The following is a 55,913-nucleotide window of genomic DNA, read 5'->3' as shown; positions in this document are numbered from 1 at the left end:
GATGAAGACCGGGGCCGTGCAGTGGGTGATCGTCGGTGCCGACCGCATCTGCGCCAATGGCGATACCGCCAACAAGATCGGCACCTATCAGCTGGCCATCGCCGCCCGCCACCACGGGGTGAAGTTCATGGTCGTGGCTCCGTCTTCCACAGTGGACATGGAAACCGTGGACGGCAGCCAGATCGAGATCGAGCAGCGCGACTCGGGCGAGCTGTACGGCGTGGGTGGCACCCGCACCGTGGCCGAGGGCATCGCCGCCTGGAATCCCGTGTTCGACGTGACCCCGGGTGAGCTGATCGATGCCATCGTGACCGAGCGTGGCGTGATCCTGAACCCCACTGTCGAGAACATGCGCACCGCCTTCGGCGGCTGACGCGGCACGGGGCGGATCCATTTCCGCACGAGGGGGGGGGCTGACCCCTGGCGGGTCCCATCCACGCATGGCGTGGATCTACCGACCTGCGCCCCGGTAGTGCCGGCCGCTGGCCGGCAGCAACCCCTAAGTTCCTGATTTGTGCCGGTAAAATCCCCGTAAAGGGAGGCGGAAAACGGCCTGTTGTGGTAGTATCCACAGGTTGAATCGAGGTTCCGGCGCGACCACCCACGGGCGGATGTGCCGGACTGGACCGCTACCAGACAACGGAACCCGAATGGCAGAAACCGCCAAGGAAATCATCCAGGTCAACCTGGAAGACGAGATGCGCAAGAGCTACCTCGATTACGCCATGAGCGTGATCGTGGGCCGCGCGCTGCCAGATGCGCGCGATGGCCTCAAGCCGGTGCATCGTCGTGTGCTGTTTGCGATGAATGAACTCAACGCACACAGCAACAAGCCCTACTTCAAGTCGGCGCGTATCGTCGGTGACGTCATCGGTAAGTACCACCCGCATGGCGATCAGTCGGTGTACGACACGCTGGTGCGCCTGGCGCAGCCGTTCTCGCTGCGTTACATGCTGGTCGATGGCCAGGGTAACTTCGGTTCGGTCGACGGCGACTCCGCTGCGGCGATGCGATACACCGAGGCGCGCATGTCGCGCCTTGCGCACGAGCTGATGGCGGACATCGACAAGGAAACCGTCGATTTCCAGCCCAACTACGACGAAAAGGAACTGGAGCCGACGGTCATGCCGACCCGGTTCCCGAACCTGCTGGTCAATGGTTCGGCCGGTATCGCGGTGGGCATGGCCACCAACATCCCGCCGCACAACCTGACCGAATCGATCAACGCCTGCATCGCGCTGATCGACAATCCGGAAATCGATGTCGACGGCCTGATGGAGTACATCCCGGGCCCGGATTTCCCGACTGCGGGCATCATCAACGGCACCGCCGGCATCATCGCTGGCTACCGCACCGGCCGTGGCCGTGTGCGCATCCGTGCCAAGGCGGACATCGAAGTGGCCGACAATGGCCGCGAATCGATCATCGTCACTGAAATTCCTTACCAGGTGAACAAGGCGCGTCTGATCGAGAAGATCGCCGAGCTGGTCAAGGAAAAGAAGATCGAAGGCATCAGCGAGCTGCGCGATGAGTCCGACAAGGACGGCATGCGCATCTACATCGAGATCAAGCGCGGTGAATCTGCCGAGGTTGTGCTGAACAACCTGTACCAGCAGACCCAGATGGAATCGGTGTTCGGCATCAACATGGTGGCGCTGGTCGATGGCCGTCCGCAGTTGATGAACCTCAAGCAGATGCTGGAGGCGTTCGTCCGCCACCGTCGCGAAGTGGTCACCCGCCGCACCGTGTTCGAGCTGCGCAAGGCGCGCGCCCGTGCGCACGTGCTGGAAGGCCTGACCGTCGCGCTGGCCAACATCGACGAAATGATCGAACTGATCAAGACCTCGCCGAACCCCGGTGAAGCGCGCGAGCGGATGCTCGCACGCCTCTGGGAACCGGGCCTGGTCGGCTCGATGCTGGGCGCTGCCGGTGCCGAAGCCTCGCGTCCGGATGACCTGCCCAAGGGTGTGGGCCTGATCGAAGGCGGCTACCAGCTGACCGAGATCCAGGCCACCCAGATCCTGGAAATGCGCCTGCACCGCCTGACCGGGTTGGAGCAGGACCGCCTGACCGAAGAGTACAAGCAGCTGCTGGAAGTGATCGCCGGGCTGATCCACATCCTGGAAGATCCTGATCGCCTGCTGCAGGTGATCCGCGAAGAGCTGATCAGCGTCAAGGCCGAGTTCGGCGACGAGCGTCGTACCGAAATCCGCCACAGCGAAGAAGACCTGGACATCCTCGACCTGATCGCGCCGGAAGACGTGGTGGTCACCGTGTCGCATGCCGGCTACGTGAAGCGCCAGCCGGTGAGCGTGTACCGCGCGCAGCGCCGTGGTGGTCGTGGCCGCAGTGCAGCGTCCACCAAGGAAGAGGATTTCATCGAGCAGCTGTGGCTGGTCAACACGCATGACACGCTGCTGACCTTCACCAGTTCGGGCAAGGTGTTCTGGCTGCCGGTCTATCAGCTGCCCGAAGCCGGTTCCAACGCCCGCGGTCGGCCGATCATCAACTGGATTCCGCTGGAACCGGGCGAGCGCGTGCAGGCCGTACTGCCGGTGCGTGAGTACGCCGATGGCCAGTTCGTGTTCTTCGCCACCAAGAACGGTACGGTCAAGAAGACCCCGCTGGGCGAATTCGCCTTCCGTCTGGCCCGCGGCAAGATCGCGATCAACCTCGACGAGGGTGATGCCCTGGTCGGTGTCGGCCTGACCGATGGCGAGCGCGACATCCTGCTGTTCGCTTCCAACGGCAAGACCGTGCGCTTCGGTGAAGACAAGGTCCGCTCGATGGGTCGTACCGCCACTGGCGTGCGCGGTATCAAGATGCCGGCCGGCGAAGAAGTGGTCAGCCTGATCGTGGCCGAAAGTGCTGGCGGCAACGAGGATGAGAACGAGGACGACAACGGTGTCGAGGAAGCCGTCGCCAATGGCGATGCGGTGATCGAAGGTGCCGACGACGCCAACCTGCAGTACATCCTCACCGCCACCGAGAACGGCTATGGCAAGCGCACCCCGCTGCCGGACTATCCGCGCAAGGGTCGTGGCACGCAGGGCGTGATCGGCATCCAGACCACCGAGCGCAACGGCAAGCTGGTCGCCGCAGTGCTGATGGGGTCGGGCGACGAAGTCCTGCTGATCTCCGATGGCGGCACCCTGGTGCGCACGCGTGGCTCGGAAATCAGCCGTGTCGGCCGCAACACCCAGGGCGTGACCCTGATCCGCCTGTCCAAGGACGAGAAGCTGCAGGCGGTGGAGCGCATGGATGCCTCGATCGACGAGGACGAGGACGAGGTGGCCGCTGCCGCCCCGGCCGCGGCCGACGGCGCCTCGGCTGCTGCCAGCGAGGATGCCGCGCAGGAGTGATCCTGCCGTGCGCTTGAGGTACCCGACGACGCCGGCCCTGGGCCGGCGTCGTCGTATCCGAGGCTCGCGCATACGCGCGCGCTTCACATCGGCGGTGGGATAACGGCGCATGCTGCCCCCGGAGATCGACGATGTCCGCCACGCCGCAGTCTGCTTCCGCGCCTCCGCCCCGCCATCCTCTCGTCACCGTCCTGTCGCTGCTGCTGGTCGTGCTCGGCTTGGTCATCGGTGGGCTCGGCGCATGGCTGCTCAGCCTGGGCGGCTCGGCGTACTACGCCATCGCCGGGTTCGGCCTGCTGGCCAGCGGCATCCTGCTGTTCTGCAACCGTCGCAGCGGTGCACTGCTGTATGCGCTGGTGTTCCTTGGAACGCTGCTGTGGACGTGGTGGGAGTCGGGCAGCGACTACTGGCGTTGGGTGCCGCGGCTGGGCCTGGTGACTGCACTCGGCATCGTGCTGGCCTTGCTGGCACCGACGCTGCGCGACCCGGTCTCCAAACGCCTGTCGCGCAGCGTGGCGGGCGTGCTGATGCTGGTGTTCGTGGCCGCCTTCGGTCTCGCGTTCGCGCCGCATGGTGAAGTGGATGGGCATCAACCGTTCCCGGAAGGTGCGGCCAGTGCCGGCCTCGAACCGACCCGCGACACCACCGGCCTGCAGCCGGCCGACCAACCTGCCGAGGGTGACTGGCCCGCTTGGGGCCGCAGCAATGCCGGCACCCGCTACTCGCCGCTGCAGCAGATCACTCCGGCCAACGTGACCACACTGCAGCCTGCCTGGCAGTTCCGTACCGGCGATATGCCCAAGAAGCGCTGGGGCGCGGAAACCACGCCGCTGAAGATTGGCGACCGCTTGTACCTGTGCACCGCACGCAATCGCCTGATCGCGCTCGACGCCGCCAGCGGCAGGGAGCTGTGGCGGTTCGACCCCAAGGTGAAGGACGCTTCGATTCCCTATACCGCGGCCTGCCGTGGTGTGAGCTACTACGAGCAGCCCAGCACGCCGACCATTGCCGATGCGGCATTGGCTGATGTCGCCGCCGATCTGGCCCTGCCGGAGCCACCGCCCAGCGTCACCCGCAGCGCTGCGCCGGGCAGCCGTCCGGCGTGCTGGGCACGCATCATCGAAGGCACGCTGGACGGTCGCATCATCGCGGTGGACGCGGACAGCGGCCATCCCTGCGCGAATTTCGGCAACAACGGCCAGGTCGACATCACCCTGGGCATGGGCGAGGTGCCGCCCGGCTACGTATCAATCAACTCGCCGCCGGCCATCGTACGCGGCGTGATCGTCACCGGCCACCAGGTGCTGGACGGACAGCGCCGCGATGCGCCGTCGGGCGTGATCCAGGCGTACGACGCCATCACCGGCAAGCTGCGCTGGGCGTGGGACATGGACCAGCCCGACCGCAACGGCCTGCCGCCGCGCGAGCAGACCTATACGCGCGGCACCCCCAACATGTGGACCACCGCCACCGGTGATGAAGCATTGGGCCTGGTCTACCTGCCGCTGGGCAATTCCGCGGGCGACTACTGGAGTGGCTCGCGCACGGAAAACCAGAACCGCTACGCGACCTCGCTGGTGGCGATCGACGTGGCCACTGGCAAGCCGGTGTGGCATTTCCAGGCGGTGCGCAAGGATGTGTGGGATTACGACCTGGGGTCGCAGGCCAGCCTGATCAACTACCCGACAGCGGCCGGCAAGGTGCCGGCGATCCTGCTGCCAACCAAGCAGGGCGACATGTACATCCTCGACCGCCGCAACGGCCAGCTGCTGACCGCTGCCGAAGAACGCAAGGTACCGGTGGGTGGCGTCGAGCCCGAGCAGCGTTCTCCCACCCAGTTGTTCTCGCTGTACCACACGCTGCGCCGCGAGCATGACCTGACCGAGCGTGACATGTGGGGCATCACCCCGATCGATCAGCTGGTCTGCCGCATCCAGTTCCGCAAGGCGTACTACGAAGGTTTCTACACGCCGCCAAGCAGTGATCGCCATTCCATCGAGTACCCCGGTTACAACGGCGGCTCGGACTGGGGCAGCGTGTCCATCGATACGCGCCGCGGCGTGATCGTGGCCAACTACAACGACATGCCCAACTACAACCGGCTGGTGCCGAGAGCGGAGGCCGACCGGCTGGGCTGGCTGCCGCGCGAGAAAGTGCGCGCCGACAAGGGCGGTGGCGAGGGGGCCGGCGATCCGCAGGTGGGCACGCCGTACGGCATCCAGGTCAACGCCGGCTGGCGGCTGCCGTTCACTGGCCTGCTGTGCAAGCAGCCGCCCTATGGCGGCATCCGTGCCATCGACCTGCGCACCGGCAAGCTGCTGTGGGACCGACCGTTCGGCAGTGCGCGCGGCAACGGACCGTTCGGCATCCGCTCCGGCCTGCCGATCGAGATCGGCACGCCGAACAATGGCGGTTCGGTGGTGACCGCCAGCGGCCTGATCTTCATCGCCGCTGCCACCGATGACCTGCTGCGTGCCATCGACCTGAAGACCGGCAAGGAGCTGTGGCATGCCAAGCTGCCGGCGGGCGGCCAGGCCAATCCAATGGTGTATGAGCAGGGCGGACGCCAGTACGTGGTGATCATGGCTGGCGGCCACCATTTCATGGAGACACCGAACGGCGATTACGTGATGGCGTTTGCGTTGCCCAGGTAACCGCAACGGGGGCTGTGGCCGCCCCCATTGCATGACGCTGGATTACACCGTGACCACCACCTTGCCGATCTGTTCGTTCGATTCCAGGTAACGGTGAGCCTCCTGGATCTGCGCAAACGGGAACACCTTGGCGATCCTCGGTGCCAGCGTGCCCTTGTCCAGGCCATCGACGATGAACGCCTTGGCGCGGGCCAGTGCGGCATCGTCGGAGACGATCTCCGAGTACAGATAGCCTTTCAACGTCAGCGACTTGCCCAGCACGTTGAACAACGGGAACGGCGTGGGTTCGCTGCTCAGTGCGCCGTATTCCAGCAGGATGCCGCCACGGGCCATCGCTTCGGTCAGCGGCACGAACTGCGGGCCACCGATCGGATCGAACACCACGCGGGCACCGGCACCGTTGGTGATGCGCGCCACTTCGGCCACCAGATCCTGCTCCTGGGTGGCGATGACGTGGGCGGCACCGGCATCGAGCAACGCCTGGCGCTTGCCCGGGCCACGGGTGACCGCGATCGGCGTGGCGCCCACGGCGTTGGCGATCTGGATGGCGGCCAGGCCGACGCTGCTGCTGGCGGCGGTGATGATGACGAAATCCCCGGCGGCCAGATGTGCCTGTTCCAGCAGCGCGCCCCAGGCGGTGACGTACTGCATCCACACCGCCGCCGCCGTTTCAAAGTCCAGTGCCTGCGGATGCTTGACCACCAGTCGCGCGGGCACGTTGGCCAGTTCGCCATAGGTGCCCCAACGGGCGATATCCAGTGGCGGCACCACGCTGACCGCATCGCCAGCAGCGAAGCCGCTCACCGCGCTGCCGACCGCTTCGACCACGCCGGCGGCCTCATAGCCCAGCCGGCTGGGGAACTGCGCTTCCTGCAGATAGGCGCCGTTGCGGAACATCACCTCGGCGCGGTTCAGGCCGATGGCCTTGACCCGGATCTGGACCTCATCGGCAGCGGGGGCGGGAACATCGATGTCGTCGATGCGCAGTACATCGGCGCTGCCATATTCGTGGATGCGGACAACCTGGCTCATGGGGGGGGCTCCTGGGCAAGGCCGGCGCTGGGGCCGGCGGAAAGGTGGACGCTACTGTGCGCGTAGTCTGCATCCAGAATAAGGAGTAATCTGGTGTTTCATTGAAAAACAATTGTTTGCAATGGACTTGATCGCTCCCTTGCGGACCTTCGCCAAGGTGGCCGAGGTCGGCTCCTTCGCCGCGGCTGCCGAGGCACTGGACCTGTCGCCGCAGCTGGTCGGCAAGCACATCCAGGCGCTGGAGCATCACCTGGGCGTGCGTCTGCTCAACCGGACCACGCGCAAGCAGAGCCTGACCGACTTTGGCCAGGCCTATCTGGCGCGGGCGCGGGTGATCCTGGAGGAGGTGGAGGGCGCCGAGCAATTGGCGGAAGTGGCGCGTGGACGGCCGATGGGGCGCCTGCGCATCAGTGCGCCGGTCACCTTCGGCGTGCACGCGCTCGGCCCGGCGGTGGTGGCTTACCTGCAGCAGTACCCGGATGTGCAGGTCGATCTGAACCTGTCCAACAGCCTGGTGGACATCGTCGAGGACGGCTACGACCTGGTGTTCCGTACCGGTGACCTGGCCGACAGCGGGCTGGTGGCACGGCGGCTGGGGCCGTATCCGCTGGTCCTGTGTGCCTCGCCGGACTATCTGGCTTCGCGCCCGGCCATCACCCATCCCAATGACCTGAGCCGGCACGAGTGCCTGGGCTTCGCGCATTCGATCATCCGCACGCGCTGGAGTTTCCGCGATGCCGATGGCAGCGTGCTGACCGTCCCGGTGTCCAGCCGCTTCATGGTCAATCAGGCGGAGCCGCTGCTGACCGCGGCCGTCGGTGGACTGGGGTTGATCCTGCAGCCCTACGAAATGCTTGCCGCCGCGCTGGCGCGTGGTGAACTGGTGGAGGTGCTGCCGGACTACGTGCCGATGTCGACCTGGATCAACCTGCTGTATCCGCGCGATCGCCAGCTGACGCCCAAGCTGCGCAGCTTCCTGGACTTCTGCGTGGCGCGTTTCAGCGAGCAGACGATGGCGAGGCGATAGCATGGCATCGATCAGTATTCCCGTGTCTTCATGCGAAGGATTCGCCCCGGATGCCTCTCCTATTGCCGCAGCATGCCGCACGCTTCCTGTTGCTGGCGTCCTTGTTCAGCGCCAGCGTGCTTGCGCAACAGACGCCTGCGCAGGCGTTGGCCGAGTGGGAGGTGCAGGGACGCGCGGATGGCCTGGCGCGACCTGATATCGAATGCCAGGATTTCCTGCAGGCGATGGGCCGGAAGCCTCCGGGACTGCAGTACGTAGGCTGCAGCCAGGATGACGCGTCCTACATCAAACCCATGGAAGCCCACTACCGCGTTTCAGGCGCGCAAGCGGTGCAGGTCGAAGCCTATCTGCACACCACATTCGGTCTGCCTGCGTTGCGCTATGTCTGCTGTGGTTGGAGCAACGGTGCCCCCTATTACTGGCGCGAAGGTCCGGACGCGGTGCGGTATCAGATCGGCATGGGCGTGGAATCGCTGCCGCACGAACGGGGCGACTGGCATCGCATCGAGGCATTCAACGTCACCGTTGAGGTGTTGCGGCAGAGTCCCTAGTGTGGGTGCGGCAGGCCGATCCATCGTCTAGGATGCGTCCAGGGATATCCGCAAAGGAACTGCCATGAAGGCTGTTGGACGCCTGTTTCTCTGCAATGCGCTAGCCTGTTTGGTCCTTGTGGCCACATCGGCGTTTCCGGCAGTTGGCGCAACACCTTCCGAGCGCGAACATCCACGTGCGCAGGATGCCATTGATGACTGGCTTGCGGCCTTCAATGCGGGCAGCCTCGAGGCGTTGCAGGCATTCGCCGATAGATACGCGAAGAAGCAAGGCAGCGGTCCCAAGGACTATCTCGAGTTCCGCGAGAGCACCGGCCCGCTGAGCGTGCTGGAAACAATCGAGAACACGCCCGGCCAAGCCAAACGGCTGGTAATGGGTCAGATGAACGAACGCGCGATGTGGGTGACGGCGGTCATGGATCCGGCCAGCCCGGAGCATGTGAAGCAGTTCCAGATCGAAGGCACTGAAACGCCGGACAAGTACAAGCCGGCACGGGTTGCATTGCCTGCGCTGATGGCCGATGCCACAGCAAAACTGGAGGCGCTGCGGGCGCAGGACGCGCTGTCGGGTGCATTGCAGGTGGCACGCAACGGCGAGGTGCTGCTGGACTGGCGCGGTGGCGAGGCCGATCGCACCGCTGGCATTCCAGTGGGCGCGGATACCCAGTTCCGCCTTGCGTCCTCCAACAAGATGTTCACTGCAGTGGCCATCCTGCAGTTGGTGCAGGAGGGCAAGCTCAGCCTTGATGACACGATAGGCAAGTACCTGCCGGACTATCCGAACAGGGCGGTCGCCAACAGCGTGACCGTACGTCATCTGCTGTCACATACCAGTGGTCTGGGTGATTTCTTCGGCGATGATTTCGAGCAGTATTCCGCGTCGTTGAAGACGCTGGATGACTACGTGCAGCGCTTTGCCAAGGATGCGCCGCAGTTCACGCCGGGCAGCCAGGACAGCTACTCGAACTATGGCTTCATCGTATTGGGGCGCATCATCGAAGTGGTGTCAGGGCAGTCGTACTACGCCTATGTGGAGGATCACATCCTGCGCCCGTCCGGCATGAGCGGTACCGGCTTCGAGCCGGAAACAGTGAGTGTCCCGCAGCGTGCCGTCGCCTATACGAAGAAGGATGGGCAATGGGCCCGTGAAACGAAGTCGCTGCCCTGGCGCGGCATGTCAGCCGGTGGTGGCTACAGCACCGTGGGCGACATGGTGAAGTTCGCCGAGGCATTGCGCGGTGGAAAGCTGGTCTCACCTGCATTGCTGCAGCAGGCCACCACGGCGCAGAACCACAAGGGCTGGTATGGATTCGGCTTCGTGGTGCAGGGCGAGGGCAGAGAACACCAGTACGGCCACGAAGGCGGTGCGCCCGGATCGAACAGTGCCATCGTGGTGCTGCCCGCACAGGGCTATGTGATCGTTGGCTTGGCCAATGTCGATCCGGATGCGATCGGCAACGTGGTCAACTACATCGCGCGTAGAGTGCCGCTGTGACCGCGGCAGGTGCCGGTCATTCCGGCACCCGCACCATCCTCGTCATCAAGTGTTCCACCACACCCGCCGGGTCGGCCGTGCGGCCCACATGCGTGCTCGACATCTGCACGACCGAGCTGCGCTTGGCGGTAAGGAAATGGAAGCGCGCGCGCGCAGGCAGCTGTGCGATCGGTCCGGCGCTGGCGTCGCCACGGCAGATGGCCACGATCGCATCCAGCCACGGCTGCAGCGCCTCCTGGTCCAGCGCCGGCGCGAACGCGTGCAGGCGTGCCGGATCGATATCGATGGCCGCTTCCAGATGGCGTGCGCCAGGGCAGGAGACGATCACCCCGACGTTGATGAACTCCTCACGTTCCACCCGCGGTACCACGCGGATGACCGCGTAGTCATACGTGTGCAGCGTGGGCACGGAGGGCCTCCTGCACGAACACCGCACGCACTTTCAGGCGGTGCTTGAGATAGTTGATGTAGCCTTGGCGGTAAGCCTGCGGGCTGTCGAACGCCGGCTCGTTGACCAGCCAGCTGTCCGGCACCAGGCCGACGATCCGCTCGATCTCGGCATCGGTCAGGCGTGCCGCCAGATCGGCATCCACGTCGGCAATGCGGCTGGCGAATGACAGCAGCACGTGGTCGCGGATCAACACGAACGGCTTCTCGCAGGCATCGCCGGCGTTGGCCCAGTCGTGGTGGAAGTACATCGCTGCGCCGTGGTCGATCAGATACAGCTTGCGGTGCCACACCATCAGGTTGGGGTTGCGCGTGGTGCGATCGACATTGCTGGTGAATGCATCGAACCAGACGATGCGCGAAGCCAGGTCGGCATCCACCGGCATGGCCGCCGGGTCGTAGTTGATCGCGCCGGGCAGGTAGTCCAGGCCCAGGTTCAGGCCTTCGCTGGCGCGGATCAGTTCCTGGATCTCGGGGTCCGGCTCGGTGCGGGCGAACTCGCGGTCCAGTTCCACGAACAGGATTTCCGGAATCGGCAGTTCGAGCGTGCGCGCCATTTCGCCCGCGATCAGCTCGGCGATCAGGGCCTTGGGCCCCTGGCCGGCACCGCGGAACTTCAGCACGGCCATGCCGTCGTCGTCGGTCTCGACCACGGCCGGCAGGGAGCCACCTTCCCGCAAGGGGGTGATGTAGCGGAGGGCATGTACGGTGCGCATGCGCGCATTCTAGCGTGGGTGCCGCCAAGGGAGCGCCGGGTGTGCCCCGGCGGCTCCATGTCGTTCACCGTCAGTGCGCCAGCGCACCGCGTTGCTGTTCCTGCACCTGCGCGCGGGTCTGCTCCTGCGAGGCCGGGTCGGCCTGCCGGTTGACCACGGCCAGTGCGTCCAGGCTTTCCTGCACGGGGCGTTGTGCGGCCTCGGCAGTGGGCGATGAGGCGCGCAGCGAGGCCGGATCATCCAATGGCCCCTTCACCACGAAGATGTTCTGCGCAGCGCCCGCACCGTCGGTCTGGCGGCTCAGCACCACGTGGTCGACCCGGTCCAGCCCGTTTTGACGGGCCAGCACCAGCAGGCTGGCGCTCAGGCGCTCGCTGGACGCATCGAAACTACGCCCGTTGGCAGCATCCAGCTCTGCTACCTTGCCGCGGATCTGCTCGTGCAGGGAACGGTCTTTCCCTTCTGCAAGGGGAGTCGGCGCGCCATCACCCGCCGCCGTGTGCGGTGCGGTGATGGGCACATGCGTATGCGTGCCTTCGGTGTGGTCGAAGTAATGCAGCGTCGACGGTGAGGTGCTGGTATCGAAATAGGGCTGTCGTGCTGGAGTGTCATCGCCCAGGTCCAGACCGTTCTGCTCCAGCAGGCTCTCGTGCAGGCCGAGCTTCGTCATGTTGATTTCCATCCGGCTGATGCCATCGGGCGACGGGTTGGCTGCTTCGTACCCGCAGGCACGACTGACGGCATAGGCGCCGTAGTAGTTCTGGTAGTCCGAATTGCCGTGATGGCCCAGCCGTGAGCTCACGCCCTCGTCGTAATAGTGCTTGCCCATGCCTTCGATGTTGGCCGCCGTGGCGGTCATGCTCAGATCGTCATTGAGCTTCAGGTCCGGATGGGCCTCATAGGTGATCGGCGGGCCGGGCTGCAGGCGCACGAATTGTTTCGAGCGTGGGTTGGCATCGTAGAGATCCTGCAGCGTCGCCTCCGGTTTGGTGGTCTGCATTCGGCTGACCAGCGCGTTCCAGCCTTCGATATTGGCCGAGGCCTCATCGCGCCGGTTGGCGGCCAGCAGGGTGCCGATCGCATCGGTGTAGTCGCGGCCGGTGGTGCGCCCTGCAATGTCCAGAAGATCGTCTTCGAACTGCTCCTCTGCACGTTCGGTCGCTGCGTGGTTGAAGCCATGCTGGATTTCGTGGCCCAGCACAAAGGTCAGGTCCGTCGGATCCAGTTTGGCCGGCAGCGCGGGCGTGGACAGCGACGAGGCAGGTAGCGCGATCGTTTTTGTATCGCCAAGATAGGTGCCGCCGGCGCTGGTCGCAGCCGGCTGCAGTTCGAAGTGCTGCAGGTGGCCTGCCGCGATGGCCGCGTCCACCTGCTTTGCCAGCACGGGCGAACCCGCGATGACGCTGCGCAGGTTGTCGACCTGGTCGCTGGTGACGTCGGTCTTGGCGGCGAACTCGCCCAGCAGGCGTTCCGTTTCTGCTGAAAGGGTCTTCATTGATGGCTACCCTTACTGCACGGTCACAAGACGCACGCAGGCATGCGTGGCGTCGCCGATGGCGTTGGGGTTCTCGGGCATCGTGTCGACCTTGACGCTCAGTTGCGGTCGATCGAAGCGGTCGTAGATCACTCGGCCGTGTTCGCCGCGCACCGTCTCGCGCTTGAAGCCGGCGGCATCCAGTGCCGAAGCGAAGTGGTTGAAGTCGACCTGGCAGATCGGCGCAGCAGAGGCCTTGCGCTCGCTGCTGGTGTCCATGAAGTTCAGATCCAGCCGCGCATCGGCAGTGCCGGCCCGCTTCACTTCCAGCCCATAGCCCCATTCCGGCGTCAGCGTGCCGCCGTAGCCGAAGTGCCCGGGGCCGAAGGTCTGCGCCGGCGCCTGCATTGCCGCAGACACGCGTTCGGCGGTCAAGTCGCGGGTGGCGGCCGTGGCCTTGATCAGGTCCAGCAGGCGCAGCAGCAACTGCTCGGCATTGAGTGGCGAGGGCGGAGAGGTCTCGGATGCAGATGGGGCCATGGTGTCGGTTCCTTGAGAAGTCGGCGTGCGGTCAGCGGCATGTGCGCAGGCGCAGAGCGTGGCCACAGACAGTGCGATGGTCCACGGTCGTATGAATGCGTACCGGGGCATGTGCGTTCCTTGCAGATCGAACGCTGACCCTAGAAGCAGCTGGGTGAAGCAGAGGTTAAGCACGGTCGACGCACCCGAATACGATATAAAAGGTGAACGAGTGCACAGTCTTCACTTGACCATTCCGCGCGCGATGTCAGCATCAGGTCCATGGAGCTTCAACTTCGCGTGTGACCTTCAACAGGAGGCCGTCATGCAACAACTGCGCAGCTGTCACGCTTTACCCTGCATGCAATGCAACGCGTGGTGTTGACCCTGGTCTGATACGGCCACACTGCCGGCACGGATGGCCGCCACCCACAGTACCTGCCACTGTTCACCTGATGCGGCCCCGGCATGCTTGTGCCGGTCCTGCAAAACAGACTATGCCCGCCAGGTTGCCCGTGCGTCGCCGATGGCCTTCGCAGCGCGGAGGCTGGCAGGCCCATGATGATCCGCAGGCTTTGGAGGTGCACCGATGAGCGACCAATACGAAAGAATGCTGCCGGCCCTGGACGACGCCAAGATCGAGGAAATGATCGGCAAACTGGTGCTGGTCGGAGTAACCCGCTACGGCGGCGACGGCCAGGTGCAGGGGCTGGAGCAGTACGCAGGAACGGTACTGCGCATCAGCGCCGACGAAGGCGTGGTGCTGGCAGACGAGAATGACGGCCACGAGCGCTACCTGCCGCCGATGCTCGACCAGTACCTCCCGGCCCAGCCGGGCGAGTACCGGATGAGCAACAGCGGCATGATCGTGGTCGACCCGGATTACCTCACCGCGTGGGACCTGCACGCCCAGCAGTAGTGCCAGGCCATGCCTGGCAGGGGGGGGCATCGGATTCGCAGGCACCCACCAGCACGGCACTTTGCCCCATCCGGCCACTAGCCCTTCCGGCCCATTCACCACAACCCCTGCGGTGCTAGATTCGGGTCCATGCCCGATGCCGGGTACCCATTCACACCCCAGGGGATAAGGATGCTGCTTCGTCGAACCTCTCTGGCGGCGGCCGTTGCCGTTGCCACCGTCGGCCTGCTGGCCGCTGGCCCGGCGCTTGCCGATTACGCAAAGCCGCCGGAACACCTGCTCAAGGTGCTGAAGGCACCGCCGCCGCCGGCACCGAACGTGGCCCCGGGCGGCCAGCGCCTGCTGCTGACCACCGCGCAGACCTACCCGTCGATCAGCCGTGTTGCCCAGCCGTACCTGAAGCTGGCTGGCGTGCGCCTGGAGCCGAAGAACCGCAGTCGCCATGACACCCCCGGTGGCTACGGCATTCCGGCCTGCGTGGCCGACTTCACCCTGGTCGACATCGGCAGCGGCAAGGAGACCAAGGTCAACCTGCCGCAGGGCTGCGCCACCGGCGCGCTGTGGTCGGCCGATGGCAGCCACTTCGCCTTCCAGAATGCGGTCGATACCAGCGTGCAGCTCTGGGTGGGCGATGCCGCCACCGGTCAGGTGAAGCAGGTGCCGAACGTGCAGCTGAACCCGATCTTCGGCTACACCGTGCAATGGCTGGGCGGCAGCCAGAACCTGCTGGTGAAGATGGTGCCGGCCAATCAGGGCCCGGCGCCGTCCAATGGTGGCGTGCCGACCGGTCCGGATGCGCAGGAGTCGCTGGGCAGCAGTGGCGAGAGCAGCACCTATGAAGCCCGCGACACACTGACCAGCGTGCATGACGAGAAGCTGTTCGCCTATTACGGTGCGTCGCAGTTGGCCGTGGTCGATACCGCCGCCAACAGCGTGCATCCGGTCGGGCAGCCGGCGCTGTTCAACGACGTCAGCGCCGCGCCCGATGGTGTGCATGTGCTGACCGAGTCGATCAAGGCGCCGTACTCGCATGCGGTGACCTACCAGCGCTTTGCCAATGACGTGGCAGTACTGGACGTGAGCAATGGCCGCAGCACACCGATTGCCAGCCTGCCTTTGGCCGACCGCGTGCCGGTGCATGGCGTACCGGAAGGTCCGCGCGGTTTCGACTGGCGTGCCACCGATCCGGCCACTCTGGTCTATGCCGAAGCCCTGGACAAGGGCGACTGGAAGGTCAACGTTCCGCATCGCGACCGCGTGCTGATGCTGAACGCACCGTTCAACGGCAAGCCGACCGAAATCACCCGCACTGCGCAGCGCTTTGAAGGGTTTGCGTGGACCGCCGATCCGGCGGTGACGTTCCAGTACGAGAACGACGAGAACCGCCACTGGATGCAGACCCGCATCGTCGATGTGGACCAGCCGAAGAAGGAAGGCCGCCTGCTGTGGGACATGTCCAGCGATGAGCTGTACGGCAACCCTGGCAACCTGGTGTTCACCCGCCTGCCGAATGGCGCGCAGGTCGTTCGCCGTGAGGGCAATCATGTATTCCTCAGCGGCCGTGGCGCCTCGCCGCAAGGCGATCGTCCGTTCCTGGACCGCCTGGATCTGGGCACGCTGAAGAGCGAGCGACTGTTCCGCAGCGGTGCCGACGCCTACGAACAGTTCCTCGGTTTCAGCAACACGCCGGGCCGCTACCTGACCTGGCACCAGTCGGTGATCGATCCGCCGAATGCCTTCATCCGTCAGCAGGGCGACGCGGTCGCTGACGCGAAGACCGGCGAGGCACAGTTCGCATCCGCCGCGACCGCGCTGACCAAGCTGGTCGACCCGACCCCGGAAGTGCGCCAGATCAAGAAGCAGCTGGTGACCTACAAGCGTGCCGACGGCGTGGACCTGTCGTTCACGCTGTACACGCCGCCGGGCTACAAGGAAGGCCAGCGTGTGCCGGCGATCCTGTACGCGTACCCGGCCGATTTCGCCAATGCCGCACAGGCGGGCCAGGTGTCCGGCTCGCAGCAGACCTTCACCCGCCTGCAGCCGTACCGCCTGATGCTGCTGGCCGGCTACGCGATCATCGACAACGCCTCGTTCCCGATCGTGGGTGACCCCAAGAACGCCTACGACACCTATCTGGAGCAGCTGGAAGCCGACGCCAAGGCGGCGGTAGACAAGGCCGTGGACATGGGCGTGGTCGACCGCAACCGGATTGGTGTGACCGGTCACAGCCACGGCGGCCTGATGACCGCCAACCTGATCGCGCATACCAAGCTGTTCAAGGCCGGTGTGGCGACCAGCGGTTCGTACAACAAGACCTTTACTCCGTTCGGCTTCCAGAACGAGCGTCGCTCGGTGTGGCAGGCGCAGGAGGTGTACCTGAAAGCCTCGCCATTCTTCTATGCCGACAAGATCAAGCTGCCGCTGCTGCTGGTCCACGGCGAGGATGACGCCAACCCGGGTACCGAGCCGTTCCAGTCCCGCAAGCTGTACCAGGCGATCCGCGGCAATGGCGGTACCACCCGCCTGGTGATGCTGCCGAACGAACCGCACTGGTACACCGCGCTTGAGTCGAACGAACAGCTGGTGTCGGAAATGCTGAACTGGTTCGACACCTACGTGAAGAACGCCAAGTAGAGTCGAGCTTGCTCGACTGCTTTGCACAAGGCCGCCTCCGGGCGGCCTTTCTGCATCCTGTAGCGCCGAGCCCACGCTCGGCTGCTTGTTCGCTTGTAAACAGATTCAACTGCTCTGCAATCGACTGTGGAGACTCGGTAACGACGTGTTACCGGCACATTCCAGCCCGCAGCAAATGGGCTAGGCTGAACCTGAGAGCTCGTTCCAGGTCGGTGCAATGAAAGCCATCATCCTTGCTGCAACGTTGTCATTGGCCCTGGTCCCGACTGCATTCGCACAGTCGTTGCCTGCCGAGCTGGCGCAACTTGGGATCATCGCTGGCATGCCCTATGCCAAGGCCAAGCGCCTGCTGGACGCGGCCGGTTGGCAGCCGAAGCCCGCGCAGGGTGCCCCCGAATCGCTGGAGGGCTTTCCGGAGGTGGGATGCCAGAAAGGCGGAAAGCAGTGCGCAACGACCTTTGAGAAGGGCGAACAGCAGGTCGCGTTGCGGTTGGGCACTACCCTGGCAGGGCAGCCGTTCGTGCAGGGTGCTGATTGAGCGCAAGTTTTCACGCCAGCGGTAAACGGTCCTGCGCGTGCGACAGCCGGTCGTGCAGATCGCGCACATGCTCGGCCCTGGCATTTACCATCGTGGTGTCGCCGAAGCTGCGCAGATAGGCGCAGGCGGCGAATCCCGCACTCTTCTTTTCATACTCGGCAATCCAGGCCAGTCGATCCGGATTGTTGGCCTGTTCGGCTGACCACGCGGCCACCGGCGGGCGGATGCGGTACTTCAGGCCGACGCGCCACGGCTTGGGTGTCAGTCGCGCACGGAAGCAGTGCTGCAGCCGGCACATGCGCGCGTACAGGGTATCGGTGCCCAATGCCTTGAAGAAGGCCTGCAGCTGCTCGTCCTCGGGCGAGAACGTGGCGTGCATGGCCAACACGCGCAGTCCAGCCGGTGTGCGGTAGGCGCGCAGATGCCAGTCCGGATGCTGCTCGCTGAAGGCGGCGACGCGCTGCAGGGCCAGGCCCTCGGCGCCACCGGCGGCGGCCAGGCGCCGCTTGCGCTGCATCAGCATCGCAGTGTTGACCAGCAGCACCGCTGCCACGCCCAGCACCAGGCCCACCAGCCAGTGCCAGAGCAGGGTGCCGATGATGGCGCCGGCAAACAGCAGTACCGCCGCGATGAGGGCGGGCATCACGCAGCCTGCCGGGGGTTGCGCATGGTCGATGTCGGCGAACAGCACGTCAGGGGTGTTGAGGCACAGCGCGCCATAGCTGTTGCGGGTGACGATGACGTCGCCGTCGCGCTGCACGATCTGCTCGCGGATCGGCACCCCCTCCACGCCGTAGTTGCTGCGCGTTTCGCGGCGCGGCAGTGCCTGCCCGGCAAGGATGGCATTGAGTGCTTCGTTGGCACGACGGTCGGCGTGCGCCTGGGCCTCGGCGGGGCCTTCGTCGGACCAGCCGAAGCGGCGCACCACCACCGGCCGCCCCCGGAAACGGGCCTGCAGGCGAGCTTCAGCCCAATACGCGGGAACGATCATCATCGTGCATGCTCCGTCATCCGTGGCTGGATGCCGGCGTGAGTCTGGCATAGCTCCAGTGTTGCCGCATCCATCTGCTGCGGCCTGGCGGGTGCAGTGGTAAATTGCGCGCCTCGCATGCACTCCACCAAGGACGGAGCGATGTTCATGACCCTACGCTGCCTGCTGGCCCTGGTCTGTACCGGGGCGGTCGGCATTGCCTCGGCGGGTACCCCGGCAGGACCGCAGATCCTCACTACCGATGCCAGCCGCTTCTACACGCTTTATGACCGTACCGGCGGCAAGCCGAGCATCGCCCAGCTGCGCGGATACATGGCCGAAGGCACCCCGGGCCTGGCCGAACTGGCGAAGGTCCGCCGAGTGACCCCGGAGAGGATCGCCGAGTCCATTGCCAGCCAACCGGGCATCTATGCGCAGGGGCGAAGCTGCCTGGCCGAGCTGCCGGTGGTAAAACAGCGATTGGTGCAGGTGTTTGCCAACCTGCAGGCGATCTACCCGCAGGCCACGTTTCCGCCGGTAACGCTGGTGGTTGGCCGAGGCAAACCGGTGGGCCTGACCTCGAAGAGCGGAGTGATCATCGGCCTGGAAGCGCTGTGCGCGGCCGACTTCATGAATCCCAACGTGCAGGACCGCTTCGTGCACGTGATCGCGCACGAGTACGTGCACATCCAGCAGACCGGCGTGATCGACTTCGAGCCGGGCGACCCGCGCGCGACAGTACTCAGCGTCTCATTGGGCGAAGGCATCGCCGAGTTCATCGCGGAACTGATCTCCGGCAACGTCGGCAACGGGCGCCACGCGGCCTGGACCCGTGGCCGGGAAGTGCATATCGAAAGCGCGTTCGCACTGGATCTGGACAGCACCGATCTGTCGCCGTGGCTGTACAACTACAAGCCCGGCTCGCAGGAACCCTACGACCTGGGGTACTGGGTGGGTTACCGCATCGCCAAGGCCTATTACCTGCAGGCCAAGGACAAGCGGAGTGCGGTGCGCGCGCTGATCCAGCAGGACAACCCCAAGACGATCCTGGCCGCCAGCGGCTGGACGCCGGGCATGTGGATGCCGGCGAAAGTTACGGGTGTGGCGGCGCGCACGGCTGCGCGTTGAGCACAGGGCAGGGCGTTAGACTGCTGAAGTTGATTTCAGGAGAACCCACATGCGTGGACCTGTTGAGCTTGCCGCTGTCACTGTCCTGACGTTGGGCCTCGCGTTGGCTTCTCCGCTGGGTGCCGCAGAAGCCGTCGCAGTCAATCCGCTCCTGCAGACCCCGGTAGAGCAGCTGCGCCCGGACGAATTACGCTTCATGCAGCAGCGCCTGGCCGATTGGCCGGAGCTGCAACGCTATCGTGACGCCAACGCGCGACTGCCTGCGGCGGTGCCGGGCCAGCCGCGCGTGGTGTTCTTCGGCGACTCGATCACGGAAGGCTGGGGCAGGGAAGGCAGTGCCGGTTTCTTCCCCGGCAAAGGCTGGCTCAACCGTGGCATCAGCGGCCAGACCACGGCGCAGATGCTGGTGCGCTTTCCGCAGGACGTGATCGCATTGAAGCCGCAGGTGGTGGTGATCCTGGCCGGTACCAATGACATTGCCGGAAACACCGGCCCAGCCACGCAGGCGATGATTGAAGACAACCTGCACGCGATGGTGGAACTGGCCCGTGCACATGGCATCCGTGTGGTGCTGTCGTCGGTGCTGCCGGTCAGCGATTACCCATGGTTGCCGGGTACGGCACCTGCGCCCAAGGTGCGCGCATTGAACACGTCATTGAAGTGCTATGCCGACGCGAAGCAGGTGGTCTATCTGGACTACTACACGCCGATGGCAAATGCCGCCGGTGGACTGGACCCGCAGTTGGCCGAGGACGGCGTGCATCCTACGACGAAGGGCTATGCGGTGATGGCGCCGTTGGCCGACGCGGCGGTCAAGCGCGCGCTGCAGCAGTAACAGCTTCAACCGGCAGGTTTGCCAGCAGCCACTCACAGAAGCTGATCACCAGCGGATCGGCCGCGCTGTCCTCATGCACCAGCCAGCTCCAGCGCGGGCCGCGCACACGTGCCTCATTCAAAGGCTGCAGCAGCCCCTGGTCGCAGGCGCGGGCCGCCAGCAGCTCGCTGACCAGGGCGATACCGAGCCCTTCGCACGCGGCATCCAGTAGTTGGCCGGGCTCGGAGAAGTTCATGCCTTCGCGGCGCTGGCCGACGTCGGCACCGCCCTGTACCTGCCATTGGCTCCAGTCCATTTCGCGCTCGCCATGCAGGGTGAGGCGTTCGTGCACCGGTGTGGCCAGCAGGGCCGGATGGCAGGCAGGATAGAGGCGGTCCTGCAGCAGCACGCGGTGCTGGCACTGCGCCTGTGAGTCGAGGTCGTCACGCACCGCGAGGTCCAGCGTCCGCGTGGTCATGTCCGGCGCATCCTCGCTGGTCAGCAGCCACAGGTCGGCGCCGGGATGCAGGCGGTGGAACCCGGCCAGTCGCGGCACCAGCCAATGCCGGGCAAAGGCCGGGCTGGTGTTGACGATCAGTTGATTCGGCTTGCGGTACTGATCTAGCCGACGGATGCCGCTGGCCAGCTGTCGCAGCAGCGCCTGCGTGGTTTCCAGCAGGTCGATGCCGGCGTCGGTGAGGGTGACGCTGCGGCCCTGCCGGAAGAACAATGGCTGCTGCAGCGACGCTTCCAGGCCCCGGATCTGCTGGCTGATGGCCGACTGGGTCAGGTGCAGTTCCTCGGCCGCCCGGTGGAAGCTGCCCAGGCGGGCGGCGGCCTCGAAACCCCGCAGCGCGTTCAGCGGTGGCCAATGCTTGAGCATTTCAGATAAGAAAAACTGTTCAACTGATGGCTGAATCTATCGTTTGTTCTTATCAATACGCAAGCGCAGCATAGCTCACATCCCACACCGGCCCTGGAGCCCGTCATGAGCAGCCGTCGTCACTTCCTCACCCAGCTGGCCGGCGCCGCCGGTCTTGGCGGCTTGGCCGCCCTCGGCCTGGCAGGATTGCCGGGTCGCGTATCCGCGGCGGGGCCGGGTGCGGGTATCTGGCGCATGCCGGACGAGCACGGCCCCCAGGAACGCGTTTTCCTGGCCTTCGCCGCGCAACCGCGGGTGTGGGGCGCGCAGGCCGATGCGGTGAACACCGCCGTGGCACGGCTGGCCCGCACCATCGCCCGCCATCAGCCCGTCAGCGTGCTGTGCCGCCCGGCGCAGCTGAAGCAGGCGCAGGACCGCTGCGGCCGCGACAACATCGAGTTTCTCGAAGTGCCGCTGGATGACATCTGGGTGCGCGATTACGGCGGTTGCTTCGTCACCGATGGCCAGGGCGGATTGGGGTTGGTCGACTTCAACTTCAATGGCTGGGGCGGCAAGCAGAGCGCACGCAACGATGGCGCGGTGGCGCCCTGGCTGGCGCAGGTGACCGGTGCGACGCTGCTGGAAAGCGATCTGGTGGGCGAAGGCGGCGGCATCGAAGTCGACGGCCATGGCACTGCCATTCTCACCGAAAGCTGCTGGGTGAACCGCAACCGCAATCCAGACTGGTCACGCGCGGATATCGAGGCCGAGCTGAAGCATCACCTGGGCCTGCGCAAGGTGATCTGGCTGCCCGGCATTGCCGGCGAAGACATCACCGACGCACACGTGGATTTCTATGCGCGCTTCGTGCGCCCGGGTGTGGTGATTGCCAACCTGGACAATGATCCGGAGTCCTACGATCACGATCTGACCCGCGAGCACCTGGACATTCTGCGTGGGGCCACCGATGCCGATGGTCGTCGCCTGCAGGTGCATACGCTGCCGCCGCCCCTGGATGGGCGCGACAACGTGCACACCCGCGACAACGATGATCTGGCGATGGGCTACATCAACTACCTGCCGATCAACGGCGCGGTGGTCGCCCCACAGTTCGGAGACGAAGAGGCTGACGGTTACTGCCGTGAACTGCTGGAAGACATGTATCCCGGCCGCGTGATCGAACGGGTGGATATCGATGCCATCGCGGGCGGCGGTGGCGGCATCCATTGCGTGACCAAGAACATGCCGAAGGTAGGCTGAGGTGCCTCAGGCGTCGTCCTGCTTCAGCGCCGCATCGGCCGCCAGCAGCGCCTCGGCGGCCGCACTGAGCGGCGGCGAGGGCGGGGCGACCACGCCGATCGCTTCCATCATCTTCGGCATGCCCAGAAACTGACGTGCGCGACGGTCGTAGATGCCGGTGACCAGCAGCGCACGTGTGGCGATCTTCTGCTCGGGCCCGATCAGTACGCGCTGCTCCATGATGCCGCGCGAGCCGACCCAGCCCACCAGGCGCGTTTCCAGGGTGAAGCGCTGGAACGGCTTCAGTTCGCGGCGGAACTGGATGGTGCCGGCGCCGACGATCGGCGCCCACTTCTCGCGCAGCGCCACCCGGCCCAGGCCCATGCGCAGGATCAGGTCCAGCCGGCCCAGGTCGAAGATGTTCCAGTAGCGGCCGTTGGTCATGTGCAGGTTGCTGTCCAGATCGTTGGGCAGCACCCGGAACTGCAGGCGCGAGACCCCGAACGGGGCATCCAGCTTGGGCCGGAACAGGCTGCACAGCAGCAGGTGGAGTAGACGGAACCAGAGATTCATGGTTATGACGACTGTTATAAAATCGCCGGTACGCTAATCTATGACGACTGTCCTGGCAAGGAGCCCACCGTGAGCCCGCGACCCTCTGATGCGCCTCAACGCGTGATTGATGCTGCGGCACAGATGCTGGCGCGCGTAGGCCTCAATGCCACCAGCATCCGTGAAGTGACCAAGTTGGCCGAAGCGCCGCTGGGCTCCACCTACCACCATTTTCCCGGCGGCAAGCAGGAGCTGCTGGCGCGTGCCACTCACATGGCTGGCGACAAGGTGGAAGCGCTGCTGGTGGAGCTGCTGAAGGGCGGCGCAGTGCAGGGCCTGCAACAGTTCCTTGCGATGTGGCGCGAGCGCTTGCTGCGCTCCGAATTCCGCGCCGGCTGCCCGGTGTTGGCCGCTGCCGTGGAGGAACCGGTGGAGGCAGTGCCGAGCCAGCCCCGTGCCGCCGCCGCCGAGGTGTTCGCACGCTGGCAGGGTCATCTGGCCGCGGCGTTCATCGCCGACGGCCACGACCCTGCCGCGGCGGGTGGGCTGGCCAGCCTGGTCATCGCCAGCGTGGAAGGTGCAGTGGCGATGAGCCGCGCATTGCAGGACATCGCTCCATTCGACCAGGTGGCCGCGCAGCTGCTGAAAGCCGCTGCGGTCGTCGACCGCAGCTGAATCCGGTAGGTCCACGCCATGCGGGGATGGCCGCCGGGGGGAAGAGTTGCCGCCCTTCAGCGCCACCATGCCCACGGTCTGGACGTGGTGCCTGCCTGCGTTAGAATCCGTCCATCACCGCCTCCGCGTGCCCGGCAAGGATGTCCGCATGCTGCATCAGGTTGTCGAGCTCACTCGCTGCACGGCCAGCCGCACCTTGGGGTGCGGATGAAGCGCACCCGTTTCTTTGCACGCAGCCGGCTGACGTTACCTGTGAGCCGCAGCAGCGAACTCGTGCGCGCGCGGCAACACCTGCAGGAACGCGGTTGGCCGCGCCTGCAGATGGCGCTGATCGTGGCCCTGACCGGTGCGGCCGGATTCCTCGCCTCGCACCTGCTGCGTCTGGCCGGTGTCGACGCGATGCTGCTGCGCTACCCGATGGCCGTGCTGCTGGCCTATGGCGTGTTCCTGCTGCTGATGTGGATCTGGATCCGTTGGCGCTGGGACGTGCTGGATGGCCTGTCGCCGGATGTAGGCGGTGGCAGCCCGTCGCCGCACGGCAGTGCAGCGGAATCGCCGTGGAGCAGTGTCGGGGGACGTTCCGGAGGTGGCGGTGCGTCGGCTTCGTGGAATGAGTCCGCGCCGGTGAGCGGTGGTGATGGCGGGGAGCTGCCGTTGGCCGGGCTGGCCGAAGACGAAGCAGGCCTGCCGTTGCTGGCCATCCTTGGCATCGTTGCGCTGGTGGCAACCGTTGTACTGGCCAGCGTATGGGTGGTGTGGTCGGCGCCGGTGCTGATGGCCGAACTGCTGGTGGACGCAGCCATCGCCGGTGGCCTCTACCGGCGCATGCAGGGCATGCAGGAGCAGGGATGGTGGCGGGTATGCGTGTCGCATACGATCTGGCCGCTGCTGGGGTTGCTGCTGTTCTTCGTCGTGCTGGGGTGGATCGCGCAGGAGCTAGTGCCAGGTGCGACTCATCTGCTGCAGGTCATCCAAGGGTCGTAGGGCTGCTGTCCAGTGCGGTTTCCCAACCAGCGTCACTTTCTCCAGGAACTTCATGCGACAGCGCATTGCACGGAAGCGCATCCTGACGACAGCGGTCGTCCTGTTCGTGGCTGCTGGTGCAGCGCTGATGGTCAGTGTGCGCCCGCAGTGGCGGCAGGACGCCGGCCCGCCGCCGATCAACCTGGGAACCGCACAGATGCAGGCCGAGGTGATGGCAGAGCTCATCGACCTGCGACCGATACCGCCAGGAAAGCCGCCGGTACCACCGATTCCAATGACGGCCGCCTCCTCCCCGATGCTGACCGGTAACAGTGGGTTCGCGACTGCGGAGGTGCCACTGCAAGACGTCGCGCCAGCACACTTCGAGCCGCGCGGCTGGGAGCCCGACATACCATTCGCTGTGATGGAATGGACTGCGCCTTCCTGCGGTGAAGGAGACCCTGCCCCGGTCTGCCAGGTTCGTCACAGCGTCGTCGAGTGGCGCGATGATGACAGTGCGGCGTCCTTTCAACTGCAGCAGCATCTGGAGGCGATGCTGCAGGTTGCGAACCACCGGGCTGTACGGGTACCTGAACTCGCGTTTGAGCTTGCGCATGTGCGGGCGCAACGGATGACGTGGGACGAGCTTCAGCAACGGCGCGCGCGCGGTATCGAGGGATGCATGGGGGGACCGGGCAATCCGGATCTGGGCGTTGTCTATCTGCAGCGTCCCGTGTTCAGCCTGGACGGGAACTGGGCAATGGCATCGGTCGCCTCGGATCTGTGCAGTGGAGGAGCGGCGATGCGCGTCCTCTACCTTCTGCACCGCAGGAAGGGCGGATGGGAGCGTACTCGAGTGGAGCCTGTCCGCTATGCGAGCTTTGGACACGGCCTCTGGCCCGCGTTGCCGGAGTCGTGATGACAGATACGTTGTTCAAGCCAGACCGTGACTGCCAACAACGGATCGCCTGGCGACGCATTGCATCGTTGGCGGCGGCGCTGTCGGCTTTGGCTCTCATGGCCGGAATCTGCAGCCTGCGTCCGAGGTGGCAGCAGGAGATCGGTCCGCCACCGGTCAATATGGGAACGGCGCAGATGCAGGCGGAGGCGATGGCGCTGGTGATCCGGCAGAGGCCGCCATTCCCCCCTCCACCCCCGGCAGTGCCGCAGCCAACGCCAGTTCTGCCATCGCCGCTGAGCGAGGTGCCCACCGCACCGCAGACACCGTCCACGCGCGTCGATCAATGGCGCCCGCAGGAGCTGCAGTTGACCGACCCGGTGGGGGAGGACATCTACGTGATGGAGCAGACCTTGCCCTATTGCTGGCCGGGCACCAGTGCCTCCATCTGCCAGGAGGTGGACCATCTGGTCCTGCCGCTGGACGACCGGTGGTCACCGGACATCCATGCGCTGCGGTTGCAGCTGCAGGCGGATCTGGTTCCTGCCAATCGCCGTTCCGCGCCAGTGCCTGCGGCCGCATTGGCCGGTGCGCAGCGGATGGACGGCGCGGGGCTTCGAGCGCTGCGGGAGCAGGGGTGCAGGGCAACGGTGCATGGACCGGCTCGGACATATGACCACTTCGCCTATCTGACCCGGCCTGTTTTCAGCGTCGATGGGCAGTGGGCTATGATCGCGGTCGCCTGGGATTCGTGTTCCGACGATTTCGTCTACCGGGAGCTTGTCGTACTGCATCGGGAACAAGGACGCTGGATAGCCGAACCCCCGGAACGAGGTCTGGGCGGCGTATGGGACGGCCGCATACTGCGGCCCTGGACGTACAACCACTGACGAGGAAGAGCGCATGGATGTCGCTGCACGCAGGAACAGGATGTTGTTTCGTTGGATCATGGTGACGCTGCTGGCAGTATTGATGCCGTTTGCAGCGCTGGCGCAGCCCGCAGCCGGGCAGGTTCATGGCGCCGAAGCCGCCACTGCCACGGAAGAGGCGCAATGCCGCGCCTGCAGCTATGAGCGTATTGGGCCCAAGGTCGATATCGGACTGGTGGCACTGGTGTCGCTGCTGGTGGTGGGCCTGCTGGTAGCGGTATCCCGCGAATGGGGCACCACGTCGCATCGCTGGACCTGCCGCACGCTGGCACTGCTGCTGGCAGGTGTTGGCGCGGCCCTGCTGTGGTGGGCCGGCAGCATCATCTACCTGGGCTACAACCCATGGCAGGAGATGACCGCCCCCGTCGATGGATCACTCACCGCGACGCTGCTGAACACCTCACCGAAGTGGCTGGCGGCGCTGGTGTTGATTGGTTTCGCGCCGTCCATCTGGAAGCGCAGCGAGCGCCTGCCGGCCTGGCGTATCGGCTGACCCTGGAACGACGGCGCCGGATCACACCCGGCGCCGTCTGCAGCGATCAGTCAAAGCGCCAGCGCACGCCCGCATAGATGCCACGGCCTTCGCCCGGGGTCGAGCGCGCGACATCCTTGCCGGCATCGTCATAGCCCGGCGTGACCGTGGCGGTATAGTGGCGGTTGCCGAGGTTGCGCATCTCGGCCCAGGCCTGCCAGCGGCCACCGGGTGCGTCGTAGCCGATGCGGCTGCCGAAGATCACATGGCTGTCGGCCCAGTAGCTGTTGGCGTAGTCCACGGCGATGCGCGAGGCGTATTCGGTATTGAGCGCGGCGTACAGGCCGGATGCATGATCGAAGCGCAGTTCGGCCTGATAGGCGTGGCGTGGCAGGCCGGGCAGGCGGTTGCTGCCGAACCGCGCATCGTGGCGATAGCGGAAGTCGCTGAAGGTATACGCCTGGCGCAGCGACAGGCGGCCGGGTGCTGCCTGCCACAGCGTGCTGTCCAACCCGGCTTCGATGCCACGGTGCACGGTGGGGCTGGCGTTGTTCTCGGCGATGAACAGGTTCGGCACCGGCTGCAGCTCCACGCTCAGCAGTTCGTGGTTCACGTGGGCGTAGTAACCGGTCAGTTCCCAGCGGCCCAGCGCAGCGTCGCCACGCGCGCCCAGTTCCAGCGTGGTGGCGGTCTGGTTCTGCATCGGCACCGGCGCGCGCTGGCGGCCGGTGGACGGACCATTGCCCGGCCCGAAGTACTGGTTCGAGCCCCAGATCATCGACCACGGATGCGGCGCTTCCACCGAGCGGCTGAGGTTGCCGAACCACTGCGTCTGCGCGCTGTGCTGCCAGGTGAAACCCAGTCGCGGCGCGTAGTCCCAGTCATCGTCGCGCAGGCGGCCGCCGCTGCTCGGCCAGGTCACCTGCACATCGCGGCGGGTGTTGATCAGTGCCAGCCCGGTCTGCATGCGCAGGCGGTCATTGAAGGTGAGGGTATTGCTGACGTGCAGCGTGCTGTCGGTGCCGTGGTGGCGGAAGTCACGCGTGCGCGTACCGGCGGCATAGCCGTTGCTGGCAAAGCGCAGCGACTCGCGCACATCGGCGTCCAGATCGTGGGTGACGCGCAGGCCGACCGTGGTTTCGCTGTCCAGGCCGAACAGCCGGTGGCGGTGGCGGTAGTCCAGCGTGGCGTTGAGGTTGGCGTAGTCCAGCTGCTGGCGGTACAGGCTCTCGTTCAAGTCCATCGGGTACTTGTGGTAGACCAGCCCGGCCTGCAGCGAGGAATCCTCATCGATCTGCAGCGTGGTGACATTGCCCACCCAGGTGCTGCCCGGCTGCGGGCGGCGCGCATCGATGGCCAGGTTGGCCGCATTCGCCGCACGCGGATCGTTGCGGATCTGATCGCGGGTCAGGCGGCCGGGCGTCTCGTGATTGGTCTCGCGGTAGCGCACGAAGAAGCGCGTCTGCAGATCGGGGGTGATCTGCCAGCCGATGTTGGCCATTGCACCCTTGCCATCGCCGCGTGCATGGCGTTGATAGCCGTCGAATTCGGTATCGGTGTAGGCCAGGAAGTAATCGACATCGCCACTGACGCCGCCCCAGCTGATGCCGCGCTTCTGGTAGCCACGGCTGCCGGCTTCGTAGTGCAGCTGCACGCCGGCCGAATCGCGGCCGCTGCGGCTGACGTAGTCGATGGCACCGCCCAGCGCCAGCGCGCCGCGCTCGAAGCCGTTGGCGCCGCGCAGGACTTCGACGCGTGACAGCCACAGCGGTTCCAGCAGCTCGTAGGGCGTGCCGCCCGGGCCGGTCAGCGGCAGACCGTCGATCGACACGGCGGTGCCCGAGGCGTGCGCACCCGGGCCACGGTTGATGCCCGAGCCACGGATCGAGATCTTGGTGCCCTCGTTGCCCGGCGACTGAGCGCTGATGCCGGGCTGGTAGGCCAGCACATCGGCACTGCTGGACAGGCGGCTGTCAGCCTTGGCCACGTCGATGACGTTGCTGGCGCCGGGCACGCGCTTCAGCGCCTCGCGCGCCTGCGCGCTGGCATCGGCAGCAGCGGTGACCTGCACGGCATCCAGCGTGGTGGCCTGCGGGGCCGCAGCGGCGGTGGAGGAGAGGCCGAGGGAAACGGCCAGGAACAGCAGCGAGGGGGTGGGGCGGTACGACGAGAGCGACATGCGGGAATGCTGTAAACCACGGAAGTGGCGCGCAAGTTAACAGGTCGGTGGCCCCCACGTCACCCTCCACCTGCGTATGGCCACCTGTGGTGCCCCTGTGGAGCCGAACCCACGCTCGGCTATCGCGCGCAGCGCGGGTTCTCTGCGATCGCCACGAAGAGCAGCCGAGCATGGGCTCGACACTACAGCAGGGTTTACGGCGAAGGCTTCGCCAGCGCCTTGGCCTTCGCGTACAGCGCCTTGGCAGTCTCCGCATCACCCAGTGCCGCATGGCACTCGGCCAGGCTGTCCCAGGCATTGGCCGAATCCGGGTACAACTCGGTGTTGAGCGTGAACACTTTAAGCGCCTTGCCAGCACCCAGACTCTCGCGGATGGCGTAGCCATCACCATTGATCGCACGTTCCAGTTCGCCGGTGGGAACGCCATTGCTGTCGCGCAGCCAGCTACGCATCTGCGGTTTTGCATCGGTGCCATCATCCAGCGCATACGCGATCAGCCGCTCGGACAGCGCAGCGTGCGGAAACTCCCCAGACGCGGCCACCGCCATCGTGCTCTCCACCAGCGTGCTCGACCAGACATTGCGAGCGCTGCCATTGGTCAAGTACACGAACACCCAATAGCCGTTGGCCAGACTGCCCTTGTAGGCCAGCCGCGCACGCACACGGGTGCCACCATCGTGGCCGACCTGGGTGTAGCCGTCGCTGCGGGTGGTGTCCCAGCCGGTGGAGAAGAAATTGTTGCCGCCACCGCTCAGTTTCTGCGCCTGCCAGAGTTTTTCCAGGGTCGCCGTGCGCAGCAGCTTGCCGGTCGCCAGCGCCTGCAGGAAACGGTTCATGTCACCCACGGTGGTCTGCAGATCGGCATGGCCCCAGCCGTAGTCCGGCCAGGGATCTTCATTGGCCGGCTGCAATGCGCCGTCCTTGCCGATGTACGGCACCGCCGCGCGCTGGGCCGGCACGCTGGCGATGCCCCACGAGGTGCTGGCCATCTTCAATGGCTGCAGGATGCGTTCGCGCGCGATGGCCGGGTAGGGCTTGCGGTAATGCGCTTCCAGCAAGGCGGTCAGCACCAGGTAGTTGGCCTGCGTGTACTGCACGCGGCTGCCGGTGGCGAACTGCATCGGTGTCGCGCCGGCCACCTTCAGTGCAGCGCCAAGGTCAGGCGCTAAACCGGGGTAGCCCTTGCTCACCCAGCGGTTGTCCACGCGGTCGTAGTACTCGCCGATACCTGAGCTGTGGTTGAGGAAATCGCGCACGTGGATTGCCTGCCATGCAGTCGGTAGGTCCAGAACATAGCGGCTCGCCGGTGCATCCAGATCCACCTTGCCCTGATCCACCAGTTGCATCACCAGCGTGCTGGTCAGCAGCTTGGCCATCGACTGCGCGGCGAAGATGGTATCGACGGTGATCGGTGCATGGGTAGCGGGATCACGTTCACCGCTGGCGCCCTGGTAGAGCATCTGGCCGTTGTGTGCGACCAGTACCGCCTGGCCGGCAATGCCGTAGCGTTCGCGGTTGGTCTGCAGCTGGGTGTCGAGCTGGGTAGAGAGAACGGTGGGGACGTCACGCGCCGAAGCAGGCGGAATCACCAATAGCGTGCAGAGCAATGCGGCAGCGAGCGTGCGGTACATCGCGGTGATCCATCAGCGGTGATGTCGCATGTTGGTCAGCGACGGGCATTGGGTCAAGCATGTAGAGCCGAGCCCATGCTCGGCTTCCTTCGGTCAGGCGTCGTGGGCCGGACGCATTGAGCCGAGCATGGCTCGGCTCTACAGAAATCCCTGGGTAGCGCCGGGCCATGCCCGGCGGCAATCGTCGAGGTAACTCGGTCAGCCCAGAATTCCCGGCAGATCCAGTCCCTTTTCCTTCGCGCAGTCGATCGCAATTTCATAGCCCGCATCGGCATGGCGCATCACGCCGGTCGCCGGGTCGTTCCACAGCACGCGGCCAATCCGCTTGGCCGCTGCCTCGGTGCCGTCGCAGACGATCACCATGCCAGCGTGCTGCGAGAAGCCCATGCCGACGCCGCCACCGTGGTGCAGCGACACCCAGGTCGCGCCGCTGGCGGTGTTGAGCAGTGCGTTCAGCAGCGGCCAGTCGGACACTGCATCGGAACCGTCGGCCATCGCTTCGGTCTCGCGGTTCGGCGAGGCCACGCTGCCGCTGTCCAGATGGTCACGGCCGATCACCACCGGTGCCTTCAGTTCGCCGTTGGCGACCATCTCGTTGAAGGCCAGGCCGAGGCGATCGCGGTCACCCAGGCCCACCCAGCAGATGCGTGCCGGCAGCCCCTGGAACTTGATCTTCTCGGCGGCCATGTCCAGCCAGCGGTGCAGGTGCGGGTTGTCCGGAATCAGTTCCTTCACCTTGGCGTCGGTCTTGGCGATGTCTTCCGGATCGCCGCTCAGTGCGGCCCAGCGGAACGGGCCGATGCCGCGGCAGAACAACGGGCGGATGTAGGCCGGCACGAAACCGGGGAAGTCGAAGGCATTTGCCACGCCTTCCTCAAGCGCCATCTGCCGCAGGTTGTTGCCGTAGTCCACGGTCGGCACGCCCAGCGCGTGGAAGCCGAGCATGGCGCGGATGTGGTTGGCCATCGATGCGCGCGCGGCCTTCTCCACTTCCTTGGGGGCGGAAACGCGCTTCTCATCCCACTGCTCGACGGTCCAGCCCTGCGGCAGGTAGCCGTTCACCGGGTCGTGCGCGGAAGTCTGGTCGGTCAGCATGTCCGGCTTGATGCCGCGCGCCAGCAACTCAGCCAGCACATCGGCGACGTTGCCGAGCAGGCCCACCGACTTCGGCGTACCGGCCTTGCACGATTCGTCGATCAGGCGCAGCGCTTCGTCCAGATTGTCGGTCCAGGTATCCAGGTAGCCGGTACGCAGGCGCATGTCGATGCTGCTCTTGCGGCATTCCACCGCCAGGCACGAGGCGCCAGCCATCACGGCAGCCAGCGGCTGCGCGCCGCCCATGCCGCCCAGGCCACCGGTGAACAGCCATTTTCCGGTCAGGTCGCCATCGAAATGCTGGCGGCCCATTTCCACGAAGGTCTCGTAGGTTCCCTGCACGATGCCCTGCGCGCCGATGTAGATCCAGCTGCCGGCGGTCATCTGGCCGTACATGGCCAGGCCCTTCTTATCCAGCTCGTTGAAGTGGTCCCAGTTGGACCAGCGCGGTACCAGGTTGGAATTGGCGATCAGCACGCGAGGTGCATCGGCGTGGGTGCGGAACACGCCCACCGGCTTGCCCGACTGCACCAGCAGGGTCTGATCATCGTCCAGGCGCTTGAGCGTTTCGACGATGGCATCGAAACTCTCCCAGTCGCGCGCCGCGCGGCCGATGCCGCCATACACCACCAGTTCCTGCGGGCGCTCGGCCACGTCCGGGTGCAGGTTGTTCATCAGCATGCGCAGCGGCGCTTCGGTCAGCCAGCTCTTGGCATTGAGCGTGGTGCCGGTGGGCGCGGCGATGGTGCGGGACGGGTCGTTGCGGGTCATGCGGCGCTCCGGTTCGTAGCGAATTCAAGGCAGGCGTTGAGCACCTGCGCCAGGGTATGGCGCAGCGGTGCGGCGTGGTCGGGGTCGAGCGGGGTGGGCCAGCTGTGTTCGTCCACCTGGTCCGGCAGGGGTTCGTGCATGTAGCCACGGCAGGCCAGCTCCATCTGCAGGCTGTGCACGCCGCCAGCGACGTTGCTGTAGTGACGGGTGATCCAGCCGCCCTTGAAGCGGCCATTGCGCACCTGGCTCATGCCACTGATCTTCAGCAGGTTTTCCACCACGTCGCTCAGGGCGTTGTCGCAGGACGTGTCGGGTGCGCCGGACGGACCGGCGGTGCCCAGGTTGAACTGCGGCAGTTCGCCGTCGAACAGGTGCGGGATATGCGAGCGGATGGAGTGCGCGTCGTACACCACCACGGTGCCGTGGCGTGCACGCAGGCGCGTGATCTGCGAAGCCAGCGCATCGTGGTAAGGCAGGAAATACGTGTCGCGGCGACGTGCGATTTCCGTTTCATCCGGCTCGCGGCCCGCGTGGTACAGCGGCTGGTTGTCGAAGGTGGTCAGCGGGCACAGGCCGGTGGTGTTCTGGCCCGGGTACAGCGAAACGCCGCTGGGGTCGCGGTTAAGGTCGATCACCGAACGCGAGATCGCCGAGCGCACCGTGGTCGCGCCCATGCCGCGCACGAAGTCGTACAGGTCGTGCACCCACCAGTCGGCATCGCGGCGGGCCAGCCACGGCGAGTGGTAGTCGCCGATCAGATCGTGCGGCAACTCGCTGCCGGTATGCGGGAAGCTGACGATCAACGGGGCATCGCCCTCGTGCACCGTCAACCATTCGGGATGGGCGTTCATGCCTGCGGTTCCACGGTCGGCAGCACCGCGGCCAGACCCTGCGCCAGCGCCCCACTGCGCACCAGGTTCGTGGCGGTCACCATGTCCGGGTGGAAGTAGCGGTCTTCTTCCAGCGTCGGCACCTGCGCACGCAGGGTGGCGCGCACGGTTTCCAGCGCGGTGCTGGAGCGCAGCGGCGCGTGGAAGTCGCAGCCCTGCGCAGCGGCCAGCAGTTCGATGCCGATCACGTTGGCCGCGTTCTCGGCCATCTGCATCAGGCGGCGTGCACCGTGGGCGGCCATCGATACATGGTCTTCCTGGTTGGCCGAGGTCGGGATCGAATCAACACTGGCCGGGTAGGCGCGCTGCTTGTTTTCCGAGACCAGGGCAGCGGCGGTCACCTGCGGAATCATGAAGCCGGAATTCAGGCCCGGGCGCGGGGTCAGGAACGCCGGCAGGCCGGACAGTGCCGGGTCCACCAGCATCGCCAGGCGGCGCTCGCTGATCGAACCGATCTCGCACACCGCCATCGCCAGCATGTCGGCGGCGAAGGCCACCGGCTCGGCATGGAAGTTGCCGCCGGAAAGTGCCTCGCCGGTATCGGTGAAAACCAGCGGATTGTCGGACACGCCGTTGGCTTCGATCTCCAGCGTGGTCGCGGCCTGGCGCAGGATGTCCAGCGCTGCGCCCATCACCTGCGGCTGGCAGCGCAGGCAGTATGGGTCCTGCACGCGCACGTCGTTGTCACGGTGCGATTCGCGGATGCCCGAGCCCTGCATCAGCGTGCGCAGGGTGGCGGCGGTGGCGATCTGCCCGCGTTGGCCACGCAGGGCATGGATGCGCGGGTCGAACGGTGTGTCCGAGCCCTTCGCCGCTTCCACCGACAGCGCACCGGTGACCAGCGCGGCCTGGAACACGGTCTCGATCTCGAACAGGCCTGCCAGCGCATAGGCGGTGGAGAACTGGGTGCCGTTGAGCAGCGCCAGGCCTTCCTTTGCGCCCAGTTCAATCGGCTTCAGACCGGCACGTGCCAGCGCATCGACGGCCGGCAGGCGCTCGTCACCGATGAAGGCTTCGCCCACGCCCAGCATCACGCTGGCCAGGTGCGAAAGCGGGGCCAGATCACCCGAGGCACCTACCGAGCCCTGCGCGGGCACCACCGGCAGCACGCCCTTGACCAGCATCGCTTCAAGCAGCAGCAAGGTTTCCTCGCGGATGCCCGAAGCCCCCTGCGCCAGGCTGACCAGCTTCAGCGCCATCATCAGGCGCACCACGCTGGCCGGCATCGGCTCGCCCACGCCGGCGGCATGCGAAAGCACGATGTTCCGCTGCAGGGTGGCCAGGTCCTCGCGTTCGATACGCACACTGGCCAGCTTGCCGAAGCCGGTGTTGATGCCATACACCGGCGCGCCCTTGGCAACGATGGCCGCGACGGTGGCGGCACTGGCACGCACGGCCGGCAGCGCGGCCGGGTCCAGTGCAAGCGGCGCACCGCGATAGGCCTGCCGCCACTGGGCGAGAGTGACATGGCCGGGGCGAAGAACCAGGGTGTTGCTCATGTGTTGCTCCAGGAGGCAGGCAGGTCGGGCTGTCCGCGCACCACGCGCGCGTGCAGCGGGTTGAATCCAATGCGATAGACCAGGTCGGCGGGGGCGTCGATGTCCCAGATCGCCAGGTCGCAGTCCATGCCCACGGCCAGGCGGCCGATGCAATCCCCACGGCCCAGCGCGCGCGCCGCTTCACGGGTGAAGCCGGCGATGCACTCGTCCACGGTCAGGCGGAACAGGGTGGCGCCCATGTTCATCGCCAGCAGCGGGCTGGTCAGTGGCGAGGTGCCCGGGTTGCTGTCGGTGGCAAGGGCCAGCGGCACGCCGGCCGCACGCAGCGCGGCGATCGGCGGCAGGGTGGTATCGCGGGTGAAATAGAAGGCACCGGGCAGCAGCACGGCGACAGTGCCGGCCGCGGTCATCGCTGCGATGCCGGCGTCATCCAGATGTTCGATATGGTCGGCCGAGAGTGCACCGAAACTGGCGGCCAGTTCGGCGCCATGCTGGTTGCTCAGCTGCTCGGCGTGGATCTTCACCGCCAGCCCGTTGGCGCGCGCCGCTTCGAAGACCTGCCGCGCCTGCGCCGGCGAGAAGGCGATGTTCTCGCAGAACACGTCCACTGCTTCGGCCAGGCCTTCTGCGGCGATGGCCGGAATCATCACGTTGCACACCTCGTCGGTGTACTCCTGTGCTTCGCGGCCCGGCGGAATCGCGTGCGCACCGAGGAAGGTGGTCACCACGTTGACTCGGCATTCCTCGCCCAGCGCGCGCGCAACCTGCAGCTGCTTGCGTTCGTCGGGCAGGGTCAGGCCGTAGCCGGACTTGATCTCGAGGGTGGTCACGCCCTCGGCACGCATCGCCAGCAGGCGTGGCCGGCTTTCGCTGGCCAGCTGGTCCGGGGTTGCAGCACGGGTGGCGCGCACGGTGGAGACGATGCCGCCGCCGGCGCGTGCGATGTCGGCATAGCTGACGCCCTGCAGGCGCTGCTCGAACTCGTTGGCGCGGTTGCCGGCGTAGACCAGGTGGGTGTGGCAGTCGATCAGGCCTGGCGAAATCCAGCGGCCTTCGCCATCGATGCGGGTGGTCGGCTGCAGGTGAGCATCGCTGCCGGCGGGGCCGACATGCACGATGCGGCCGTCGGTGGCGGCCAGTACTGCATCGCGAAGGACACCCAACCCCTCGCCATCGAGGGTTATCAGGTGGACGTTGGACCAGAGGGTATCGACGTGCATGGCATCCACAACGCGGCTGTGCTTATATGTCTATACAATATAGGCGTCCATTTCGGGTTGTCCACCCATGTCCGATTCGCGTTCCCCGCACGGTTTCCATGCCGCCCACGCCCTGCTGGCCGATGGCTGGGCCCGCGATGTCCGTCTGCAGGTGCAGGACGGCCGCATCACGGCGATCCACACGGGGCAGGGCGCCCAGCACGGCGACACCCGTGTCGGCATCCTGGTGCCGGGCCTGCCCAACCTGCACAGCCACGCCTTCCAGCGCGGCATGGCCGGGCTGACCGAGATCGGCGGCGGGGACGGTGACAGCTTCTGGAGCTGGCGCGAGCTGATGTACCGCTTCCTGGCCCATCTGCGGCCGGACGCGGTGCAGGCCATCGCCGCCCAGGCCTACATGGAAATGCTGGAAAGCGGCTTCACCCGTGTCGGCGAATTCCACTACCTGCACCACGACGCCGATGGCCATGCCTATGCCAACCGCGCCGAAATGAGTGCGAGGATCGCGGCGGCGGCCGACCAGACCGGTATCGGCCTGACCCTGCTGCCGGTGTTCTACGCGCATGCCGATTTCGGCGGGGCAGCGCCGAACCCGGCGCAGCGTCGCCTGATCCACGATGTGGACGGTTTCGCGCAGCTGCTGGACGCCGCGAAACCGGCATTGGCCGCGCTGCCCGACGCGGTGCTCGGCATCGCGCCGCACAGCCTGCGTGCAGTCACCGGCGAGGAACTGAGTGCATTGCTGCCGTTGACCGACGGTCCGGTGCACATCCATATCGCCGAGCAGGTGCGTGAAGTCGAGGCCTGCCTGGCCTGGAGCGGCCAGCGCCCGGTGCAGTGGCTGTACGACCATGCGCCGGTGGATGCGCGCTGGTGCCTGGTGCACGCCACCCACATCACTGATGACGAGCGCGCGGCCATTGTGGCCAGCCAGGCCGTGGCCGGCCTGTGCCCGATCACCGAAGCCAACCTGGGTGACGGCCTGTTCCCGATGCAGGCGTTCGCGCGCGAGGGCGGGCGCTTCGGTGTCGGTTCCGATTCCAATGTGCTGATCGATGCGGCCGAAGAACTGCGCCTGCTCGAGTATGGCCAGCGGCTGACCCTGCGCGGGCGCAATGTGCTGGCCCCGGATGCCACCCGCAGCACCGGTCGCTTCCTGTTTGAAGGCGCACTGCACGGTGGCGCACAGGCGCTGGGCGTGGCCGCTGGCCTGCAGGTCGGCGCCAGTGCCGACCTGGTCGAGCTGGATGCCGCCCACCCCGCGCTGCAGGCGCGACAGGATGACGCATGGCTTGACAGCTGGGTGTTCGCCGCACGTAATGGCGCGCTGCGATCGGTCTGGCGCCATGGCCGCCAATGCGTGGCCGAGGGCCGCCACCTGCAGCGCGAGGCGATCACCACCGCCTTCGCCGCCGCCCTGCGTGGCGTGCTGGGCTGATCGCCTCCCGCCACAGAGAACCCATTACGTGAAGGCCAGCAAGTCCGCCACGCTCAACCAGCGTATCCGCAGCGATCTGGAAAGCCGCATCCTCAGCGGAGAATGGGCGCCGGGCTTTCGGATTCCGTACGAACACGAGCTGATGGAGCAGTACGGCTGCTCGCGGATGACGGTGAACAAGGTGCTGACCGCGTTGGCCGAGAGCGGCATGATCGAGCGGCGCCGTCGTGCTGGCTCGTTCGTGGCGCGGCAGCCGCCGCACCTGGAGCAGGTGGCGCTGGAGATCCCCGATATCGCGATGGAAGTCGGCTCGCGTGGCCATCAATACGGCTACACGCTGTTGCAGCGCGAGCTGCGCCTGGCCGACGCCGGCAATGCCGGTGAAGTGGAGCTGGCGGGCAGCGAAAAGCTGTTGGCGATGCGCTGCCTGCACCTGGCCGATGGCCGCCCGCTGGCGCTGGAACATCGCCTGATCAGCCCGGTGGGCGTGCCGGAGGTGCTGGAGGTCGATTTCAATACCACCGCGCCGGGCAGCTGGTTGCTGCAGAACGTGTCGTGGACCCGTGCCCAGCACCGCATCAGTGCCTGGGGCGCGGATACTGCCACCGCCAAGCTGCTGGAAGTGAAGCCCGGCACGGCCTGTCTGGTGATCGAGCGGCTGACCTGGCGCGGTGAGCAGCCCATCACCCGCGTGCGCCAGGTGTTCCTCGGCGACGCCTGGGACCTGGTTGCACGCTTCGCGCCTGGGGCGCGGTAGGGGTTCCATCCACGCGTGGCGTGGATCTACCAAGGGGTCGCGCATCGGGATTCAGTAGATCCACGCCATGCGTGGATGCTGGTCCCAATCAATACGTGGCGCACTGTCGCCAGCGTACCGGCTCATCCACGCCGGGGCGGGCGTTGAGCTGGATGCGCACGTTGCGCAGGGCGGGGTAGTGCAGCACTTCTTCGCAGACCCGCGGCCACACCGCTTCCAGCTCACCGGTGCGGTTGATCGCCAGCGTCTGCCGGGTCAGCCAGACACCGCTGGCGATGCCGGGCTTGCCGGCCAGTGCACGGGCCAGATCGGCCTGGTACCGCTCCAGCGTGGCCGCATCCGGGTTGGGATTGCTGCGCGCGTCGGTCGAGGACGTCATCGAAGTGGGCGCAACAGGTGGCGGCGTAGTGGCCGGTGCCGGTTCGGGGGGCGCTTCAACCGGAGGCGCAACGGGCGCAGGGGTAACCGGAACCTCCGCAACGGGTGGGGCGTCGTCCACATGCAGCCCTTGCAGGCTCAGTCCCACCAGCAGGCCCAGCGTGGCGGCACCGAGCGCGGCAATGGCGATCCGGCGCAGGGCTTCGTGGCGGGCACTGGCGCGCACGCGGGCTTCGATATCCGCCGGCAGATAGGGTTGCAGCAGTGGCCACAAGCGCGGGCCATCGAGTACTTCGACGGCCTGCTTCTCGGCGGCGCTGCGGCCGTCGCGTTCCATCCGGCCTTCGGTCAGCAGCACGCCGCCCTTGGCACCGGCCAGGCGCGCGGCCGCACCCAGCTCGTTCACCGCAGCAGTGCCGATGCGATAGGCCAGGCCGTGCTTGCACGACACCAGCCAGCTGTTGGGGCCGTCGCCAAGCAGGAAATCACTGCTTGGCTCGCGGGACTCCTCACCCGGGTCATCGAGTTCGCGCAGGCCGCGCTGCTCGCGCAGCATGCGCTTGACCAGTACCGAGAATTCGCGCCAATGCATGCCGGCCAGGGCCTGCAGGCCCAATTGCATCTCCTTCTGCCGCCGTTTGACCCACCACAGATAGACAACGGCCAGGGAACAGGTAAGCAGGGCCGACAGCAGGGCCAGGATCCAAGGGAGCATGCAGGAGGTGCGCGGAAGGGGCGAATGCGGAGAGCGACAGTGTAAAGGTCGCGGTGCCCGGCTGGGTCAGGATGTTCCTGACAGGAAGCGTGATGGAGCGCGCAGATCGGCGCACGGCGGGCACGAAAAACCCGCCAATCCTGAAGCCGTGAGGGGAGGGAACAAACGGCAGCCGAAGCGATTGGCGGGTTGCTCGCGATTGTCAATCAAAATTTATTGCATTGCAACAATCGCCACTCAGGGCAGGCTTCCAGGCGATTGGTGACTGCCTGGTACCGGCGCGTCGGTATCGGAAGCGGCGCGGTTTTCCAGCTTGGCCAAGCGTGCCTGCAGAGCATCGATGCGGGCCTCCAGCGCGGTCACTTCATCGGCGGTGGGTACATGCAGCCGCTTGAGCACGCCCTGCACCTGGTCATCAAAGGCCTTTTCGACCTTGGTCCAGGTACCGGAGGCCTTTTCGCGCGCCTCGTCCAGCGACGATTCGACGTTGTCACGCCAGCCGGGGGGCTGTTCGGCGTTGCGTTCGCGACGGCGGGCCTCCCAGGCTTCGCCTTCCTTCACCAGGCCATCGAAGAAGCGACTGCCCTCTGCCTGGGCCCGGCCCAGGGCGCCAAGGCCAGCCAGCCAGACCTGCTGCGCCGAATCGCTCAGCTTGCGCGAAAAGCGCTCTGCCTGGTCACCGAAGGAGGCGTCGTCGTCGCGGCGGTCGTCATTTTCGTAGCGGTTCATCGCACTTCCCGTGGGAGTTGGGCCTGTCCCGAGAGTAGCGCGCGTTGGCGTTGCACGGCCGTGACGGCCGCTGCCGGGGTTCAGCCCAGCTTTTCCTTCAGTACGCGCTGGATCTCGCTTTCGACCATGCCCTTCATCGCTGACAGCAGGAAGCCGAGCTTGGCGGTCACGCGCACGGCGCCCGGCTGCAGTTCGATTGCGCCGTCCACGCCGCTGCCGGAGAAGTTCAGCACGTCGGCAGCCCAGGACGACTTCAGGCCGAAGCGCTCGGACAATTTGGCGGCGACCTGTTCGATCGCAGCGCGCGCCTGTGCGTCGGGCAGGGCGTGGGCGTGGCGGACATCGATGGTGGACATGCAGGCTCCTGGCGCAAAGCGGGGATGATCAGTAAGGGCGAGCATTGTGCGCATCGAGGGCCTTCGCGCCAAGCGCTCATCGTGGGTTCTTCTTCGTGGGCGACCAACCTGCTAGGCTGCGCCGCGTGCAGAACCTGCTTGTTCACTTCAGCCAACAACAACAGCCCGACCAGCCGCTGCGGCCCGGGGTGCAACGCATCGTGCGCCAGGCAAACGGCAGCGTGCGGCTGGGCGACGCCGGCAACGGTGCCCTGCTGCTGGCGCAGTTCTGCATGGATGATCGCGGCCTTTGGCTGCAGGTCGGCAACGGCATCCGCGGGATCCACGTGAATGGTCGCCCGGTACGCCGAATGGCGCTGCTGCGTGCGGGCGATGCGGTGTACGTGGATGGTGTGGAAATGGTCCTGCAGGGTGAGGTCGAGAGCCTGCTGCAGGCACCGGCACCGAACAGCGACGATGGCAATGACGAGCAGCAGCGCCTGCTGCGCGGCGTCGGCGGCCTGCACCATGGCCGCAGCTTCACGCTGTCGCGAACCCGCCTTGTCGGCCGCGGCAGCGACGCCGACATCGAGATCAACGAACCGGCCTTCGCCGAACAGCACGCCCGCGTGGAAGTGCATGGTGAGCGCGTTCTGCTGCGGGACCTGGGCAGTGCCGAAGGCACCCGGGTCAACGGCGTGGCCGTGCGCCACTGCTGGCTGCACGCCGGCGACCAGGTGGTGTTCGATGGCCAGCACCGCTTCGTGCTGGAAGTGCCGCATGACCCGCGCCGGCGCCCGCTGCCGGACGAGGACGAGTCCAGCCAGGACACCGAGCAGGTGCCGGTGCTGCCGACGGTACCGCGCAGGGTCCGGCGCTGGCCGTGGCTGCTGGTCAGTGCGCTGCTGTTGGCTGCAGTGCTCAGCCTGCTGCTCTGGTTCGGCGCACGCTGACCTGGATTCGCCGGGCATGGCCCGGCGCTACCGGTTGCAGCGTCATCCACGCATGGCGCGGATCTACTCCGGCGAACGGGGCATCGACAGTAGATCCACGCCATGCGTGGATGCCCCGATGCTCCCGCAGCAATGGATACGGATGAAACCAAATTTCCCTTGCGCCACCAAGCCGCAAGGCTGGTGCACTGCGGCATACTAGGGGTCTTGCCCCACAGGTGTGACATGACGCGCGCGTTCAACTTCAGTGCCGGCCCTGCAACCTTGCCGGAATCGGTCCTGCGCCAGGCGCAGGCGGAAATGCTGGACTGGCACGGTACCGGTGCCTCGATCGTGGAAATGAGCCATCGCGGCGCGGAATTCATGTCCGTGGCCGCCGAGGCCGAGGCCGATCTCCGTCGCCTGCTCGATATCCCCGAAGACTATGCGGTGCTGTTCCTGTCCGGTGGCGCCACCACCCAGCAGGCGCTGATCCCGCTCAACTTCGCCGCCCCAGGCCAGCGTGCCGACTACGTGGTCACCGGCCACTGGGGCAAGACCGCGGTCAAGCAGGCTGGCGTCTATGCAGACGTGAACATTGCTGCCAGCAGCGAGGCCAACGGCTACCGCGAACTGCCGGCGCGTGCCGACTGGCAGCTGTCGCCCGATGCCGCCTACGTGCACATCACCGCCAACGAAACCATCCACGGCGTCGAGTTCCGTGACGTGCCGGATACCGGCAACGTGCCGTTGATCGCCGACTTCAGCTCATCCATCGCCAGCGAACCGCTGGACGTGCGCCGTTATGGCGTGATCTACGCCGGCGCGCAGAAGAACCTGGGTCCGGTCGGCATCGCAGTGATGATCATTCGCCGCGACCTGCTCGAGCGCACTGGCCAGCCGCGCGCGGACATTTTCGATTACCGCTCGCACGTCGCCCGCGATTCGATGCTCAATACCCCGCCGACCTGGAACTGGTATCTGGCCGGCCTGGTGTTCAAGTGGATGCTGGCCGAAGGCGGCGTGGCCGAGTTCGCCAAGCGCAATGCCGCCAAGGCAGCGCTGGTGTACAGCGCCATCGACGGCTCCGGCGGCTTCTACCGCAACGAGGTCGCACACGCGGCACGGTCGCGCATGAACATCCCGTTCTTCCTGCCCGATGCCGAGCTCGATGCCCGCTTCGTCGCCGAAGCCAAGGCCGCTGGCCTGCTGGCGCTGAAGGGCCACAAGGTGGTCGGTGGCATCCGTGCCTCGCTGTACAACGCCATGCCGCTGGCCGGGGCCGAGGCGCTGGTCGCCTTCATGGCCGATTTCCAGCAGCGTCACGGCTGAGCAATGAACGGCGCGCATCGTCGGGTGTGCGCCCCGCAACAAGGAATTCCGATGGCAAACAAACCCAGCAAGAAGGCGTCGAAGAAGGCCGAACCGGCCAAGGACAGCGCCGTGTCCAAGCCGAAGGGCAAGTCGAAGGCAACCGCGGTGCCGACCCTGGCGCCGCTGGCGCTGGCCGATGTGCGCACGAAGATCGACCAGATCGACCGTGACATCCAGAGCCTGATCGCCGAGCGTGCGCAGTTCGCCCACCAGGTTGGCAAGGCCAAGGGCAAGCTCGCCGCTGCCGTCGATTACTACCGCCCCGAACGCGAAGCGCAGGTGCTGCGCATGGTGGTGGACCGCAATGAAGGCCCGCTCAGCGATGAGCTGCTGGTGCACGTCTATCGCGAAATCATGTCGGCCTGCCTGGCCCAGCAGGAGCCGTTGAAGATCGGTTACCTCGGCCCGGAAGGCACCTTCAGCCAGCAGGCCGTGCTCAAGCATTTCGGTCGCTCGGCGCTGGGCCTGCCGATGGCCAGCATCGAAGAAGTGTTCCAGGAAGTGGAAGCGGGCAACGCCGATTTCGGTGTGGTGCCGGTGGAGAACTCGGGGCAGGGCACCATCCAGATCACCCTGGACATGTTCCTGACCTCCAACCTGAAGATCTGCGGCGAAGTGGAACTGCGCGTGCAGCAGTACCTGATGTCGCGCAGCGGCCGCATCGAGGACATCGAGCGCATCTACGCGCACCCGCAGTCGTTCATGCAGACCTCGGCCTGGCTGCGCGCCAACCTGCCGAAGGCCGAGAAGATTCCGGTCTCGAGCAATGCCGAAGGTGCGCGTCGTGCGCGCAACGCCGATGATGCGGCGGCCATCGGCGGCGAGAGCGCCGGCCATGTGTACGGCCTGAAGAAGGTGGTCACCAAGCCGATCCAGAACGATGCCGACAACACCACCCGTTTCCTGGTGGTGGGCCGCAACATCTTCCCGACCTCCGGCCACGACCGCACCTCGGTGCTGGTGTTCATCCATGACAAGCCCGGCGCGCTGTTCGATGTGCTCAGCCCGTTCGCTCGCCACGGCATCAGCATGAACCGCATCGAGTCGCGGCCGTCGCACCACGGCAAGTGGGAATACGGTTTCTTCATCGACCTGGCCGGCCACATCGACGACGCGCCCATGCAGGCGGCGTTGGCCGAACTGGAAGCGCACTCGGCGCAGATCAAGATACTGGGCTCCTATCCGGTGGCCGTGCCCTGAGTGCTGCTGCGGCGGCCACGGCCGCCGCTCCCTGATGCATCGCCGGCACCGCCGGCGTTTACGGAATGATCGAACGATGAGCAACGCGCAACACTGGATCGCCCGCAAGGGGCAGCCGCTGCAGGGCAGCCTGACCATTCCCGGCGACAAGTCGGTCTCGCACCGCTCGGTGATGTTCGCCGCGCTGGCCGATGGCACCTCGCATATCGAGGGCTTCCTGGAAGGTGAGGACACCCGCGCGACCGCGCGCATCTTCAGCCAGCTGGGGGTGCGCATCGAAACCCCCAGTCCCTCGCAGCGCATCGTGCACGGCGTCGGTATCGACGGCCTGAAAGCGCCGGATGCACCGCTGGACTGCGGCAACGCCGGTACCGGCATGCGCCTGCTGGCTGGCCTGCTGGCGGGCCAGTCGTTCGACTGCACGCTGATCGGCGACGAGTCGCTGTCCGGCCGCCCGATGCGCCGTGTCACCGGCCCGCTGTCGCAGATGGGCGCGAAGATCGATACCGAAAGCGACGGCACGCCGCCGCTGCATGTGCATGGCGGGCAATCGCTGCAGGGCATCGACTTCGCCTCGCCGGTGGCCAGTGCACAGATCAAGTCGGCCGTATTGTTGGCCGGCCTGTACGCGCAGGGCGAAACCAGCGTTGTCGAACCGCACCCGACCCGCGACTACACCGAGCGCATGCTGTCCGCGTTCGGCGTGGAGATCGAGTTTTCGCCCGGCAAGGCCCGCCTGCGCGGCGGCCAGCGCCTGCGCGCCACCGACATCGTGGTGCCGGCCGACTTCTCCTCGGCCGCGTTCTATCTGGTCGCCGCCAGCATCATTCCCGGCTCCGAGCTGCGCCTGAAGCAGGTCGGCCTGAACCCGCGCCGCACCGGCCTGCTGCACGCGCTGCGCCTGATGGGGGCGGACATCACCGAAGAGAATCCGGCCGAGCAGGGCGGTGAACCGGTGGCGGATCTGGTGGTGCGCTACGCGCCGTTGAAGGGCGCGCGCATTCCGGAAGAACTGGTGCCGGACATGATCGACGAATTCCCGGCGTTGTTCGTTGCGGCAGCAGCGGCCGAAGGCCAGACCGTGGTGACCGGCGCGGCCGAGCTGCGGGTGAAGGAGTCGGACCGTCTGGCCGCAATGGCCACCGGCCTGCGCGCGCTGGGCATGCAGGTGGACGAGACAGAAGATGGCGCCACCCTGCACGGCGGCGTGCGCCTGGGCAGCGGCACGATTGAAAGTCATGGTGACCACCGCATCGCCATGGCGTTCGCCATTGCTGGCCAGATCAGTGACGGCGAAGTGCGCATCAACGACATCGCCAACGTCGCCACGTCCTTCCCGGACTTCGACGGCCTGGCCCGCAGTGCCGGGTTCGATCTGGTCTGAGGGACCGCTGCGCTCGCCGGGCATGGCCCGGCGCTACCGTGGCGGCCTGTTCCGGTAACGTCGGGCCATGCCCGGCGAATCGCACAACCCGGTAGGTGCCGACCTTGGTCGGTACGTTCACATCACCTGGTAGGTGCCAACCTTGGTTGGCACGCTTCTTCATATAAAAAGACGGAGGCCGAAGCCTCCGTCGAAACATCACGAACCCCTCGTCCGCGATCAACGCTGCTCGGTACGGAAATCCACCGGGACCCGCACCACGCTTGCTACTGCACGACCTTCATGCATCGCCGGTTGGAACTTCCAGTTCTGCACGGTATTGAGCACCGCACGATCCAGATCACGGCTGCGCTCGCCGCTGCGCGAGACGATCGCAGCAGTGGCGACATTGCCGCGGGTATCGACATTCAGGCTGGCGATCACGCTGCCCTGTACGCCACTACGCAGCGCGGCGGCCGGATAGGTGGGCATGCGGTTGCTGGCCAGCGGGCGTGCTTCGCGGTTACGTGCCACCGGAGTGGCTTTGCGCTCGCTGGAAGCCGGTGCGGCCTGGCGCGCGGCGGGCGCAGCGGTATCGGTCACCGTCGCCTGCTCGGGGGCCGGCAACATGCGCTCACCGACCGGGGCCGGCGCCACATCTTCCTGGTTGGAATAACGCAACCAGAGCAGGGCGGCAGCGAACATCGCAACGATCAGCGCGATCCACATCCAGGGTGACGTGGGCTTGTGCTGCTCGCTGGAATCCTGCGGCAGGTGCGGCGAGTGGAGGTTCTCGTGGGTGGCGGCAGTCATCGCAAACTCCTTCCGTCAATGGACGACATGGGCAGTGTTGCCCGAGCCACGGACGAGGAGTGTCAGCGTTGCGTCAACGCCACCGGCAGGGTTCAGTTTGCCTGCCGGAAAGCGTTCAGTTACTGCGTCTTGAAATCGAACGGGACTTCTATGCTGCCCGGCACGGCTTGGCCGTTGCTCTGCGCCGGGGTGAAACGCCAGCGGCGCACGGCGTCGGTGGCTGCACGGTCGAGCTCGCGTGAGCCGCTGCGCTGGATCAGCGTGGTGTTGTTCGGGTAGCCGGTGGCATCCACATCCACGCGTACCACCACGGTGCCGGTTTCACCAGCGCGCAGGGCGGCGGCGGGGTACGACGGCGGCGGCGACTGGCCGGCAATCGGCATCGGTTGGCTGTTGCCGGTCGGGGCCGGTGCCGCGCCAGGGGTGGCCGGGGCCGGCTCGGCGATCGGGGCGGGCGGTGGCGGGGCGGTTTCCACCAGCTTCGGCGCTTCTTCCTCCACCGGTGCCGGCTTGGCGTCAGGCATGTCGCTGGAACCGGCCGCAGCGGCCAACGGTTCCGGCAGGGGCTCGACCTGGGCGGTTTCCTGCGGGGTCTGTGCGGCCGGGTCGGCGCGGAAGAACTCCTTGTCGCGCCCGGTCAACCAGACCAGCACGAACAGCAGTACGCCCACGCCGAAGGCGATGCCGGCGATCTTCAGGGCATTGCGCGGGATATGCACAGTGAACGACTTGGCGGGCGACGAGCGAGGTGCAGACATGGACCAGACCAGTACGGAATGACTCGATTCTGCCACGGCAGGAATGAACCGGGCGGCAGAAATCCGTATAACAAGCGATAATCCCATCCCTGATACCCACCACGACACCTGCCATGCTTGATCCAGCCCTGCTCCGCCACCAGCCCGCCGACCTCGCCGAACGCCTGCGCACCAGCCGCGGCTTCCAGCTCGACGTGTCTGCCCTGGAGTCACTGGAGGCCGATCGCAAGCGCATCCAGGTGCGTACCCAGGAGCTGCAGAGCCTGCGCAACAGCCGTTCCAAGGCCATCGGCCAGGCCAAGGCCAAGGGCGAGGACGTCTCGGCCATCATGGCCGAGGTCGCTGCCTTCGCCGACGAACTGAAGGCTTCGGAAGTGGCGCTGGACGAACTGCGCGAGAAAATCGACGCCATCTCGATGGGCATCCCGAACCTGCCGGCCGATGACGTGCCGGCCGGTGCCGACGAGAGCGAGAACGTCGAGCAGTCGCGCTGGGGTACCCCGCGCCAGTTCGACTTCAAGGTGCTGGACCACGTTGAGCTGGGCGCACGGAACAAATGGCTCGATGGCGAGACCGCGGCCAAGCTGTCCGGCTCGCGCTTCACCGTGCTGCGCGGCCCGATCGCGCGCCTGCACCGTGCCCTGGCCCAGTTCATGCTGGACCTGCACAGCGGCGAGCACGAGTACCAGGAAACCAACGTACCGGTCATCGTCAATGCCGACAGCCTGTACGGCACCGGCCAGCTGCCCAAGTTTGAAGAGGACATGTTCATCACCCAGCTGGGTGAGCAGAAACGTTATCTGATCTCGACGTCGGAAATTTCGCTGACCAACATCGCCCGCGACGAGATCCTTGACGCCGAGCGCCTGCCGCTGCGCATGACCGCGCATTCGCTGTGCTTCCGTTCCGAAGCCGGCAGCGGTGGCCGTGACGTGCGCGGCATGATCCGCCAGCACCAGTTCGAGAAGGTCGAGCTGGTCTCGATCAGCCGCCCGGAAGACAGCGACGCCGAACACCAGCGCATGACCCGCTGCGCCGAAGTGGTCCTGGAAAAGCTGGGCCTGCCGTACCGCAAGGTGCTGCTGTGCACCGGCGACATGGGCTTCTCGGCCATCAAGACCTACGACCTGGAAGTCTGGCTGCCGTCGCAGGAGACCTACCGCGAGATCTCCTCGTGCTCGAACTGTGGTGATTTCCAGGCCCGTCGCATGCAGGCGCGCTGGCGCAACCCGGCCACCGGCAAGCCGGAACTGGCGCACACGCTGAACGGCTCGGGCGTGGCCGTCGGCCGCGCGATGATCGCGGTGATGGAGAACTACCAGAACGCCGACGGCAGCATCACCGTGCCGGACGCCCTGCGCCCGTACATGGGTGGCTTGGAAACCATCGGTTGATCAACCGGTAGCGCCGGGCCATGCCCGGCGGCTTCCCGCAGGCGGCCGGCCATGCCGGCACCCCATCCACGCATGGCGCGGATCTACCGATGCGGCACCGCATACCTGTATTGGGGGCTTAGGGCCCTGCAGTAGATCCACGCCATGCGTGGATAGCGCAATCCATCAACCTACAACCCGCAGCTTCTCCAGCGGCACCCATCCCGATTCGCCGGTCTCCGGTACGCACCACGCCCAGCCATTGAGCGTGCGCTGCCCGCGCAGCACCTGCCCGGGATCCACATCCAGTTCCCGCGCGCAGTAATCCTCCGTGGCAAACGCGCCACCCTGCGCATCGCGGCCGATCACAGGCGCCGGTACGAATCCGGGCTGCTGCCCTTCGGCTTCGCACAGGAACCAGTCTTCCCAGCCCTCGGGGCCTTCATAGCGTTCGCCCACCACCAGTGCCTGGCCTTGGCGCAGGGTGATCGGGTGCGGAAATTCGCTGCGGTGCGCAGTGGTCACGATGTAGTTCATGACTCAGCCTAACGTTCTGATGAGTGTTATGCATGGCGCTGCATCCACGCATGGCGTGGATCTACTGCATGTGCTTCGGTAGATCCACGCCATGCGTGGATGGCGCACCGCTCAGGCCAGACACAGAAAAACGGCCCCGCAAAGCGGGGCCGCCAGGGTGGGCCGGGATGGGGGAGGGGATCCCGGCCCGCGTTCAGCGCCCAGACGAGGAGAGAGGGGCGCCGAACGCTGGAACGCTTATGCAGCCACGGCTTCGGTGGTTTCGTGCGACGGCAGCGCAGCCAGTGCGCCGGCAATGGCGTCTTCGCGGTGCTGCGGCGAGTAGGCAATGCCTTCGGCGCGTACGAACTCGACATCGTTGATGCCCCAGAAGGCAAACGTCTGGCGCAGGAAGGGCTCCTGGAAGTCCGCCGGCGAATCGGTGTAGATGCCGCCACGGCTGCTGACCACGATCACCCGCTTGCCACCGGCCAGGCCCACCGGGCCGTTCTCGGTGTACTTGAAGGTGCGGCCGGCCACGGCCACGCGGTCGATCCAGGCCTTCAGGGTGGACGGAATGCTGAAGTTGTACATCGGTGCGCCGATCACCACGATGTCGGCCGCAAGGAACTGCTCGAGTACCTGTTCAGCATCGGCAGCTTCGGCCGCGTCGGTCTTGGCAAGCGATCCGCTGCGCAGATGCGGTACCGGATTGGCATCAAGATCGCGATAATCAACCTGCAGGCCGTCGATCTGCTGCGTGAACTGGGCCACCACGGCGGCGGTCAGGTGGCGGGAGACGGAGTTGTCGCCAAGCACGCTGGCGTCGATGTGCAGAAGCTTCATGGCAGTACCTATGTTCTGGGAGGGAGGGGCGGGTAAGCCCCGCCGACGGAGAGAACGATAGGTTGTTGCATCGACGGGATAAAGGTGGTTGAATGCCACGTATTGTTCTACAAATGGAACTCGGGCATGCATGACCTGAATGATCTGTACTACTTCGCGATGGTGGTCGACCACGGTGGATTCGCCGCCGCTGAACGCGCACTGGGCATCCCCAAGTCGCGCCTGAGCCGCCGCATCAGCCAGCTGGAAACCGACCTGGGCGTGCGCCTGCTGCAGCGCTCCACGCGCCGCTTTGCGGTGACCGACGTTGGCACCAGCGTGCACCGCCATGCGCAGACCATGCTGGCCGAGGCACAGGCCGCGCGCGAAGTGGTGGACCGCCTCAGCGCCGAGCCACGCGGCTTGGTGCGTGCGAGCGTGCCGGTGTCGCTGGCACAGATGCAGCTGCCCAAGCTGCTGCCCAAGTTCCTTGAGCAGTATCCGAAGGTGCGCCTGCAGCTGAACATCAGCAACCGCCGTGTGGACATCATCAACGAAGGCTACGACGTCGCCCTGCGCGTGCGCTCGCGGCTGGATGACGATGGCAGCCTGGTGATGCGCAGCTTCGGCCAGGTGCAGGAACTGCTGGTGGCCAGCCCGAAGTACCTGGACCGCGCCGGTCGGCCGAAGGACCCGGAAGAGCTGACCCAGCACGTCACCCTCAGCATCAGCGAAGACGAAGCACGCCAGCGCTGGGAACTGCATGGCCCGGAAGGTGAGGTTCGCCGGGTTGACCTGCAGCCGCGCGTGGCCGGTTTCGACTTCCCGCTGCTGCAGAGCATGGTGAAGGACGGATTCGGCATCACCATGCTGCCGGAAACCGTGTGCGCCGATGCCGTGCGCAACGGCGAGCTGGAAGTAGTGCTGCCGGACTGGTCGCTGCCGCAGGGCGTGTGCCATGCCGTGTTCGCCTCGCGCCGCGGCCTGCTGCCGGCGGTACGCGTGTTCATCGACTTCCTGGCCGAGCACCTGCCGCCGCAGCTTGAGGCCTCGCGCCTCGATTGCGGTGGCGCCTGTGAAAAGGCCAAGGAGCGGATCAAGGCCAGCGCGCTGGGCGCGCTGGCGGTGGATGCGGGCTGAGGCCAGCCGCCTCAACGACAATGCCGATCCATGAAACGGTAGCGCCGGGCAATGCCCGGCGTTGCTGTTTCCGGGCGCCGATCACTTCCGGCCCAACAGCCGGTCCCAGAAGCTGCGCCGCGGTTGTGCGGCAACGGTGGGCTCGGCAATGATCGGTGCTTCGAGAACCGCCATCAGTTCCGCGCTGCGTGGCTTCTTCAGGAAGCGCGCGTAGTCCAGGTAGCTGGTCACCTTGCTCATGTGCAGCCGCTCGGGCATTGCCGGCAACGCGCCGCCTTGCAGCAGCACCCGCAACGCCTCTGGGCGGTCCAGACGGATCGCCTCGAACACGGCGGTGCCGCCGCAACCGGGTTCGATCTGGTTGGCGCGCTGTGGCGCATCCTTCAGCAGGTCGCGCAGTGCGTTCGCATCATCGCGTTCCACCGCCGCTACCAGTCGTGCCAGTGCTTCGGCTTCTTCGGGCGGAAGACTGTCGCGATAGGCCTGGTCGGCGATCTCGCGCTCGTCGCGCCCATCACCGCCCTGGATGCACAGGAAATCGGTGACCAGAGCGACCGGAATGCCGGAGGTATCCAGCGCCCAGTAGCTGGGATAGACGCCGTCGCCCCAGCCGCTGGTGAATACGACCAGGCCATGCGGTGAGTCCTCGCCCCAGGGGCGGTATTCGGCGCCCTCATCCAGGCCGTCATGGTCGATCAGTGCATCAGACCACTCGCTGCCTTCGTCGCCATCGGCCTGTTCGATCAGGGCCAGCAGTGCCTGCTGGGTGTCGGTATCCATGAAGCAGCCGATGCCGGCGTCGACCGGGTAGCCGATGAAGCTGTCCTCATCCAGTCCGGTCAGGTCCTGCGTGGTCCAGCGCGCCATCTGCCAGTGCAGGGCAGACGCAGTGAGGGCTTCGCGGGGCTTGAACCAGACCACGGCCAGCGCCGGGCGGCCGCTGTGCACGATGATCTCAACCGGATGCCGGCCCAGCGGGGCGGTGTAGTCGGCCAGCGCGGGTGCCTCGGCCTGGACCAGCGGATCGCAGACCACCAGATGCCCACTGCTGACCGGCAGGTGCCCGGCGAACGTGCGGTGCAGGGCCACTGCGGCCAGCTGGGTGTCGTCCAGCAGGGTGGTGCGCAGGTTGGCCAGGTCAAGGTGGGCCATGGGGGCTCCGATTGCAGTGAAGGCCCCACCGTGCCGGATGCGAAGGGCGGGGGCAAGGGTGGTCTTGGGCAAATGCCCTTCACGTGCGAGAATACGGCGCTGCCCGGGCGACCGGGACCCGATTGGAGAGATGGCCGAGCGGTTTAAGGCACCGGTCTTGAAAACCGGCGAAGGGTTAAACCTTCCGTGGGTTCGAATCCCACTCTCTCCGCCAGTTTTTGCAAAAAGCTCCTAGAAATAGGGGCTTTTTCGTTTCTACAGCCTTTGCTAGCCGCCGCCTACCCATCCACCTGCAAAGGTCGATTCTGCTCGATCTGCTGCCGAACCCCGCCTTGCACCTCGGGTTGTATCCAGAGTGCGTGGCGACCGATGCGGATGGAGCGCGGGAAGCGGCCGGCCTTGATCTCTCCGTAGATGAGGGTGGTGCCCATGCCGGTCATCTGGCGCACGCGATCGAGCGATAGCAGCTCTTCCAGTCTTTCAGCTGCGCCCATGATGGCCTCCGATGCGGTGAGCCTTCGTAGGACGGTCGGCCAGCCCAAGCTGGAACTACGGAACGTTGCAGCTTTTGGTTGCTGTAGACACATTGGCGGAAGACGCGTTCACAGGAAATCCGTCGTCGGGCGCAAAGCTGCTCTTGATTCCCCAGCACAACCTGGTCCTGGCTACGCGCGGCTCGTCGCAGTTCTTTCTGCGGATCTACGAGCTCGCCTTGCCAGCCAGCTATCGCGCCGATTTCACAATGGAGCAGCTGACAAAGGAGCTGGGGCTTGTGATCGACCAGCTGTGGCCGAGATATGAGTGCGCTGCCACTGATGCGGGCCTTCCGAAGCGGAACTTGGGCACAGAGCTTGTGCTTGGCGGCTGGTCGCCGAAGAGTGAGCGAATGGTGGCGACGGCCTACGCTAAGACCGACAGCGCGACTCCCGCAGTGGTGCAGCAGCTCGATGGGGGCATGGCCTCGCCAGGTGAGCCATTACGAGGCCGACCAGACAGTTTTGCGTCGGAGGACGTCTTGGTTGCCGGAAGGCTTCAGGCGAACTGCCTCAATGAGCAGATGGGCCGGCAGGTTGCCGGCGGTCGTCTGCTGACCGGGTTCCTCCAGCAGGGCCAAGCGGTCATCAAGGACCTCGGGGCAATATGAAATTGGCGGAGTGGGGGGCTATAAGCAAGTGTCCCCGCTTGCGCGGGAACACTCGCTTCTGAGACGGTCAGGCATCCTGCGTCAGCTACTGCTGGCAGTAGAACTCGGCTGAGACTTCGTTGACTCGGTCATAGTAGTCATTGGGCATGTTTCCGTTACCGGAATACACAAGCTCCGCGCGTCGCATGTAACTGATTGCATAGGTTCCCGGAGTGCTGCATGTCGCTGGTATTGCTCCGGAGTATGTTTGACCACTAAATGTGTGCGAGTACTCTGTGCAGGAGTACCCTCCGCCAAGATGTTCGGGCTCGGGCCTGCAGTAGCCAACGCTCCCGGCGTAATTTGCTGCCCAGCCTGTGTTTGCGTCGGAGGAACACGAGCCCAGTCCCTCTGGGCCCCAGTCCCCGTAGGTGTAGAAGCCCGAAGGTCCTTCCACTCCGCCTTGGCAGGTGTTGGTCCATGACACGATGTAAGGCGCTATACCTTCCGAATCTAACAGTAACACCCTGCCAGTTTGGACCCACTGGCCTGCGAAGGCATTTTGGGCGAGGCCGGCTGACATCAGGCAAAGGGACGCACCCAGCAGCAGGGGGCGGAGGGCTGAGCGGGCAGTTCTGCGGTCGTTGCGCTTCGATTTCACTTCCATCTCTCCATGAGTAGGGTAGTGCTGCACTGCTTGCGCAAGGTCGCAACAGTGCGACTGGGGAGCAATCGGAAAACCACCAACGCCGCTGTAGGTGAAGCCCTACCGTGCAGCGCAAGAGGCGTTGCGTGGGCGACTCTGAGCGGTTAAGCCTGACAGTTGATCGAATCGCAGCGGTTGAGGCGTCCAGTCGTATCCTTGCGGACATGGTTCCCTCGCACGGCTACCAAGGCTTCCGCGCCGCCCCGATCCCCGCTGGCTGCGTTCCGATGGGGGAGAGCTGGGTACTGTGGTGGAACGGTCGACAGATCGCCAACGTCTCGGCGGCAAAGGATGCTGGCGCGCGTGTGCGTCTGGATGCCCGGAAGATGTGGCAGACGAAGGATGTTTCGGCGGGCAGCATCGCCCACCCGTCTCGCCGTCAGGCGATTGATCTTCAATCCCATTTCCTACCCATCCATGCACCCGCCGAGCAAGCGCGGCTTGCCGCGAAGGCGTACGAACCAGACCGGATACTGAGACGTAGCTGGCGCAAGGGCTGAGACTGGTTTCACGAAGGCGCACGGAAGCTAGGGAACGCCCTGAATTCAGACACTCCGTCAGATGCGAACTAGGCCCCTGATTTCATAGGCATTTTTCTTGGGTTCATATGTGGCCCCCTGCTTCGTCAATCCGTTGATTACTGGCCTATCAGCGACGCGACCAGCGCGTATGAGTGCCGCTCACGGCAGTAGCGCCCAGGCAAGCCCCAACCCAGGAGCTGCTACGCGCTGCGCGTCAGCGGCCAGTAGAAACGGTTGGAGCAGATTGGGGCGGAGGGGCCAGGCGCCATGCTTACCCCGGCGTGCGCACTCGTCTCCCCGCCACGCCTGCGCGCTTCAAAGGGTTCTTTTTCTGCACCACCTGCACAAAGGCCAGGAACAGGCACAGTAAGGCTATGGATGACGTAGAGGCGGCATCCAACTACCTGCGAAATCCTGCACCAAAGATTCGTTGATCCTGATGGTCGCGAGGAACGGGCGGCGGAGAGACATGCCGACTCGGTGGCGAGCTCTCCCTCGGCATATGATACGTTCGGCCCTGCAGCACTTGCGGTAACAACAGCGATTGTGCGGGCGACGCCAGTTGTTGGGCCTGCTGTTGCATCGGCAATGTCTGGCTGAATTAATTCGGCGCAACCACTGGCCCTGCCAGCACCGGCAGCGCCCTCTGCGCCAACTCCTGCCGCTGTTCCCGCGACACCTTCTGGCCCGAGCTATGTCATCTCATCGAACGGAACAGCATTTCCGGTACCCACAGGGGCGAGCGGACCAACTCCAGTCATCAACTCTGCAGGAAAACAGACCGGCGTTGCATTTACTGGGGTGCCAGAGGCAGCAATGGGCAAGTAGCCACCGTGCGGATGATGGACCCAACCCCTCCCAGGGGAAACAGTCCTGGATATCCAGCTGGCTATATCAAGTACGAGAATGCTGGAAAGCAAGGCGTAGATCCGCTCTCCGGGAAAACGCTACCTAATTCGAAGTCTCACTTCCCAGTCAGATAGGCTTGAACATGATCGACCACCAGGCGGAAGCCCTCCAGCCATTGATTGGGAAAAATGTGACACTGGGGATGGAAGATGGCATGGCCACGATAGGTACGGACGATGGCTGGAAGCTGCATATCTACAACTCTTTCAGCCTCCTTGGCGATTGCATTGCGGAGACCCCTCCGCCCTCAACGCTGAGCTTGGTGCTGGAGGATTGCCGTTTCGATCACGAGACAATGGTTGCGCAGTTTACTAGAGGTGTCACACTCATAGTCGACTTAAGCGACGAGGGCTACTCTGGCCCAGAGGCGATGCAGTTGAATAGTCCAGATGGAACCATCGTGATCTGGAACTAAGCTCGATGCAGTCGCCGCTACTCGCACTGGGATCACATCCCAAGGACGACAAGTATTGACCTTATCCCTCTTGGGTTGTGGCGGTGCTCGATGTAGTCAAACACATCCGCTCGTGCTGCATCCAGTGTCGGGTAGCTCGTTCGATAGATCCGCTCGCGTTTAAGCAGGCCAAAGAAGCCTTCGCACGCAGCGTTGTCCCCGCAGTGCCCCACCGCGCTCATCGAGCAGACCAGGCTGTTGGCCGCTAGATAACGCTGATAGTCGCCGCTGCGGAACTGGGTGCCAC

The 55,913-nt window shown here is 65.7% G+C and carries 52 protein-coding genes and 1 tRNA gene (1 of these 53 running past the window's edge); 29 read left to right on the top strand and 24 right to left on the bottom strand.

Annotated features, from left to right (window positions below):
• From mtnA to ABR323_RS19225, 3 genes are all read left to right on the top strand, one after another.
• Positions 1–373, top strand: partial view of an S-methyl-5-thioribose-1-phosphate isomerase gene (gene mtnA, locus ABR323_RS19235; protein WP_439450451.1) — the final stretch only. 692 nt of this gene lie to the left of the window's left edge; the window shows 373 of its 1,065 coding nt (coding positions 693–1,065); the start codon falls outside the window, past its left edge; it ends in the stop codon at positions 371–373.
• 277 nt (positions 374–650) lie between these two features.
• Complete coding sequence (gene gyrA, locus ABR323_RS19230; protein ID WP_135274368.1) at positions 651–3,362, top strand: DNA gyrase subunit A; 2,712 nt, start codon at positions 651–653, stop codon at positions 3,360–3,362.
• A gap of 131 nt (positions 3,363–3,493) precedes the next feature.
• Positions 3,494–6,016: a membrane-bound PQQ-dependent dehydrogenase, glucose/quinate/shikimate family gene (locus tag ABR323_RS19225; RefSeq protein ID WP_439450450.1), complete on the top strand. Its 2,523-nt coding sequence runs from the start codon at positions 3,494–3,496 to the stop codon at positions 6,014–6,016.
• Between the two features lie 42 nt (positions 6,017–6,058).
• On the opposite strand, the gene ABR323_RS19220 is transcribed toward ABR323_RS19225, so the two are convergent.
• The gene (locus ABR323_RS19220; RefSeq protein ID WP_439450449.1) at positions 6,059–7,048 is read right to left on the bottom strand and encodes a zinc-dependent alcohol dehydrogenase family protein; all 990 of its coding nucleotides are present in this window, start codon (positions 7,046–7,048) and stop codon (positions 6,059–6,061) included.
• Between the two features lie 121 nt (positions 7,049–7,169).
• On the opposite strand from ABR323_RS19220, the gene ABR323_RS19215 reads away from it, so the two are divergent.
• From ABR323_RS19215 to ABR323_RS19205, 3 genes are all read left to right on the top strand, one after another.
• Positions 7,170–8,075 (top strand): LysR family transcriptional regulator, encoded by a 906-nt coding sequence (locus ABR323_RS19215; protein ID WP_439450448.1) that lies wholly within the window; start codon positions 7,170–7,172, stop codon positions 8,073–8,075.
• A 50-nt stretch (positions 8,076–8,125) separates the two neighbouring features.
• Positions 8,126–8,626, top strand: coding sequence for a DUF4952 domain-containing protein (locus ABR323_RS19210; RefSeq protein WP_439450447.1), 501 nt, complete (start codon positions 8,126–8,128; stop codon positions 8,624–8,626).
• Between the two features lie 64 nt (positions 8,627–8,690).
• Positions 8,691–10,121, top strand: a complete 1,431-nt coding sequence (locus ABR323_RS19205) for a serine hydrolase domain-containing protein (protein WP_439450446.1) — start codon at positions 8,691–8,693, stop codon at positions 10,119–10,121.
• A 16-nt stretch (positions 10,122–10,137) separates the two neighbouring features.
• Here ABR323_RS19205 and ABR323_RS19200 read toward each other — a convergent pair whose 3' ends face one another.
• From ABR323_RS19200 to ABR323_RS19185, 4 genes are all read right to left on the bottom strand, one after another.
• On the bottom strand, positions 10,138–10,530 hold the full coding sequence (locus ABR323_RS19200; protein WP_439450445.1) for a DUF3037 domain-containing protein: 393 nt from the start codon (positions 10,528–10,530) through the stop codon (positions 10,138–10,140).
• Entirely contained in the window at positions 10,508–11,284 is a 777-nt protein-coding gene (locus tag ABR323_RS19195) for a HipA family kinase (protein ID WP_439450444.1), read from the bottom strand. Before ABR323_RS19195 ends, ABR323_RS19200 begins: the two co-directional genes overlap by 23 nt.
• 70 nt (positions 11,285–11,354) lie before the next feature.
• Positions 11,355–12,779: an XVIPCD domain-containing protein gene (locus ABR323_RS19190; RefSeq protein WP_439450443.1), complete on the bottom strand. Its 1,425-nt coding sequence runs from the start codon at positions 12,777–12,779 to the stop codon at positions 11,355–11,357.
• A gap of 12 nt (positions 12,780–12,791) precedes the next feature.
• Positions 12,792–13,298: a hypothetical protein gene (locus tag ABR323_RS19185; protein WP_439450442.1), complete on the bottom strand. Its 507-nt coding sequence runs from the start codon at positions 13,296–13,298 to the stop codon at positions 12,792–12,794.
• A gap of 568 nt (positions 13,299–13,866) precedes the next feature.
• Here ABR323_RS19185 and ABR323_RS19180 point away from each other — a divergent pair.
• From ABR323_RS19180 to ABR323_RS19170, 3 genes are all read left to right on the top strand, one after another.
• Positions 13,867–14,196, top strand: coding sequence for a hypothetical protein (locus tag ABR323_RS19180; protein WP_135274359.1), 330 nt, complete (start codon positions 13,867–13,869; stop codon positions 14,194–14,196).
• A 171-nt stretch (positions 14,197–14,367) separates the two neighbouring features.
• Complete coding sequence (locus ABR323_RS19175) at positions 14,368–16,830, top strand: S9 family peptidase (RefSeq protein WP_439450441.1); 2,463 nt, start codon at positions 14,368–14,370, stop codon at positions 16,828–16,830.
• Positions 16,831–17,047: 217 nt separating this feature from the next.
• Complete coding sequence (locus tag ABR323_RS19170; RefSeq protein WP_135274336.1) at positions 17,048–17,368, top strand: hypothetical protein; 321 nt, start codon at positions 17,048–17,050, stop codon at positions 17,366–17,368.
• 10 nt (positions 17,369–17,378) lie between these two features.
• Here the strand turns inward: ABR323_RS19170 and ABR323_RS19165 are convergent, their stop codons facing one another.
• Positions 17,379–18,362: a hypothetical protein gene (locus ABR323_RS19165; RefSeq protein ID WP_439450440.1), complete on the bottom strand. Its 984-nt coding sequence runs from the start codon at positions 18,360–18,362 to the stop codon at positions 17,379–17,381.
• A gap of 138 nt (positions 18,363–18,500) precedes the next feature.
• Between ABR323_RS19165 and ABR323_RS19160 the strand changes: the two genes are divergently transcribed.
• Positions 18,501–19,466 carry a DUF2268 domain-containing putative Zn-dependent protease gene (locus tag ABR323_RS19160; protein WP_439450439.1) on the top strand — a complete coding sequence of 322 codons (966 nt, stop codon included), beginning with the start codon at positions 18,501–18,503 and terminating at the stop codon, positions 19,464–19,466.
• Between the two features lie 49 nt (positions 19,467–19,515).
• Complete coding sequence (locus tag ABR323_RS19155; protein WP_439450438.1) at positions 19,516–20,301, top strand: SGNH/GDSL hydrolase family protein; 786 nt, start codon at positions 19,516–19,518, stop codon at positions 20,299–20,301.
• Here the strand turns inward: ABR323_RS19155 and ABR323_RS19150 are convergent.
• Entirely contained in the window at positions 20,279–21,163 is an 885-nt protein-coding gene (locus ABR323_RS19150) for a LysR family transcriptional regulator (protein WP_439450437.1), read from the bottom strand. The genes ABR323_RS19155 and ABR323_RS19150 overlap by 23 nt on opposite strands.
• A 105-nt stretch (positions 21,164–21,268) precedes the next feature.
• Between ABR323_RS19150 and ABR323_RS19145 the strand changes: the two genes are divergently transcribed.
• Entirely contained in the window at positions 21,269–22,402 is a 1,134-nt protein-coding gene (locus ABR323_RS19145; RefSeq protein WP_439450436.1) for an agmatine deiminase family protein, read from the top strand.
• A gap of 6 nt (positions 22,403–22,408) precedes the next feature.
• Here the strand turns inward: ABR323_RS19145 and ABR323_RS19140 are convergent, their stop codons facing one another.
• Positions 22,409–22,954 carry a thioesterase family protein gene (locus ABR323_RS19140; protein ID WP_049463187.1) on the bottom strand — a complete coding sequence of 182 codons (546 nt, stop codon included), beginning with the start codon at positions 22,952–22,954 and terminating at the stop codon, positions 22,409–22,411.
• Between the two features lie 69 nt (positions 22,955–23,023).
• Here ABR323_RS19140 and ABR323_RS19135 point away from each other — a divergent pair, with 69 nt between their 5' ends.
• The 5 genes from ABR323_RS19135 (at position 23,024) to ABR323_RS19115 (ending at position 26,891) form a co-directional block, all read left to right on the top strand.
• The gene (locus tag ABR323_RS19135) at positions 23,024–23,608 is read left to right on the top strand and encodes a TetR/AcrR family transcriptional regulator (RefSeq protein ID WP_439450435.1); all 585 of its coding nucleotides are present in this window, start codon (positions 23,024–23,026) and stop codon (positions 23,606–23,608) included.
• A 207-nt stretch (positions 23,609–23,815) separates the two neighbouring features.
• A complete protein-coding gene (locus tag ABR323_RS19130) occupies positions 23,816–24,592 on the top strand; it encodes a hypothetical protein (protein ID WP_439450434.1) in 777 nt (258 codons plus the stop codon).
• A 52-nt stretch (positions 24,593–24,644) separates the two neighbouring features.
• Complete coding sequence (locus ABR323_RS19125; RefSeq protein ID WP_439450433.1) at positions 24,645–25,490, top strand: energy transducer TonB; 846 nt, start codon at positions 24,645–24,647, stop codon at positions 25,488–25,490.
• Positions 25,490–26,359, top strand: a complete 870-nt coding sequence (locus ABR323_RS19120; RefSeq protein ID WP_439450432.1) for a hypothetical protein — start codon at positions 25,490–25,492, stop codon at positions 26,357–26,359. The genes ABR323_RS19125 and ABR323_RS19120 overlap by 1 nt, the downstream gene beginning before the upstream one ends.
• Before the next feature lie 13 nt (positions 26,360–26,372).
• Complete coding sequence (locus tag ABR323_RS19115) at positions 26,373–26,891, top strand: hypothetical protein (RefSeq protein WP_439450431.1); 519 nt, start codon at positions 26,373–26,375, stop codon at positions 26,889–26,891.
• Positions 26,892–26,937: 46 nt separating this feature from the next.
• On the opposite strand, the gene ABR323_RS19110 is transcribed toward ABR323_RS19115, so the two are convergent.
• From ABR323_RS19110 to hutI, 6 genes are all read right to left on the bottom strand, one after another.
• On the bottom strand, positions 26,938–29,049 hold the full coding sequence (locus ABR323_RS19110) for a TonB-dependent receptor family protein (RefSeq protein WP_439450430.1): 2,112 nt from the start codon (positions 29,047–29,049) through the stop codon (positions 26,938–26,940).
• 194 nt (positions 29,050–29,243) lie between these two features.
• Positions 29,244–30,680 carry a serine hydrolase domain-containing protein gene (locus tag ABR323_RS19105; protein WP_439450429.1) on the bottom strand — a complete coding sequence of 479 codons (1,437 nt, stop codon included), beginning with the start codon at positions 30,678–30,680 and terminating at the stop codon, positions 29,244–29,246.
• 198 nt (positions 30,681–30,878) lie between these two features.
• Positions 30,879–32,546 carry a urocanate hydratase gene (hutU, locus tag ABR323_RS19100; RefSeq protein ID WP_439450428.1) on the bottom strand — a complete coding sequence of 556 codons (1,668 nt, stop codon included), beginning with the start codon at positions 32,544–32,546 and terminating at the stop codon, positions 30,879–30,881.
• On the bottom strand, positions 32,543–33,397 hold the full coding sequence (gene hutG / locus ABR323_RS19095; protein ID WP_135274323.1) for an N-formylglutamate deformylase: 855 nt from the start codon (positions 33,395–33,397) through the stop codon (positions 32,543–32,545). Before hutG ends, hutU begins: the two co-directional genes overlap by 4 nt.
• A complete protein-coding gene (gene hutH / locus ABR323_RS19090; protein WP_439450427.1) occupies positions 33,394–34,935 on the bottom strand; it encodes a histidine ammonia-lyase in 1,542 nt (513 codons plus the stop codon). Before hutH ends, hutG begins: the two co-directional genes overlap by 4 nt.
• On the bottom strand, positions 34,932–36,155 hold the full coding sequence (hutI, locus tag ABR323_RS19085) for an imidazolonepropionase (RefSeq protein WP_439450426.1): 1,224 nt from the start codon (positions 36,153–36,155) through the stop codon (positions 34,932–34,934). Before hutI ends, hutH begins: the two co-directional genes overlap by 4 nt.
• 67 nt (positions 36,156–36,222) lie before the next feature.
• Here hutI and ABR323_RS19080 point away from each other — a divergent pair, with 67 nt between their 5' ends.
• Both ABR323_RS19080 and hutC read left to right on the top strand, forming a co-directional pair.
• Complete coding sequence (locus ABR323_RS19080) at positions 36,223–37,593, top strand: formimidoylglutamate deiminase (RefSeq protein ID WP_439450425.1); 1,371 nt, start codon at positions 36,223–36,225, stop codon at positions 37,591–37,593.
• A gap of 28 nt (positions 37,594–37,621) precedes the next feature.
• Entirely contained in the window at positions 37,622–38,350 is a 729-nt protein-coding gene (gene hutC, locus ABR323_RS19075; protein WP_439450424.1) for a histidine utilization repressor, read from the top strand.
• An 88-nt stretch (positions 38,351–38,438) separates the two neighbouring features.
• On the opposite strand, the gene ABR323_RS19070 is transcribed toward hutC, so the two are convergent.
• The 3 genes from ABR323_RS19070 to ABR323_RS19060 form a co-directional block, all read right to left on the bottom strand.
• Positions 38,439–39,443, bottom strand: a complete 1,005-nt coding sequence (locus tag ABR323_RS19070; protein WP_439450423.1) for a restriction endonuclease — start codon at positions 39,441–39,443, stop codon at positions 38,439–38,441.
• Between the two features lie 237 nt (positions 39,444–39,680).
• Positions 39,681–40,172, bottom strand: a complete 492-nt coding sequence (locus tag ABR323_RS19065; protein ID WP_439450422.1) for a phasin family protein — start codon at positions 40,170–40,172, stop codon at positions 39,681–39,683.
• 80 nt (positions 40,173–40,252) lie between these two features.
• Positions 40,253–40,528: a polyhydroxyalkanoic acid system family protein gene (locus ABR323_RS19060; protein ID WP_135274316.1), complete on the bottom strand. Its 276-nt coding sequence runs from the start codon at positions 40,526–40,528 to the stop codon at positions 40,253–40,255.
• A 125-nt stretch (positions 40,529–40,653) separates the two neighbouring features.
• On the opposite strand from ABR323_RS19060, the gene ABR323_RS19055 reads away from it, so the two are divergent.
• The 4 genes from ABR323_RS19055 to aroA all read left to right on the top strand — a co-directional run bounded on the left by ABR323_RS19055 (position 40,654) and on the right by aroA (position 45,397).
• The gene (locus ABR323_RS19055) at positions 40,654–41,460 is read left to right on the top strand and encodes an FHA domain-containing protein (protein WP_439450421.1); all 807 of its coding nucleotides are present in this window, start codon (positions 40,654–40,656) and stop codon (positions 41,458–41,460) included.
• 225 nt (positions 41,461–41,685) lie between these two features.
• A complete protein-coding gene (gene serC / locus ABR323_RS19050; RefSeq protein ID WP_439450420.1) occupies positions 41,686–42,771 on the top strand; it encodes a 3-phosphoserine/phosphohydroxythreonine transaminase in 1,086 nt (361 codons plus the stop codon).
• A 51-nt stretch (positions 42,772–42,822) separates the two neighbouring features.
• Positions 42,823–44,013: a prephenate dehydratase gene (pheA, locus tag ABR323_RS19045; RefSeq protein WP_439450419.1), complete on the top strand. Its 1,191-nt coding sequence runs from the start codon at positions 42,823–42,825 to the stop codon at positions 44,011–44,013.
• A gap of 76 nt (positions 44,014–44,089) precedes the next feature.
• The gene (gene aroA / locus ABR323_RS19040; RefSeq protein ID WP_439450418.1) at positions 44,090–45,397 is read left to right on the top strand and encodes a 3-phosphoshikimate 1-carboxyvinyltransferase; all 1,308 of its coding nucleotides are present in this window, start codon (positions 44,090–44,092) and stop codon (positions 45,395–45,397) included.
• 219 nt (positions 45,398–45,616) lie between these two features.
• Here aroA and ABR323_RS19035 read toward each other — a convergent pair whose 3' ends face one another.
• The gene (locus tag ABR323_RS19035) at positions 45,617–46,189 is read right to left on the bottom strand and encodes an energy transducer TonB (RefSeq protein WP_439450417.1); all 573 of its coding nucleotides are present in this window, start codon (positions 46,187–46,189) and stop codon (positions 45,617–45,619) included.
• Between the two features lie 119 nt (positions 46,190–46,308).
• Positions 46,309–46,947, bottom strand: coding sequence for an energy transducer TonB (locus tag ABR323_RS19030; protein WP_135274310.1), 639 nt, complete (start codon positions 46,945–46,947; stop codon positions 46,309–46,311).
• 113 nt (positions 46,948–47,060) lie between these two features.
• Between ABR323_RS19030 and serS the strand changes: the two genes are divergently transcribed.
• Entirely contained in the window at positions 47,061–48,341 is a 1,281-nt protein-coding gene (gene serS / locus ABR323_RS19025; RefSeq protein ID WP_439450416.1) for a serine--tRNA ligase, read from the top strand.
• A gap of 165 nt (positions 48,342–48,506) precedes the next feature.
• Here serS and ABR323_RS19020 read toward each other — a convergent pair whose 3' ends face one another.
• Both ABR323_RS19020 and ABR323_RS19015 read right to left on the bottom strand, forming a co-directional pair.
• Positions 48,507–48,857 (bottom strand): ligand-binding protein SH3, encoded by a 351-nt coding sequence (locus ABR323_RS19020; protein WP_439450415.1) that lies wholly within the window; start codon positions 48,855–48,857, stop codon positions 48,507–48,509.
• 237 nt (positions 48,858–49,094) lie between these two features.
• A complete protein-coding gene (locus tag ABR323_RS19015; RefSeq protein WP_439450414.1) occupies positions 49,095–49,682 on the bottom strand; it encodes an FMN-dependent NADH-azoreductase in 588 nt (195 codons plus the stop codon).
• 126 nt (positions 49,683–49,808) lie between these two features.
• Here ABR323_RS19015 and ABR323_RS19010 point away from each other — a divergent pair, with 126 nt between their 5' ends.
• Complete coding sequence (locus ABR323_RS19010) at positions 49,809–50,801, top strand: LysR family transcriptional regulator (RefSeq protein WP_006375981.1); 993 nt, start codon at positions 49,809–49,811, stop codon at positions 50,799–50,801.
• Between the two features lie 81 nt (positions 50,802–50,882).
• On the opposite strand, the gene ABR323_RS19005 is transcribed toward ABR323_RS19010, so the two are convergent.
• A complete protein-coding gene (locus ABR323_RS19005; RefSeq protein ID WP_439450413.1) occupies positions 50,883–51,953 on the bottom strand; it encodes a DUF4241 domain-containing protein in 1,071 nt (356 codons plus the stop codon).
• A gap of 124 nt (positions 51,954–52,077) precedes the next feature.
• Here ABR323_RS19005 and ABR323_RS19000 point away from each other — a divergent pair.
• Positions 52,078–52,167, top strand: a tRNA-Ser gene (locus ABR323_RS19000).
• A 64-nt stretch (positions 52,168–52,231) separates the two neighbouring features.
• On the opposite strand, the gene ABR323_RS18995 is transcribed toward ABR323_RS19000, so the two are convergent.
• A complete protein-coding gene (locus tag ABR323_RS18995) occupies positions 52,232–52,447 on the bottom strand; it encodes a helix-turn-helix transcriptional regulator (protein ID WP_439450412.1) in 216 nt (71 codons plus the stop codon).
• Between the two features lie 65 nt (positions 52,448–52,512).
• On the opposite strand from ABR323_RS18995, the gene ABR323_RS18990 reads away from it, so the two are divergent.
• From ABR323_RS18990 to ABR323_RS18980, 3 genes are all read left to right on the top strand, one after another.
• On the top strand, positions 52,513–53,097 hold the full coding sequence (locus tag ABR323_RS18990) for a hypothetical protein (RefSeq protein WP_439450411.1): 585 nt from the start codon (positions 52,513–52,515) through the stop codon (positions 53,095–53,097).
• A 771-nt stretch (positions 53,098–53,868) separates the two neighbouring features.
• Complete coding sequence (locus ABR323_RS18985) at positions 53,869–54,282, top strand: hypothetical protein (protein ID WP_439450410.1); 414 nt, start codon at positions 53,869–53,871, stop codon at positions 54,280–54,282.
• Between the two features lie 1,012 nt (positions 54,283–55,294).
• Complete coding sequence (locus ABR323_RS18980; RefSeq protein WP_439450409.1) at positions 55,295–55,627, top strand: hypothetical protein; 333 nt, start codon at positions 55,295–55,297, stop codon at positions 55,625–55,627.
• Between the two features lie 32 nt (positions 55,628–55,659).
• On the opposite strand, the gene ABR323_RS18975 is transcribed toward ABR323_RS18980, so the two are convergent.
• A partial coding sequence (locus ABR323_RS18975) for an IS3 family transposase (protein WP_439450408.1) occupies positions 55,660–55,913 on the bottom strand: 254 nt, incomplete at its 5' end.

Origin of the sequence: Stenotrophomonas sp. ATs4 (assembly GCF_051861585.1) — a bacterium.
Taxonomy (GTDB): Bacteria; Pseudomonadota; Gammaproteobacteria; order Xanthomonadales; family Xanthomonadaceae; genus Stenotrophomonas; species Stenotrophomonas maltophilia_AS.
The sequence above is the reverse complement of the archived record's forward strand: the minus strand, read 5'-3'. Positions and strand labels throughout refer to the sequence as shown.

What these genes read in the sequence shown, in the direction of transcription:
- ABR323_RS19010 (WP_006375981.1), top strand. Translation starts at nt 49,809, where the DNA reads ATGCATGACCTGAATGATCTGTACTACTTCGCGATGGTGGTCGACCAC.
- ABR323_RS19080 (WP_439450425.1), top strand. Translation starts at nt 36,223, where the DNA reads ATGTCCGATTCGCGTTCCCCGCACGGTTTCCATGCCGCCCACGCCCTG.
- ABR323_RS19155 (WP_439450438.1), top strand. Translation starts at nt 19,516, where the DNA reads ATGCGTGGACCTGTTGAGCTTGCCGCTGTCACTGTCCTGACGTTGGGC.
- ABR323_RS19180 (WP_135274359.1), top strand. Translation starts at nt 13,867, where the DNA reads ATGAGCGACCAATACGAAAGAATGCTGCCGGCCCTGGACGACGCCAAG.
- pheA (WP_439450419.1), top strand. Translation starts at nt 42,823, where the DNA reads ATGGCAAACAAACCCAGCAAGAAGGCGTCGAAGAAGGCCGAACCGGCC.
- ABR323_RS19170 (WP_135274336.1), top strand. Translation starts at nt 17,048, where the DNA reads ATGAAAGCCATCATCCTTGCTGCAACGTTGTCATTGGCCCTGGTCCCG.
- ABR323_RS19115 (WP_439450431.1), top strand. Translation starts at nt 26,373, where the DNA reads ATGGATGTCGCTGCACGCAGGAACAGGATGTTGTTTCGTTGGATCATG.
- ABR323_RS19140 (WP_049463187.1), bottom strand. Translation starts at nt 22,954, where the DNA reads ATGAATCTCTGGTTCCGTCTACTCCACCTGCTGCTGTGCAGCCTGTTC.
- ABR323_RS19220 (WP_439450449.1), bottom strand. Translation starts at nt 7,048, where the DNA reads ATGAGCCAGGTTGTCCGCATCCACGAATATGGCAGCGCCGATGTACTG.
- ABR323_RS19225 (WP_439450450.1), top strand. Translation starts at nt 3,494, where the DNA reads ATGTCCGCCACGCCGCAGTCTGCTTCCGCGCCTCCGCCCCGCCATCCT.
- ABR323_RS18980 (WP_439450409.1), top strand. Translation starts at nt 55,295, where the DNA reads ATGATCGACCACCAGGCGGAAGCCCTCCAGCCATTGATTGGGAAAAAT.
- ABR323_RS19205 (WP_439450446.1), top strand. Translation starts at nt 8,691, where the DNA reads ATGAAGGCTGTTGGACGCCTGTTTCTCTGCAATGCGCTAGCCTGTTTG.
- ABR323_RS19125 (WP_439450433.1), top strand. Translation starts at nt 24,645, where the DNA reads ATGCGACAGCGCATTGCACGGAAGCGCATCCTGACGACAGCGGTCGTC.
- ABR323_RS19060 (WP_135274316.1), bottom strand. Translation starts at nt 40,528, where the DNA reads ATGTCCACCATCGATGTCCGCCACGCCCACGCCCTGCCCGACGCACAG.
- ABR323_RS19165 (WP_439450440.1), bottom strand. Translation starts at nt 18,362, where the DNA reads ATGATGATCGTTCCCGCGTATTGGGCTGAAGCTCGCCTGCAGGCCCGT.
- gyrA (WP_135274368.1), top strand. Translation starts at nt 651, where the DNA reads ATGGCAGAAACCGCCAAGGAAATCATCCAGGTCAACCTGGAAGACGAG.
- ABR323_RS19020 (WP_439450415.1), bottom strand. Translation starts at nt 48,857, where the DNA reads ATGAACTACATCGTGACCACTGCGCACCGCAGCGAATTTCCGCACCCG.
- serS (WP_439450416.1), top strand. Translation starts at nt 47,061, where the DNA reads ATGCTTGATCCAGCCCTGCTCCGCCACCAGCCCGCCGACCTCGCCGAA.
- ABR323_RS19210 (WP_439450447.1), top strand. Translation starts at nt 8,126, where the DNA reads ATGCCTCTCCTATTGCCGCAGCATGCCGCACGCTTCCTGTTGCTGGCG.
- hutG (WP_135274323.1), bottom strand. Translation starts at nt 33,397, where the DNA reads ATGAACGCCCATCCCGAATGGTTGACGGTGCACGAGGGCGATGCCCCG.
- ABR323_RS19190 (WP_439450443.1), bottom strand. Translation starts at nt 12,779, where the DNA reads ATGAAGACCCTTTCAGCAGAAACGGAACGCCTGCTGGGCGAGTTCGCC.
- ABR323_RS19105 (WP_439450429.1), bottom strand. Translation starts at nt 30,680, where the DNA reads ATGTACCGCACGCTCGCTGCCGCATTGCTCTGCACGCTATTGGTGATT.
- ABR323_RS19030 (WP_135274310.1), bottom strand. Translation starts at nt 46,947, where the DNA reads ATGTCTGCACCTCGCTCGTCGCCCGCCAAGTCGTTCACTGTGCATATC.
- ABR323_RS19035 (WP_439450417.1), bottom strand. Translation starts at nt 46,189, where the DNA reads ATGACTGCCGCCACCCACGAGAACCTCCACTCGCCGCACCTGCCGCAG.
- hutI (WP_439450426.1), bottom strand. Translation starts at nt 36,155, where the DNA reads ATGCACGTCGATACCCTCTGGTCCAACGTCCACCTGATAACCCTCGAT.
- ABR323_RS19015 (WP_439450414.1), bottom strand. Translation starts at nt 49,682, where the DNA reads ATGAAGCTTCTGCACATCGACGCCAGCGTGCTTGGCGACAACTCCGTC.
- ABR323_RS19005 (WP_439450413.1), bottom strand. Translation starts at nt 51,953, where the DNA reads ATGGCCCACCTTGACCTGGCCAACCTGCGCACCACCCTGCTGGACGAC.
- ABR323_RS18995 (WP_439450412.1), bottom strand. Translation starts at nt 52,447, where the DNA reads ATGGGCGCAGCTGAAAGACTGGAAGAGCTGCTATCGCTCGATCGCGTG.
- serC (WP_439450420.1), top strand. Translation starts at nt 41,686, where the DNA reads ATGACGCGCGCGTTCAACTTCAGTGCCGGCCCTGCAACCTTGCCGGAA.
- ABR323_RS19185 (WP_439450442.1), bottom strand. Translation starts at nt 13,298, where the DNA reads ATGGCCCCATCTGCATCCGAGACCTCTCCGCCCTCGCCACTCAATGCC.
- ABR323_RS19195 (WP_439450444.1), bottom strand. Translation starts at nt 11,284, where the DNA reads ATGCGCACCGTACATGCCCTCCGCTACATCACCCCCTTGCGGGAAGGT.
- ABR323_RS19145 (WP_439450436.1), top strand. Translation starts at nt 21,269, where the DNA reads ATGAGCAGCCGTCGTCACTTCCTCACCCAGCTGGCCGGCGCCGCCGGT.
- ABR323_RS19130 (WP_439450434.1), top strand. Translation starts at nt 23,816, where the DNA reads ATGAAGCGCACCCGTTTCTTTGCACGCAGCCGGCTGACGTTACCTGTG.
- ABR323_RS19150 (WP_439450437.1), bottom strand. Translation starts at nt 21,163, where the DNA reads ATGCTCAAGCATTGGCCACCGCTGAACGCGCTGCGGGGTTTCGAGGCC.
- ABR323_RS19110 (WP_439450430.1), bottom strand. Translation starts at nt 29,049, where the DNA reads ATGTCGCTCTCGTCGTACCGCCCCACCCCCTCGCTGCTGTTCCTGGCC.
- ABR323_RS19065 (WP_439450422.1), bottom strand. Translation starts at nt 40,172, where the DNA reads ATGAACCGCTACGAAAATGACGACCGCCGCGACGACGACGCCTCCTTC.
- ABR323_RS19070 (WP_439450423.1), bottom strand. Translation starts at nt 39,443, where the DNA reads ATGCTCCCTTGGATCCTGGCCCTGCTGTCGGCCCTGCTTACCTGTTCC.
- ABR323_RS19215 (WP_439450448.1), top strand. Translation starts at nt 7,170, where the DNA reads ATGGACTTGATCGCTCCCTTGCGGACCTTCGCCAAGGTGGCCGAGGTC.
- ABR323_RS19120 (WP_439450432.1), top strand. Translation starts at nt 25,490, where the DNA reads ATGACAGATACGTTGTTCAAGCCAGACCGTGACTGCCAACAACGGATC.
- ABR323_RS19175 (WP_439450441.1), top strand. Translation starts at nt 14,368, where the DNA reads ATGCTGCTTCGTCGAACCTCTCTGGCGGCGGCCGTTGCCGTTGCCACC.
- hutH (WP_439450427.1), bottom strand. Translation starts at nt 34,935, where the DNA reads ATGAGCAACACCCTGGTTCTTCGCCCCGGCCATGTCACTCTCGCCCAG.
- aroA (WP_439450418.1), top strand. Translation starts at nt 44,090, where the DNA reads ATGAGCAACGCGCAACACTGGATCGCCCGCAAGGGGCAGCCGCTGCAG.
- ABR323_RS19160 (WP_439450439.1), top strand. Translation starts at nt 18,501, where the DNA reads ATGTTCATGACCCTACGCTGCCTGCTGGCCCTGGTCTGTACCGGGGCG.
- hutU (WP_439450428.1), bottom strand. Translation starts at nt 32,546, where the DNA reads ATGACCCGCAACGACCCGTCCCGCACCATCGCCGCGCCCACCGGCACC.